The organism is Vibrio sp. D54 (assembly GCF_021728075.1).
Taxonomy (GTDB): Bacteria; Pseudomonadota; Gammaproteobacteria; order Enterobacterales; family Vibrionaceae; genus Vibrio; species Vibrio alginolyticus.
In genome coordinates, this window is record NZ_JAKKCS010000023.1 from 1 (window position 1) to 57,671 (window position 57,671).

The window sequence follows — 57,671 nt, forward strand, 5'->3', positions numbered from 1 at the left end:
AAGGTGGCTTGGTTGCCCCAGTTCACACCCTCAACAGGGTCAAGCTCACGTGGACGCGGGTTAAAAGGTTGTTTTAGTGCTTCCATTAGAACCACCCATTTTCGCCGTTAAGAGTTTCACGCACTGGGTTCAGCACGCTGATGTTGTTGATAGCGGCAATCACGATGAGCGTGATAATCAGTGCCATCAGTAGGTTTTTGTGTTGCTGTTTCATGTTGTCCCTTTCGGTTGTACACGGTTAAAAAGTGATTTCATGAAACAGGGAAACGGACAGGCTTGGAAGTGAGAGCAACCTATAGGTTAAGTCGTTAACCTATAGGTTGAATGAGCGTTGAAATTAACGGTGAATGGTGCCCGTCAGACAGTTAAATGAGGACTTTTCTACATTGCCGATGCCATCACGAACCAATAGATATTCGGCAATCGGCTTACCAATTGCGGCTTTGTTGTGCTTAGCTGACTTCAAGCCCGCCAAGGTATCGACGCACAAGCCTTTTTTATCCGCGAGCCATCGTGCATCGGCCATCGAGTTCACCGCACCAATCCACCACACAGGCGATTGCTCGGTGACGGTCTTGGGCACTTCTTGCCCGCGTTGGAAAATCGAATGCAGCACAAGCCCATATTGACGCCCACCGCGCCACAATTCGCCCGCTTTGCCTTTGAGTTTGCCGGACGTCTCCACGCAGCTTGCAAGCTCTTCGATGATCACATGCAGTTGTTTAGCGTCGCCATTGCCCACCGCCCACACCGCGGCACTGAAGAACTCTAATTCTTCCGAGCAAGCCCCATCTTTAGGGATATACGCCAACTTGAACGACTTGCCGCGCTTACGTGCCATCACCAAAGCTTTGACGAACGCCACGCGAGAACTGGTTTCAAGGCATTGTTGGCCGCGGAATTTCGCCCCCGCATAGTTGCGGTAAGGGTCAAAAAAAACCGCTTGCGCGGCTTTTGGCACTAAACCTAAGTGCTTAACGGCGGAGGTTTTACCCCCGCCCGTGCCCGCCACATAGATGACATGCTCGGCATCGTGTGACGGATTGGAGTTGACCGGATTGGGGAATTTAAGCGGCGTCTTTTTCTTTTTGCTCACGCTGTTTTTCCTCCTCTATCGCTAATAGCTCTTTTTGGTATGCCATGGTTTTCTTGGCACTGTAGACCAGCGACAACACCGCCAAGCCAAGCACCGCTTCTTCCATGTAATTACCGAACATTGACGTGACCGTGTCACCATGCTTTTCAAGCACTGGCAACGCCGCATCAATCACCGCCGCTTTGCCTTTTTCGTCAAACTCAAAATCCACACCGGAAATAATCGTCGTGGCTTGCTCGGCAATGGTGAACAACACCGACAATGCGCCTTGAAACATCTCACCCGCGGGTTTGCTGTCGTCGTTGGCGGCTTCGGTTGGTAAGTCGGTTAACTCGCTGACTTCGGTTTGTTCCAATCCGCTGATAACCGCGGAGAAGTCGCCCCAATCGTCCATCTCTGGTTGGTTTTCAATTTCACCCTGCATTGATAGGCTCTCCCTGTTCGGTTGGCTGTTTGGTTGGCATCAGTTGACGGATTGCCCAAATCAACAAGGCGACAAACGCAATCCCCGCTAAGACTTTTTTCACCGGAAACGGCGGCTTTTTAACGGACATTGCTACGAGTTCGGGTTCGGTTGGTGACTCGGTTTCAACGCTTGGCGCGTTAACCTGTTCAATGACTTCAACGCTAGGCGTATCAATGCTTACAACGGTTTCAACCACTGGCTCAACCGTTGGCAATTCGGCGTCAATTGTGACAGCGTCACTCACTTCCAGTTGTTCAACCGAGTCAACCATGTTGGATTCCACAAAGGCGTTAATGCTCTTGCTCATTGGGCTGTTGCCACAGTTTGGGCACTTGTAATACAGCAGCCCTAAGTTGCGCCCGTTTTTGGTTGGTTCACCCTCGGCAATCAACTTGCCCTCACCGACACGATGCACGGTTGAAGCGGTATGACAAACGGGGCACGAAACGTGCCCACGAATTGGGTTTGGATGCTTACTCATCGGCGGTCGCCTCGACACTTTCCAATTGCTGAATGTTGTCTTGCACACAACCACGATACTTTTCACGCACCTTGTTATTGAGCTTGGTGAGCTGCTCGATTTGGTCGAACAGTGTCGGATTCAAACCAAACGCTTCAAGCGACAAGTTACCCGTCATGAGCATCTTGCTTGCACGCTTGATAATCGCGTTGGTGTCCATGTTTTTGAACTGACTCAGTTCGTTTTCCACGCTGGCGTTGAGTTTGTCGGCGGCATCGAGCGCGGCCATTGCTTGCTGACATTCTTTAAGGGATAGCATTTCCATTGTTTAAGCCTCGGCTAGTTCTTCATCGGTGTTCGGTTTTTTCTGAATCTGTTTGTTGACTTCTTTCATCCAGACCAGCAATAGACGCCAAAACACGCCGCCCTTGCTGCGCTTCACTTCGGCTTCCATTTCTTGGGTGATTTTGTCGATGGTGCTCATTGGGTTGTCCTTTTACCTAGTTGCTGAAATCGTTGTCGCAAGCAATATCCCAAACGGGTTAAATCAGTCGTAATGTGTTGTTTTGTAATTTGATTGAGCAGTATTGGTCGATGGAAACCGTCGCCCCATTCGCCAACGGCTCTAATAGGCATTTCACTCCCTCAAAGCTCCATCCGGTGAGCTTCTTCAACTCCGTAATGAGTGGGGAGTTACAGTTATTTTCAGTGCTCCAAGACGTCGCTCCGCGACTTTTTAAAAGACGCTTTACGTCTTTCGTTTGCACGAGCGAATAGCACTCGCTGGCGGTTTCGATGACTTGACCGCACCACTCAAAACCAATGATTTTTTTGATTGGCTCGCCGTAGTCGTTTTTGTTTTCTTTGTAAGCCAACTTCGCGCCCTTAGCTAACTGACAAAACAGCGCCCATTTGGATGAGTCTGCCGCTTGTCTCAGTTCTTCTAGCTGATCATCTTTCTGGGTTTGTTCGGCTGTCGCTCGGCGTAAACTGCGCCACAAAGACACAGGCTCACCGCCAAATTGCTGAAACTGGCGAATGCGGTGTACCGACGCCCAAGCGCGCACTTTAAATGCGCTTTCCTCGGCTTCGGTGTCTGGCATGTGTTTACCGTTGATGTTCTTCGAAACGTACTTGGCAATGTACGCCGTTGCGCCGCCCTTGCTTGGGTCGGCTTCTTTTACGTCAAAACGTGGCGTGATGTCGTCGCCCAGTTCTTCACGGTCTGGCGCAATCGCCTCACCGCGTAGAATACGAATGATGTTGGCTTTGTCTTTGTGAGAGCAAAACAAGAAATAGTGCGCGTGACTGGTTGCGTCTTTGTGTGGCTCGGCTACACGAAAACCAAAGTATTCAATCTCTAACTTTGCCAACTTAGCGCGAGCAAGTGACCATTGACGCATTAACTCGGCGTGTCCGTCTTTGACGCTTGAGCCATCCCACTTTGGAGAATTGCGGTGATAACGGCTTGGCAGTGTCCACGTAATGAAAAGCGCGGTGTATTCCAGTTCGTCGGCCAGTTCTTCAAAACCTCGTGAGCGAACCATCATTTCAATGCGGCGGTTCTCAGGGTTAGCAATGGTGCGCTTCGCCACTTCCTCTAATGGAAAGTGCTCGCCTGTTTCCTCGTTGTACACACTCATCGACTTCATGTACTTCTCGGATTCACGCTGCTTGCGCTTCCAGTTATTAAAGGAAATCTCTGACACGTATTTGCTTTGATGGCCTTTGTCACCCACACGGCTCATGGTGATTTGGGCGTACTCGATGTAGTCACCACGCAGACGCAGCAAACGACGTTCGACCCACTTTTCAGACTGCATTTTGAGTACCGCGGCTGTTAGCATTTGCTCTAACACTTCAACGTCTTTCGCGTTGAAATTCACGTAAGGCGGCTTAATGTGAATGGTCTTAAGTAACGCTTTTTGCTCAGAATAAACCGCGGCCAACGCCTCAACAAAAGAGGCGTAACCTTCGGCATTTAGGCTTGATAAAATCTCGGCGCATTGGTCGGCGTACTTCTCCGCGAACTTGGTCAGCGCGTCGTCACGCATCAAGATATTGTGCGTCAATGGCTCGCTATGCGCGCCCTTTCGACTGTCAACAAACGAGTAACGATTCTCGATATGGTGTGCGCACTTCAGGCCAAATTTCACCGCGTCTTTGGCGGTTTTAATCACGTTTTCACGTGTGGCGTTTTTGCGCTGTGTGCGCGCCTCTACTTTACGGCGCACATCGTTGCGAACTATCGCGGGTAAGCGTGGGAAGAATCGGCGTGAAAAGGCACTTTGATGAATGGCATCATTGGCGAACGTCTTGCCCGCCATTTTGATTTCTATGGCTTTGGTGTCGAAGTCCATGCATCCCCCTGATTAAAGGGAAGAATCCGCGCCCACTTGGGGCGCTTCATCTTGCTTGCGGATACGGTCAGCAACGCGCTCATTGTTGCGCTTAATTGCCTGATATAATTTATATACCCTTGCACTCGTTGACGCGGTGGTATTGAATTCAAAATTGCATAGACTGTTTGTATTCACTTCACTATAACGGCGCAAATTGAACGAATAAAACTCAAGGCTATCAATATAAAGCGCAAGTTCGGTGGCTTCTGGTGCGCCTAATGTTTCGACCAAACGACCAAAGGCATAGTGAATCGCAGGAGTGCTATTAGAGCGACGTGCGCCCCACATGTAAGAAAAGGCTTCACGAGCGGTTAACTTTTTCATGATTACGCCCCCTCAACTTGAGCCAATGACTCACCGTTATTTTGCGCGCCAAGCGTCGCCATACGTTGAGCCGTGGTAGTGATGTCAGTTAAGGTGTTGTTTTGTGCTTTGATGCAAGCGACAAGCGTCATCCCTTGGTAAAGCCAAAGAGAGGCTTCAACGGTTTCAAGTTCGAAACTGTCGAAGTAGATATGAGTTCCGTTGTCTTGTGATGCAACAAGTTGGCGCTGATTGCGGCGCGATTTCCAGATACTAAGATTCATGCTACAACCCCCTGACGAAACCGTGTAGGAATGTACGTCTGTTTCTTTTTAGGGAATTGCTCGGCGAACTTCTCGCGTAACTCTGCGATTTTACGCAGTGATTTAGCCGTTTTGATTGGGTCTGGATTTGCACACCCTGCCATATCAGGGCAAGGTAAGTGAATTGGGTTTGAGATTATACGTTCCATGTTCATAGCCTCCGCAAGCTGTCTCTTTTTTGAACATGGCAACCGTAAACGAATTATTTTAAACGTACAAACGAGTTAAACTACTGAAATAGCACGTAAGATGCTCTACAATTTAACAATCTTGTTTCTTTTTTAAACAGTTACTAAATGAACTACACAAACATACTTTTAGACAGAGTAAAAGCTAAGTACGAACTGGGCTCAGACTACAAACTAGCTCAGAAACTTGGCGTTGGTCGTAGTCGCGTAGCCCACTGGCGCGCAGGTAGCTGTTCTATGGATTGGGAAATAGCCTTTAAAATCGCTGACTTACTGGAACTAGACGATCAAAATTTGGTGTTCGGTTTGATAGATGATAAGTACAACAATCCCCGCTTAATCAATGCTTTACAAGCAGGCGCCCCCGTCTAACCTATATTAACCCTTTCACATATAATGCGCACCGAGGAGAGTGTAAACTCAAAGCAATAATGTCCGGTTTTAGACACTTTAAAATGTCATCCTAAGATTAACAACATTGTTGGCTTTTGAGGCTTTAACCGAGGTTCCTGTGGACTTGCAATCGCTAGTTTGGTTTGTGGTTATGCTTACGAAGCAAATCAAATCTCTTATTGAAAATTGATGCGCGCGTAGTCCTCGACTTACTGGCGTGCTCTTCCGTAAGTACCTGAATTAATCTATGTATGGTGATGATGGCCAACTCACTGAATTTGCCATTCAATGGCATCACGATTACTAACTTAAGTGCTACCAAACAAAAAAGCCTTTCATACTCGCCTCGTACAACAGCAAAAATCAGCTAAACGTTCTAATCGCTCCGCAACGAAATCTGCCAAAATCACGAGCTCAGTTCACTCGCTCTTAATTAAGGCGTTCTGAAACATTTATAAGCCTGTGGTTATATGGAGGCGAATGTACTTTTCGGGGTATTTGTAACGATAGCGTTTTCCTTTCTTCAAGTTGGACTTAACGTATCTACACACTTTTTGGTCACCACTACTGGTTACTCTTTTTATTACTGCGTTTTTACTTTTGTGCTCCATTTCTATCATGACCTCACAATAACCTTGATAGCCATCAAACTTATTGTCTACTTTCTTTTGAAGCTTAGTCTTAATCTTTTTAGCCAACAGGTTCGTTTCTGAATCGTCAGCAAAAACTGAATTACTTGCAAAGATCAATATCATTAAAGTTACAACGTATCTCATCGTTTTGGTCCGTTTATGTTGTTGATTGTTCGATGATAAGTAATTTTTCTATAGATACGAAAATGGGACGCCACATTGCGTCCCATTTAACATGATGAAGTAACTGATATGTAATTAAGCGCGCTTCTTGCCTTTGTTTGCTTTGAAGCCCTGGTGCGGAAAAACGTTACGAATCCTCTGTTGAACTTTTTTGGGAATGCCTTTGGAAAAGCTTAAGCGCATTCCTGTTCGTTGGCTATACACCTTCATTTCACCAGTAAACGGGTTATGCTCACTAATATCCTGTAAGTTGTGTTTGAAAGAAGGAGGTAGATGCCCTTTTACGTTACTAATATGGCCATTATCGAACTTTACTTTTAACACCGGCCTATCGACTGCGATCAACCAAAAGATCACGATGGCTGCAATTAAGATTACATATAACATTTGGCACTCCCTATCCTAGCTAGATAGCAATTTACTCAAATCCTCTTTAATTGAGGTAACTTTTTGACTCGCTTTTTCACTTCTCGACGCTTCGGAAAGCAAATATTCAATTGCGTCAGATAACGTACAACCAAGTTCATTCGCTCTACTAGAAAGCTTTTCCCAAACTCGGTAATCTAAATCAATGGATTTCTTCTTTGTATGGACTTGCTCTGCATTGAAGTGACGTTTCCGTTTCGCTCGGATAGCCTGCTTGAGTTTATTATCTAACTCTTCTGACATGTGGTTTTCTATCCAAGCCAAGACAAGTGTAGGCTCGTGTTCAAGGCGTTTTAGTTCTGCGACCGCTGCATCTGCTTCGCTTGTATCAATATGTCGGGTAATCGCTTCACCATCTTTCCATTTTTTGATGAGATACTTCCATTTCCACCCACATTCTAGATTCTCAAGCTGCTGATATTTCATTTGTTCCGACCCATAAACATAACCTAGTGACAGCGTAACCCAGATGGTTTACTTGGGCAAATAAAACTCTTAGAAGTATCGATGTTGATCACTCATTTGTCTAAGTATTGTTCATTGAGAGATGAATGCCGAGAGCAAACCAAATTGGTGCTAGGGTGTTATAGTCCGTTTCGTTATAATGTCGGCAAGATTGAATTACGATGAATTTTAATGAACCAACTTAATTGGCAAGACGTAACACCTTCACTTGAGCAGTACGAAGCACTTTTAAAGTCTGCACCTTCGTTACCAAAGAAGTCTTTTACTGAGCTCCAACCGAGAATGTCGGCAACGATATCTCGTTTTTCAAAAATTTCCGGATTGACGCGAGTACTACTCATTAACTGCGTAGATAATTCTGTATATAGAGAGTTCATCAGTAAAGCTCTTCAGAGCCAGTCTAACGCTGCGATAGTTTTGTCGGAATCACTTGATGCCAAACGTTTATTTGACCGTTACAGTGTTGATGTAAGTGGTGATATTGCCTTCCAACCTGGTTTAATTTCACAGGCAGATAACGGTTACTTAATAGTACCGGCTAATCTAATTTTGGCTAACCCAGGGCTTTGGCCAAATATAAAGTCTGCAATTCAACAAAACCTTATCGAGCCACTGAACCTAAGCCCTACTCGTTTACCTACTTCAGTACCGCAAGCTAAAGCTTATGATGTAAAACTGATTGTAACAGGAGAAAGAAGTCAGTTAGCAGAGCTAGAATACATCGATGAAGACTTCTGTTCTGGCTTTGCCATGTATACGGAAGTTGAAGAAGATATTCATCTGTCAGAGCAGAATTTGACAGATTACTTTGGTTTAGTGAACTGGATATGTTCTCAATATCAGCTGCCTCACTTAACTGAATGTGGTTTTAGAAGATTGTTGCTAGCCGGTATGAGATTTACTGAAGATCAACATTATCTGCCTTTAGGAGTAATGTGGCACTCTCAACTTCTAACGCTTGCTAGCCAGTTCAGTGATGGCCACGCATTAGATTACAAGTCGTTAGATAAAGCGATTGACGATAAGTATTACCGAGAATCTTACCTTCCTCAGCGTGCCGTGTACGATATTTTAGATGGCCAAGTCATCATTGAGACAACTGGGGAACAAGTTGGTCAAATCAATGGCCTAACCGTTATTGATATGGCTGGGCACCCTGTCAGCTATGGTGAGCCTGCACGAATATCTTGTGTAATTCATTTTGGTGATGGCGATGTTTCCGATGTTGAGCGCAAAGCTGAGCTTGGAGGCAATCTACATGCAAAAGGCATGATGATTATGCAAGCTTTCTTGAGCTCTGCTCTGAAACTGGATGAACCACTGCCTTACTCAGCCTCCATCGTATTTGAACAGTCTTATAGTGAAGTTGATGGTGACAGCGCATCTCTTGCAGAACTTTGTTGCTTGGTGAGTGCTTTATCTGAATCTCCAATTAATCAACAAGTTGCGGTTACAGGAGCTGTTGATCAGTTTGGTCGAGTGCAAGCCGTCGGTGGCTTGAACGAAAAAATTGAAGGCTTTTATCAGGTTTGTAAACATCAAGGTTTTACAGGAAATCAAGGTGTTGTGATGCCAAAATCAAACCTTAAACACCTTGCATTACATAAAGATGTAATAGAAAGCATTAAAAATGGTGAGTTCCATATTTGGTCCGTTTCTACCGTAGATGAAGCTATTCCGATTGTAATGAATAAACCTTTTAGAGGTGAAGACGATAGCATTATTGGCAAAATAGCGGAACGTATTGAAAACTTTGAAAGACATGAGCATCCAGAAGGAATTGTGCAGCGCATCAAAAACTGGTTTGTCTAGTACTGATCGGAGTTGTTTAGCGTACACGTGTTCACTAAGATGCAGCTATCAAAAATTGGAGTAATTGATAATGCAAAACAAACGTGATTCTTATAACCGTGACGATCTACTTGCTTCTAGCCAAGGCGAACTGTTTGGGCCTGGTTACCCTCAGCTTCCTGCGCCAAACATGCTAATGATGGATCGTGTTACTAAAATGTCTGAGACTGAAGGCGATTTTGGTAAAGGTTTGATCTTGGCGGAATTGGATATTACTCCAGATTTGTGGTTCTTTGACTGCCACTTCCCTGGCGACCCTGTAATGCCGGGTTGTCTTGGCCTTGATGCGATGTGGCAACTTGTTGGTTTCTTCCTTGGCTGGGTTGGTGGCAAAGGAAAAGGTCGTGCTCTGGGTGTTGGCGAAGTGAAGTTTACAGGTCAGATCCTGCCAACAGCGAAAAAAGTGACGTACGAAATCCACATGAAACGCGTTGTAAACCGTAAGCTTGTGATGGGTTTGGCTGACGGTCGTGTATGTGTGGACGGCAAAGAAATCTACGTAGCAAAAGATTTGAAAGTTGGCTTGTTCCAAGACACTTCAAGCTTCTAATCACGATTTTAATCGATTTATTAAGGCTCCTAGTTAGGAGCCTTTTTGTTATCGAGTGTTAACCTACTTCCCTATGTCCCTATAATGTAGAAAAGGCTCCGTAGAGCCCTTTCGAATCCTTCTTTTTGTATGTGGAGAGTTTATTTGTAGAGACCAGATTGTCTTTCATCTCTGGCATCACGCCAACCACCTAACCAATACGACCGAGCATCAACTTGTTGATATGGGCAAGCCTCTTGAGACCTTCCATTCAATCCAGCTTTGTAGCCTTGAGATTGAGCTCGTTCTAGGCGATCACGCTTTTGTCTCTTCATAGTTAATTCCTCATACAGGTCCATTTACTAACGTACAGCTGTTATTGTGAAACTTTGATGGAGTTTTTATGACTCCACTTATAAGAATCGATCAAAGTAGGCAATTTCTCAAGGCATAAAAAAAGCAGAGACTCAAATGTGTGAGCCTCTGCTTGATTTAAAAATTACTGACGATTTTTAACTATTTTCTACGGAACCCAAACAATCCAAGCATGGTCAAAGCTAACCAACCAAGGCCTGCACCTTGACGCTCTGTCGTCGTTGAGTCAATGCTTCGAGATACGATGTCGTCCTTAGTTGCGTCAGCAATAGGTACTAGTTTGACTGCTACAATTTGCTCTTCAGAGCTACATGTCGCATTGTTTGCTGTTGTACTATAACCACCTGCACATTTCATAGCAGTACCAGAGATCACACCTGCATCATTGATATCAGTTGCGTCGATAATACGGAACTGATTGTTTTGTTCAGAGTAATCACCGCCGTTAGTCAAACTGTCTAGGAACCAAGCTTTTCCATTGAATAATGTTGCAGCACGTTCACTAGTCTCGCCACCTACGCTATATGGATAGATAAAACCGCGCTTACGACGTGGCTTGCCATCGTCTTCACGAGTCGTTTCTGCATCAAGTTGCCCGACGATTTCATTGTAAGAGTTGATACCGCCCATCTTACCGCCCGCACCGCTAAAGAAAATGCCAGTAGTTGGGTAAAAAGCGCTAATAGAATCCTTACGAACATCATCTACGATAAAGAGACGATTCGGAGCAGAGCCCGTTGGCATTAAGTATCCGCCCGAACGTTTCGCTTCACCAATAGCAACAAAATTAGAGTTAACGTCGGTTAAGCGTGAGTTTGTATGAACCGTATCATCACCTTCGCGCTGTCTAGCTCCTACAACAACTTTATTTTTCCAAGTTGCGTTTTCAACGCTACCTTCGGCTTCTAGAGTTCCGACAAAAACAGTCGCATTCAGGTAGTTATCATCACTGTAAGTGTTGTAACCTACGCCATAGACCGTTGTTCCATCAGTGACAAGGTCACGCATGCTCCCTTGAGCTAACCTTTCTCCATCTTTAGATGTGCCACTAGGCCAAGCCAATTCACTGACGGTTCCGCTTTTATCCCAAATCGCTGCTTTTGATGTGTGGTGAGATCCATTGGTATTGCTTGCTGTTCGAGAAACACTGCCAACAGTAAAAATGCCGTCTGTGCTCCAAGCATGGCTTTGCACAACACTTGCGTCACTATCGCCAGTAAGAATATTTGGCTCTACTGGTGCAACTACGGTATTTCGTGTTTCTAATGTAGAAGTATTTTCTGTGCTAACTTTACTCTGATTACCGACAGCTGCACCACCCTCGGTAAGCTGGTTGATAACATTGTTATATTCATTTTTATAAGCAGCAGAATCTTCTTCTATGAACGCTAACGCATTAGAAGTAAAGTCTTTACTACGTTCTTTATTCCACGGCGTCCAGTTTACTGAAGCCCATGAGTCACAGGTGGAATAGCGAAGCTGGTTGTAACAGTAACGCTCAAAGTCTTTGAGTTCTTGGATGTAATAAAAGCCAGCGTCTAATCCGAATGGGATTTCTTCACGATAGCTGTTCCCATCCACGGCTTGTGTCGCTGAAATCGGCGTAGTGCGAGTTTCCATTGCAAGTTTAAACTGCTCTGGCGTGCAGTTTGCTGCTGCATCAAAGCAGCCTAAAGCGAAAGGTGAACCTGTTGAAGGATCTGTACCTGCATCGCCCTGTTGAATTGCAACCCCGTAAGCCGTTTGGTAGTCACCGTTTGAACCATGATCCTGAGGTGAAACCTCAACAACTTGATACAATGCCGCCTGTGCGTTCATTGTGGTACCAACCATCATTGCAATGGCGGTCAATTTGAATTTATTACTACAATTCATTGAATTCTTAACTATCCTGTTGCATTGCTTCGAGTTCTTCCCATCTCTCGAATGCGATTTCCAACTCCTGCTCTAGTGCAGCAAGCTGTTCCAATACCGGCTGAGTTTGCTCTACAGGTTTAGCAAAGAACTCTGGATCGTTCACTTGCTCCTGAAGGCTCTCGATATCCGACTCTAATTGTTCAAGTTTAGCTGGTAGAGCCTCTAATTCTCTTTGCAGCTTATACGATAACTTCTTCGAATTGTTCTTAGGTTGCGTAGTTTTGGGAGTTTCCTCAACCACTTTCTCTTTCTTCGTTGGTTTTTCAACCTGACTGCGCGAAGCAAGAACTTGGTCACGCTGCTGTTTAGCATCATGATAACCACCAACGAACTCTTCGATTATACCGTTACCCTCAAAAATCCAGCTGGTTGTTACTGTGTTGTCTACGAACTCACGGTCGTGACTCACTAACAATAATGTACCCTGATAATTGGCAAGCATTTCTTCTAAAAGTTCCAACGTTTCGATATCCAAATCGTTAGTTGGTTCATCAAGAATAAGTAAGTTGTTTGGTTTCAACAAGATACGGGCTAGCAATAATCGGTTTTTCTCACCACCAGAAAGTGCCTTAACCGGGGTTCTGGCGCGCTTAGGTGCAAATAAGAAGTCTTGAAGATAACTCAGCGCATGACGCTGACGTCCCCCAACCATTACTTCTTGTTTCCCATCCGCTAAGTTATCGATCACTGTCTTTTCTGGATCCAAAATCTCTCGGTACTGATCAAAGTACGCGACTTCTAATTTTGTTCCGCAGTGTAAACGACCAGACTGCGCTTCCAATTGCCCTAGTAGCAATTTAAGTACCGTACTCTTACCGCAGCCATTTGGTCCGATAAGTGCAATACGGTCACCACGCATGATGTTAAAGCTAAAGTCGTCGACAATTGTCTTGCCTTCGTAAGCAAAAGATACATTTTCTGCTTCAAATACAATCTTACCTGAACGAGAAGCATCATCGATGTTTAGGTTAACTTTACCTTGAACTTCACGACGGTCACGACGCTCTTCACGAAGCTTTTTAAGGGCTCGAACACGGCCTTCATTACGAGTACGACGTGCTTTAATGCCTTGACGAATCCACACTTCTTCCTGAGCTAGTTTCTTATCGAACTCAGCATTTTGCATTTCTTCGACGCGAAGCATTTCTTCTTTGTCATTTAAATACTGTTCGTAATTACCAGGGAAAGAAGCTAATTGACCGCGATCTAAGTCGACGATGCGTGTCGCCATCGACTTGATGAATGCACGGTCGTGAGAAATAAAGATGATCGAGCCTTTGAAGTCTTTTAAGAAGTTCTCTAACCATTCGATCGTTGTCACATCGAGATGGTTTGTTGGTTCATCAAGAAGCAATACATCAGGATCACAAACCAGCGCACGAGCTAAAGCAGCTTTACGTTGCCAGCCACCGGATAGATCGGTCAGTTTGGTTTCTGGGCTTAGTTTTAAAGCGCCAAGTACGTTCTTAACACGGTCATCAAAGCGCCAAGCGTTAGAATGATCAAGTTGCTCTTGAACTTTCGCCAAACGGTTAATGTTCTTCTCACTTGGGTCTTGAGCAACAAGATCGAGAAGATCGTGATAGATCTTCAATTGTTCGCCGATTTCAGCCAAACCGCCAGATACGTATTCGTAAACCGTACCCTCTTGATTGCGCGGTGGATCTTGTTCAAGCCGAGAAACTACTACGTCTTGAGTTATTTGAATCTTGCCATCATCCAACAAAATGTCGCCGGCAAGCACTTTCATTAACGTGGACTTACCTGCTCCGTTACGACCAACTAAACAAACGCGTTCGTTTTCTTGAAGAGCGAACTCCGCTTTATCTAGCAATGGGTGGTCACCAAATGCAAGTTGTGCGTTATGAATGGTAAGTAATGCCATTATTATCCAACCAATGTGTGAGTTGTTCTAAGTCAAACGGCCAGTTCAACTCAGAATCTTGATATTTTAAGACGGGTATTGTGACGCCGTAACGAGAAAATAGTACATCATCGAACGCAATATCGATGATATCTGTTTGCTCGGCCAAACCGACTTGGTCTACTAGAGCAAATGCCATCTCACAAAGATGGCATCCCTCCGTGCTATACAATATCAGCACGTATTAATCCTTTTGTTTATACTACGCGTGCGTTACTAGCCAACAGTTATGAATCTGTTTATTACGCGCAAAATCTAATGGTAACGTTTGAGAAGAAATATTCTGAGCCTTCAAACCCAATTCAGCGAGTGATTCTTCATCCATCTTGAAGTGACGTTTGTTATTTGAAAATACGATTGTGCCTTCACTTCTCAGTAAACGTTTGAGGTTCTTCATTAGCTTAATGTGGTCACGTTGTACATCGAATGATGTTTCCATACGCTTAGAGTTAGAGAACGTAGGTGGGTCAATAAAGATCAAGTCGTACTCACCTTTTGCGTTTTCTAGCCATTGCAAACAGTCCGCTTGTTCATATTTATGTTGGCGCCCTACACAGCCATTAAGCTGCATATTGTCTTTCGCCCAGTTCAAGTAGGTGTTTGACATATCGACAGTTGTAGTGGAACGCGCACCACCAACTGCAGCGTGCACTGTTGCACTACCAGTGTAAGCAAACAAGTTAAGGAAATCTTTACCCTGTGCCATTTCGCCAAGACGACGACGAGTGATCTTATGATCCAAGAACAGGCCTGTGTCTAGGTAGTCATGAAGGTTCACGATCAGCTTCACACCGTACTCGTTTACTTCGAGCGTCTCTGATACCTGACCTAATTTTTGGTACTGGCTTCGACCTTTCTGCTTCTCACGAACTTTCAGTACAACTTTGTTCGCTTCGACACCGGTCACCTGAATCGTCGCACGGATAATGTCCGTTAGACGACGCTTGGCTTTTTCTTCAGGGATGTTCTTAGGTGCTGCGTACTCTTGAATCACAATTTGATCGCCGTACACGTCGATCGCTACGTTATATTCTGGAAGGTCTGCATCGTAGATACGGTAGCAGTCTAGTTTCTCTTTACGCGCCCACTTGCCAATCTTGCCAATGTTTTTCTTCAAACGGTTTGAGAAGTCTGGTGCGATTTGAACGTTAGTATCTGCACCTTTAACTTCATCAGCGCTGCGCTCGGCAATGCTGTAGTTCTTTTGGTGACACGGTAACGCACCATTGTTCAATTTAAACTGTTTATCAGCGCGCATACGAAGGCAACTCAAGAGCTCGTCTGAGCTAGAGAAGATAGATGCTTTACATCCGCCAAACTCAGATTTTAGCTGTCCACCGAATGCGGTATAGAGCGCAATCAGCCCCGGCTCAGTTCCTAGACGCTCACCGTAAGGTGGGTTTGAAACGATAACACCGTGTTCAAATCCTGCGGGACGAGTAATAGTTGCAGCATCACCTTGCGCAAACTCAATCAACTCTTCAACACCTGCTCTGCGGGCGTTTTCTTGAGCAACTTTTAATACTTTGGGGTCGTTATCGAATCCAAAAAACTTAGCGTCAACTTTCTTGACACCTCGTCTAGCTTGAACATTAGCCTCTGATTTAATCTCAGCCCAGGTCTCCGGTTCAAAGTCTTCCAAAACTTCGAAGCCCCATTGTTTGCGCTTAACGCCAGGTGCCATGTTGGCTGCCATCATTGCCGCTTCAATAAGCAAAGTACCAGAACCACACATTGGATCGAGTAATGGTTGATGCCCATCCCAGCCACAACGCATGATAATCGCAGAAGCAAGCGTTTCACGTAATGGCGCACGACCCGATTCTGGTCGATAACCACGCTGATGAAGACCACTACCTACCATGTCTATCCCAAGCAACGCTTTATCTTTATGCAAACGAACGTGAATACGAATATCTGGGCGTTCTTTGCTGATATTAGGACGTGGCAAGCCTTTATTCTCAAAGCAATCTACGATGCCATCTTTGACCTTCATAGCCCCGTATTGGCTATTTCTAATCTCACGGTTTGTGCCGTTAAAGTCCACAACAAAGCGTTTAGAGCTATGAAATTGGTTAACCCAGTTAATAGTGGAAGTGGATAGATACAAGTCCATGTCGTTGTTACACGTGAACTCAGATAAAACACGTACAAATCGAGACGCTAAACGGCTCCACAAACAACAGCGATAAACCTGTTCGTTTGTCGCTTTAAATTTTACGCCTGCCTGTACTGGTTTCGCATTTTCAATGCCTAGTTTAGTCAGTTCTTCAACAAGCAAATTTTCCATGCCATTTGAAGTTACCGCGAGATATTGATTCATAGTGTTCTTTCGCTGATAAAAAATGGCTTCAATTATACCTGACTTTACGATCAATGCCTCGTTTTTAAAGGTATTTTCCCACCCGTTAGTTCAAATCATCACCACTCAAATGATCTAAAACTTTCAACATCTTTAGTTTGAATGTTTTTCATTCATAAACGTATTTTGTTTCCTTTAGAAGAAGTGAATACTTATTTACATGCATTTTGGTATACACCAGCCTAAGTTGATTGATGTAAATTACTTACAAATACCCTTTATAGGGGAATAAATAGGGTTGTTTTAGGCGATAGGTTGCCTAATTAAAGGAGTAATCAAATTGAAATAAGTAAAATAAAAGTGACCAGCTTCATGTTTGCATGCATAGAAAACAAACAGTTTCATGGTCTTTCGGATTGGAGTGTCAGAGGAGAGGACAAAAAAAATCGACCCAATAAGGTCGATTAAGGCAAACAAAGGAACGAAATAAAGAAAAATTAAACCGCTTTAACCCACCATTGCCATAGGGGTCATTGCAAAGAGGTGGTTTGCACAAGCCATGCGATCATGCATTACTTTAATCGGCTGCCCAAATTGAAGCGCCTTATTGCCATCAAGAACAAAGGCTTCTTGGTTACCATAAGCACATAAGCTCGATGTTTCGCCTGGTTCTAAAACGATGAACATACCATCAGAATATTGATTTGTGAGGAAGACCATGTCCCCTTCTTGAGGTTCATAATCAGAGGACTGTGCATCGAAGAACCAGCTCTTAGGCTGTACAGGTTTATGAAAACGCTTTGCAGCAACACAATACAGTGTTAATTCAGCTTGGCGATATTCACTGATATCGAGACAGCGAATGCGCTCATTAAACGTTTGAAATGCGCTGGCGTCATCAACGGTAAATTCACTGTTTGAGAAGGCACAGTTAACCAACAATTTTCGGGATAGATTGGTTTGGAAAATCATTTCCTCCCCCAGATCCAGCATTAAGCAAGCTTTTTGCTCGTCAAAATACCAATTCCATTTGTCGCTGGGTTTAAGCATTATTCCGTTCTCTCTTGACTAGTTAAATCAGTGGTAAAGAGGTAAGACGCTTAATTACCTACTCGTGATTTTTAAATTCTACAAACGAACGGATAAAAAAAAAGAGGAAACAAAATCCTCTTTTTTATGTAACAGGTACTGATTTTTCAGTAGTTTTTGATGTATATGTTAAAGATTTTTAACAATATCACGTACGAGACCTGGGCCGTGGTAAATAAAGCCAGTGTAGACTTGAACAAGTTTAGCGCCTGCCATGATCTTTTCTTTGGCTGCAACATAGGAATCTACACCACCAACACCGATAATTGGAAGTTTGTCTCCAAGCTCTTCATGAAGCTTACGTACGACCTCCGTAGAGCGTGATTGCACAGGGCGACCACTCAAGCCACCTGCCTCATTGGCGTGTTTCATCCCTTCTACGATCGTGCGATCCAAAGTTGTGTTAGTCGCGATCACACCATCTATATTGTTTTTCAATAAAGAATCGCAGATTTGGCAGATTTCATCGTCGCTTAAATCTGGCGCAATCTTTAATGCTAACGGGACATACTTGTTGTACTTCTCTGATAACTCCGCTTGTTTCGCTTTTAATTCGGAAAGCAGTTCATCAAGCGCTTCACCATATTGAAGTGAACGAAGACCTGGAGTGTTTGGCGATGAGATGTTTACTGCAATATAGCCAGCATACTCATACACTTTTTCCATACAAATCAGGTAGTCCTCTGCCCCTTTCTCAATTGGCGTATCTTTATTTTTACCGATATTAATTCCGAGAACACAATTGAATTTTGCTCGTTTAACATTCTCGATCAAATTATCAACGCCTAGGTTATTAAAGCCCATGCGGTTGATGATCCCTTCTGCTTCCACTAAACGGAATAAGCGTGGTTTATCATTACCTGGTTGTGGTCGTGGCGTTACAGTGCCGACTTCGACAAAGCCAAAGCCCATGGCATCAAATGCTTCAATACATTCGCCGTTTTTATCTAAACCAGCCGCAAGACCAACAGGGTTACGGAATGTTAGCCCCATACACTCTACTGGACGAGTTGGTAACTGTTGGCGGTAAAAGAGATCAAGTGGTGTGCCGTTAAAACGTTGGAAGTTCTTGATTGCAAGATCATGTGCCTTCTCGGCATCGAGTTGGAAAAAGCCAGTTCTGGCTAGACGGTAAAGCATTGTGCCTCCGAAAGAATAAAGCCCCGTATAAACGGGACAATATTATTTACCGTTTTTCATCGTAATTCAATGAAAATGAACGTAATAAGTAAAAACCTATATCTTTATAAGATTTTCAAATATAAAACAAACAATTACAATCAAGTTTCTGCGATAAAAATCGTAACTAACCGCTTAAAAGCAATCGATTTCACTCTGTTTTAATTTCAACTTAATGTGACAATGTAACTATTCTCGTTCCAAATGTGAATAATAGATAATAAAAAGCCCCGTTAAATAACGAGGCTTTTACTTATGACTTGATTATTCCACTACTCTTTCGATGAGCAGTTGAGGTTTAAAAGTACTAGCTCTCGAAGTGCTACAGAGAACTTAGCAAATTCGTGTACTGAGCCAACTTTGAACTCGTTTAAGATACTCTCCCAGCGGTGCAACGATTGCTCGTTAGTTTCAATCCAATCTTCTAACGCAGCCATCACGTCAAGCTCTTCGGTTGAGCAGCCACAATTCAGTACCTGAGCGGTAAGTTGACGTTGTTGCCAGTCCAGATCTTCACGGAATGCCGCTCTTGCAAGTGCTTGCCAGTTATTATCAACGGCTTGGCTATTAATTTGCTTCAAGAACCAATGCAACGATAAACGGTCACCCAAATTAAAGTAGAGTTTCGATGCTTGCTCAACCGTTTTACCTGTTTCACTTGCTACTGATGAAATATCCAGTGCAGATTGTAAGCTTGATAAACGGGCAACTTGGTGAGCGAGTTTCTCTTCAACACCTTTCTCTATCCAACCTTGAGCCAACTCATTGTGCTCTTCAACTTCAGACTCAACTAACATAGTGTCTAGGGTTTCAGTGATAACATTGACATCTTGCTTGTAGATAGCAATCAACTCACCGACCGTGCATTTGCCGCTACGGTTACGAAGCAACCAGCGTGCAATTCGACGCAGTGCTCGGCGCACGTAAAACATAATTTCGTATTGAGCTTGCGCTGTCGCAACGTTATCAAGTTTGCGAGTTTGCTTGAGGATTGCTTCTAAATCAAAGATTTCTCTAGCCGCACTGTAAGCGTTGGCAATATCGACAACACTTGCACCAGTTTCTTCTTGCAAACGAGTAACGAAGTTACAGCCCATTTCATTAACCATCTGGTTAGCCAATGCTGTAGCGATAATTTCAGCTCGCAGTGGGTGATTAACCATTTGATCTTTATAGTTACGTCGTAACGCACTTGGGAAATATTCAACAAGTTGTTTTGCATGGAATTCATCATTTGCGATTTCATCCGTAACAAGTTGCTGTTTAAGTACCATTTTACCGTAGGCAACTAACACTGATAGCTCAGGGCGAGTCAGACCTAGTCCCTGTTTTTCACGCTCGATTAGCGTTTCATCATCAGGAATGTATTCGAGAGCACGGTCCAAGTACCCTGCTTTCTCCATAGTGTGGATGAATCGAATTTGCTCCTTAACAATGCCAACACCTTGCTGTTCAGTAACAGAGATCGACTCCGACTGACGGTAAGCATCATCCAAGACAATTTCACCCACTTCGTCTTCCATAGACTCTAGAATTTGGTTACGTTGCTTAACCGTAAGATCGCCATTTGAAACCAGTCCATTGAGGAAGATCTTGATGTTGACTTCATTATCCGAACAGTCAACGCCACCTACGTTATCAACGAAGTCCGTGTTCACTCGACCGCCAGTTAGTGCGTATTCGATACGACCAAGCTGAGTCATACCCAAGTTACCACCTTCGCCAACCACTTTGGCTCTTAAGTCACGGCCGTCAATGCGCAGCATGTCGTTAGCACGGTCACCAACATCTGTATGAGTTTCTGTCGATGATTTAACGTAAGTGCCGATACCACCATTCCAAAGAAGATCGACTTTCATTTTCAAGATCATCTTTATCAGATCGTTAGGCGCTAAAGATGCTTTCTTCGTACCTAACATTTTCTGAATTTCTGGCGTCAACTGGATCGATTTTGATCGACGAGAGAAGATGCCACCACCTTGAGAGATCAAGTCTTTGTTGTAATCTTCCCAGCTTGATCTTGGCAAATTAAACAAGCGGTTACGCTCTTCCCAGCTGCTGGCTGAATCTGGATTTGGATCAATAAAGATGTGCATGTGGTTAAACGCAGCTTGCAATCGAATATGCTTCGATAACAGCATACCGTTACCGAACACGTCACCTGCCATATCACCTACACCGATTGCAGTAAAATCAGTGGTCTGACAGTTGATGCCCATTTCACGGAAATGACGCTTAACAGATTCCCAACCACCTTTTGCGGTGATACCCATTGCTTTGTGATCGTAACCGTTTGAACCACCTGAAGCGAATGCGTCACCTAGCCAGAAGTTGTATTCTGCAGAAACAGAGTTTGCCAAATCTGAGAAGGTTGCTGTGCCTTTATCGGCAGCCACTACTAGATATGGGTCATCTTCATCGTGACGAACAACGTTTTGTGGTGGTACCACCTCTCCTTCAATGATGTTATCTGACACATCTAGCAGTGCACGGATAAAGCGTTTGTAACAACGCTGACCTTCCGCAAAAATTTCATCACGAGTGGTGAGAGATGGCTGGCGTTTACAAACGAAGCCGCCTTTTGCACCCACTGGTACAATTACAGTGTTCTTAACCTGTTGCGCTTTTACTAAGCCAAGAATCTCCGTACGGAAGTCTTCTTGACGATCTGACCAACGCAAACCACCACGAGCCACTTTTCCACCACGAAGGTGAACACCTTCAATATCTGGTGCGTAAACAAAGATCTCGAATGCAGGTACAGGCTGCGGAATCTCAGGAATATCGCTTGGCTTCATTTTCAAAGATAACCAAGGCTTAGGCTGCTTATTCTCGTCTACTTGGTAGTAGTTGGTACGAAGCGTCGCCATGATCATTTCAATATAACGACGAATAATACGATCATCATCCAAGCTCTCTACACGATCCAACTGCTCTGTTAGCTTTTTAATTAGATCGTTTTGGCCTTTCTCGCTGCCTTTGTGTTTCGGATCAAATCGCTTGGTGAACAGCTTGACTAGACCTGTCGCTAAGTCTGGGTAGTGGCTTAGCGTGTCTTCGATGTACTGCTGACTGAATGGGAAGCCTACTTGGCGCATGTATCGTGCGTAAGCACGAAGAATGGAAATCTCACGGCCAGATAACGACGCACCTAATAACAATCGGTTGAAACCATCACTTTCAAGATTACCCGCCCAAATGGCAGCAAATGCTTGTTGGAAACGATCACGAGCTTCACGAAGGTCAACGGTTTTCTCGCTCTTATGCAGCATAGAGAAGTCAAGGATCCAGAAAGTCTGCCCGTTGTTTTTCTCGATCTCATATGGCGATTCGCCAATCACACGCAAACCAAGGTTTTCCAACATCGGCATTACGTCAGAAAGGTGAATTGGTTCATCGCGATGGTATAACTTTAAGCGGACAGCTTTGGAATCTGCACCCTCTTCTTGAGGTCGGTAGAACAACATGCCAAGTTTATTATCATCACTTAACGCTTCTAAGCGCTCGATATCTGCAACCGCAGAACCTGGCATCATGTCCTCTTTGTATGAGCGAGGGAACGCACTCATATATTCTTTTGAAAGAGGAAGGCCTTTGCTTTCACCAAAGTTAGCAATGATGGATTCTTTTAGTCTGTCATCCCAAGAGGTAGAAACTTCCATTAGATTTTGCTCGATCTTTTTCACGTCTACGTCAATGTTGTTATTGTCTACACGAACAATGTAATGTGTTCTCGCTAGTGGGCTTTCTGAGAAGTACGTTGTAAATTCAACCTCTTGCTCGCAACCAAAGTACTGCTTAAGAATGCGTTGAGTTTGACGACGCAATTCTGTGTTGTAACGATCTTTAGTGACATAAACCATGCAACTGAAGAAACGACCAAATGGGTCTTTACGAACAAACAAACGCAGCAAGTCACGATCTTGCATTTGTACAACACCCATTCCCACCTCAAGCAGCTCTTCTTCATTAGCTTGAAGCAACTCGTCGCGTGGGTAGTTTTCTAAGATATTGTGCAATGCTTTGTATGAGTATGATCCGTGACGGTATCCACTTGCTTCAAGGATACGGTCAACTTTTTCACGGATCAGAGGAATACTTTGTACCGCTTGGTTGTAAACGGCGGAGGTATATAAACCAGTAAAGCGATGCTCACCTATTACTTTACCGTTTTCATCAAACTTCTTAATACCGATGTAATCAGTATAAGCCGGACGGTGGATACGAGATGCTTTGTTACCTTTGGTGATGATCAGAGCGTATGGTTTTTTCGCTTCTAATCGCGCTGAATCTGATAATTCAGAGAGCTTGACGCTACGCACGCGCTTGTCATCAGCAAACAGACCTAGTCCTTTTTCTTTAGCAGGAACAAGTTCGGTATCACCATTGACCTCTTTTAAGTCATAATCTTTATAACCCATAAAGGTAAAGTTATGATCTTCTAGCCAACGAAGAAATGCGATCGTTTCATCCATACGATCAGTTTGGATAGAAACACGATCTTTATTTTTCTCAAGTTCATCAGTAACAAACTTAAGCTTATCAACCATCTGCTTCCAGTCATCAACGACTAAGCGAGTATCAGATAGAATTCTTAACAGCTCTTCTTTAAGCGCTTGCATCTCGTCTTTACTAGTAAGGCGGTCTACCTCTATGTGGAAAAGTGATTGAAGAACACCACCCTCACCGTTTACGTCTGTAACTTGGCCTTTTTTATCACGCTGAATCTGTGTTGGGTTATTCAACATTAGGTGACAAACAAGATCCAAACGTGCTAAAGCCATTTTGACTGAGTCCACTAAGAATGGACTATCTGGAACAACAATTTCTACGATTGTGTGTGTGGATTGCCAGCCTTGACGACTTACGGTCGGGTTAAATACTCGAACCGAAATCTCTTCTGGTTTTTTTTCATTGATATGGTGCCAAAGGCTAACGACAGCACCATAAAGGTCGGATTCGTTTCGCTGAATTAGATCATCATCAGCAATGTTACTGAATAAGTGTTGAGCAAGTTTAGTTACAAGCGTTTGGTGAGAAAGCTCGAGTTTGTCTTGAATCAGTTGGTAAACCTTTTCAAGCAGAACCGGCACTACATTTTCACGCGCGGTCATATTCACACTCCACATTAGAATTGTTGTTTTGTAGGGGGACTTAGTAGCTAGGTTGTTACCTTAGAAACTAAGCATAGGTAATGCATGTGCCCATTGTAAAAGCATAATTACAAATGTTTAACAACTAATCGTAGTGGTAAGAGGTGAAATGTCCGATTCTGTGACTAAGATTCCTATTTAACTCTCTGCAAATACAATACATCACAGAGTTTCTAACTTAAGAAACTTATTATTTTGGTCAGTTGTTAGTCTAAACTGGCCTCTAACGCCCAATTGACTAAGAAATGGTCTAAATCTCGCGGCGGGTAACTGCAAACGCAAACCGTTGTGTGTGACAACTTGAACAACACTTGCCGCACCAGAATAATGAGATAAAAACGTTTGATATGAAATGTTGAGATTGAAGTAGTAATAGTTCATGAAGTGAAAACTAAGTGACATAAACAAATAAGGTGGTCTAAATGACCACCCTATTGTGTTGTTTACTATTCGTCTAGTGCTTTAGTCACTTTTTCGAATAGATCTTTAGCAAGATTATCCATTGCTTTGAGCTTTTCAAGTTCTGCACGAATCATTGCTTGGCGAGCTTCATCGTATTTACGGAACTTAAGCAAAGGATCAATCATTCGAGAAGCTACTTGTGGGTTCGAATCATTTAGTTGGCGAAGAATTTCACCGGCAAACTGGTAACCTACACCGGATTTATCATGGAAACGTACAGGGTTCGCACTTAAGAACGAGCCAATTAAGCTGCGCGTACGGTTCGGATTTTTCAAACTAAATGCTTCGTGGTTCATGGTTGCTTTTACTTTTTCAAGAGCATCCTCTGCAGGATTGCTACCTTGAAGTGCAAACCACTTATCCATAACCAAACCATCGTGCTTCCATTTATCGCTATAATCAGCCATAAGTGCTTCACGACACTCGAGCTGAGCGTTATTTGCGGCACTCATCGCAGCAATCGTATCTGTCATGTTATTTGCAGATGCGTACTGCGCGTTGACTAAATCATTACCTTTTTCCGTATATGCTAGGTACTGAAGGCAACAGTTACGTAAAGCACGCTTGCCAATAGCAGCATGGTCGATCGTATACTCTGTTTGCTTAAGCGTGTGATAAGTTGCACTTAGCTCATCTTCTAATTCCTTAGAAAGTGACACTGTAATGCTGTTTAGCACTTTGTCTACGGCATCGATATCAATTTGCTGGTACCAACCAGTAATCTCATTGATTGAAGGCATAGAGAAAACTTGAGCAATGAAAGCTGGCTCAAGCGTTTCATCCAACAGCACACCGCGGAAAGCATCTATCACACCTTCAGAAAGCGATACTTCTTGTCCCGCTTGAACATTTTTCACATTCTGACGAATGTATTTAGCCAATAGCATTTGGCTAGCGTCCCATCGAGCAAAATCGTTCGTTGCGTGCTTCATCAAGAAGACTAACTCGTCATCGCTGTAATCGTATTCTAATTTGACTGGTGCCGAGAATTCACGCAACAAAGATGGCACTGGCTGTTCTTCGACATTTTCAAATACGAACGTTTGCTTATCTTGTTTAATATCCAGCACGTTATGAACAGATTCACCGTTAATCACCAGTGGGATAACTCGACCTTTCGAATCATACAACTCGATATCGAACGGAATATGCAGCGCTTGTTTTTCTGCTTGGTCTTGCGTCGGCTCCGTAAATTGCTCTACCGTTAGTGCGTAAGTTTTTGCATCAGCGTTGTATTCGCTATTTACGCGCAGCGTTGGTGTACCCGATTGGCTGTACCACAGGCGGAACTGTTTTAAATCAACACCGGTGGCATCTTCCATTGCAGAAACAAAGTCTTCACACGTCGCGGCGGTACCATCGTGACGTTCAAAATAAAGTTTCATTCCTTTTTGGAAGCCCTCTTCGCCAAGGAGTGTATGGTACATGCGAATAACTTCGCTGCCCTTTTCATACACCGTTAGCGTGTAGAAGTTATTCATCTCAATGACTTTGTCAGGACGAATCGGGTGAGACATTGGGCTTGCATCTTCCGCAAATTGAGGACCACGAATAATACGTACGTTATCAATACGGTTATCAGCACGAGAGCCTAAGTCAGAAGAGAATTCTTGGTCACGGAATACGGTTAAGCCTTCTTTTAGACTTAGTTGGAACCAGTCACGACAAGTGACACGGTTGCCAGTCCAGTTGTGGAAGTACTCATGACCGATCACAGCTTCGATGCCTAAATAATCACGATCTGTCGCAGTTTGATCGTTCGCCAGAACATATTTTGAGTTAAAAATGTTCAAGCCTTTGTTTTCCATTGCACCCATGTTGAAGAAATCAACAGCAACGATCATGTAAATATCCAGATCGTATTCCAGGCCAAAGCGTTCCTCATCCCACTTCATCGAGTTGATCAGCGATGTCATCGCATGACCTCCACGATCTAAGTTACCTTTATCAACAAAGATTTCTAAATCAACACTGCGACCTGACATCGTTGTATATTTGTCACGCAATACATCAAAGTCGCCTGCAACAAGGGCGAACAAGTAAGCTGGTTTTGGATGCGGATCCTGCCATTGAACCCAGTGACGACCGTTCTCTGCATCGCCTTCTGCAATTCGGTTACCATTGCTCAGCAAATATGGGTAAGCCGCTTTATCTGCGATCACTTTTGTTGTGTATTTTGCTAGAACATCCGGACGGTCTAGATAGTACGTGATACGGCGGAAGCCCTCAGCCTCACACTGAGTACAAAATGCGCCGCCTGATTTGTACAAACCTTCGAGTGCTGTATTCGCTTCAGGATCAATTTTGGTGACGATTTCAAGTTCAAACTCGGATGGAAGATCGGTCAGTACCAGCGATGACTCCTTCACCTCGTGATGAGCCCAATCCTCACCATTTACTTTTACAGCGCGTAGCTCAAGCCCTTCGCCATCGAGTTCTAGCGTTGTTGTATCGCCTTTTTGAGCAACTTTTGATACCGCCGTAACGATTGTGTCATTGTCATATAGATCAAAAGTAAGATCGATATCAGTAATCGCATGAGATGGCTCTTTATAATCTTTACGATATTTGGCCAGGGGAGCTTGAGACATGAGCATAAATCCTTGTATGTCGAACAACAAAAATACCAGACAGCATGATCAAAAATGCAGTTCTGGTATCACTATATAAGCTATTTGTAGGGGTTGTGGTATCAGAATACAAGTCTTTCCATCAAAAAACGGAGCTTTTAGTGCTCTAGCTCCATTTTTTGATTAACATTTAAACTACATTAATGACTTACCGTACGCACGCGTAATTTGGCGCATGTTAAAGGCATCATGGCGTAACTCTATTGAGTACGGCGTACATATCACCATTGGAATCTTCGATCGTTAGCTCATTCTTGTTGAGCTTATACGTGGTTCCATGCTCGCCATTTTCATACAGCAGAACCAAAAACTCATCTTCTGTGTAAAACACACCTTGTTTGATGGACTCATCCCCTTCTTCGTTCGAAACCCTAAACATGAACACGAAATCAGGTTGAAGTATCAAATCCATCTGATTAATGTTGTTGGCCACAAGACCGTCGCCAGATACGTGAGAGCTAGACCAAATACCTGCAAGTGAATTAGATAATCCTTTAGTGAAGGTTACACCATTAAGATCAAGCGTATTATGGTTGTTGCGATAGGCATAAATTTGAGGCTCGTCGGTGTTTAAACCAAGAACGATTGTGTCTTCATTTGCGTTATACAGCCCTTCCCAATGGTCAACGGAATAGTCTTTCTTTTGAATATCAATAGAAAAGCTGTAGTCAGAACCTAATGAGAGTTTGATCGCACGAAAGTTTTCAGCCGACTCTTCGGGGTTTGGGTTCATCAAATACCAGTCTCCGATGAGAAACGGCGTGTCAAAGTGACTTAATTCATCTTCTCTGGTGTTTTCTCCACCAAGCACACTAAAGCAGCAAAAGCTAAGTAAAATAAAGAACCACTTCATATCGGCATCCTTATCGTTTTCTTTTAGCTTAGCCAGTAGTCCTCACTTTCGCGAAATTTTAGATGTAGATCACGTAAATTATTGGGGGAAAATAAGCGAATATCTTGCTCGATATCGAGACAGCGGAAGACAAAAAGGCATAAAAAAAGAGTGAATCTGAAAGACTCACTCTTTTTATTCTAAATTGCCAGTTATTATGACTGATTTTCCTGCTTAAGTAGATCGACCATAATCTCGACAGACTCATCTAAATAAACATCAGGAGCCTCGTAGTCTTTTGGTATGTCATCCAATGTTTTGAATGCTTTTTTACCCAAAGCAACTTGACGTTCATTTATGCGTTGTAATCGAAGGGCTTCCGCTTTATCCGATTCAGCTTTACGAACTTTTTCGTTCAAAGACAAAGTATTATCGTCTTTTTCTTTACGATATTTCTCGATGTCTTCATTGATAAAGCGGAACTCCATTTCATCAGAAATACGCTTGTTATGAAGAGCAGTAAGTTTTTCAACTAAGGCGTCGTTACTTGGAAATGTTTGATATTGTGCTTTATCAATCTGATCCCAAGGTAAAGCATTGTCTTCAACACTTTCACCTGTTTCAGAAGCCTCAATTGGCGTTGGGTACGAAATATCTGGTGCAACACCACGATTTTGCGTACTTCCACCGTCAATACGATAAAACTTCTGAATCGTGTACTGAACATAACCTAGCTCTTTATCGAAAAGATCGTAAATATGATTCAGTGAACGATGTTGCTGAACTGTACCTTTACCGAAAGAGTTTTCACCTAAGATGATTGCACGATTATAATCTTGCATTGCCGCTGCAAAAATTTCAGATGCTGAAGCACTGTAGCGGTTAATCAACACCGTCAATGGGCCATCATAGCTCACTTTTCCATCGGTATCGGCATTCACCTTGATGCGGCCATAGCTGTCACGAACTTGAACTACAGGACCTTCTTTAATGAATAAACCTGTCAATGCCGTCGCTTCTGTTAGCGCACCACCACCATTGTTACGTAGATCAACGATTACGCCGTCAACGTTTTTGGTTTTCAACTCAGCTAGTAATTTATCGGTGTCTTTCGATAAGCCGACGTAGAAACTTGGTACTTCTAAAATACCAATCTTCTTGCCGTCTTTTTCGATGATTTCTGACTTAACCGCACGATCTTCTAAGCGAACTTTGTCACGAACAATTGTGACAATGTAACTCTTCGCATCGTTACCTTCTGGCAAGATCTGTAGATTAACCTTTGTGCCTTTAGGGCCTTTGATTAACTGAACAACATCATCCAGACGCCAACCGATCACGTCGACAATTTCTTCACCGTCTTGTCCAACACCAGTGATTCGGTCCCCTTCACCAAGTTGCTTACTCTTTGAGGCCGGACCGCCAACAACAAGTGAACGAATTACTGTGTAATCGTCTGTCATTTGCAAAACGGCGCCGATGCCTTCTAGAGAAAGGTTCATTTCCGATTGGAATTGCTCGGCATTACGTGGAGAAAGGTAGCTTGTATGAGGGTCAACCTGTCGCGCGAAGGCATTCATATACAACTGAAATGCATCTTCATTGTTGGTCTGTGTGATGCGCTTCATCGCGTTGTTATAACGCTTCTCTAAAATTTCTTTAATCTCTGGCCACTCTTTGCCAGTCAGTTTCAGATTTAACGCGTCATATTTCACACGCTTGCGCCACAACTCGTTGAGCTCTGCTTCGTCTTTTGGCCATGCGGCCTCAGAGCGGTCTAACTCTATCTCGTCATCGGTATCAAACTTGATCTCTTCATCGAGTAGAGTTAACGCATAAGCAAAACGATCGAAACGCTTCTGCATTGAGAGGTTGTAAACATCAAAAGCAATTTGGTTGTTGCCCGATTTAAGCTGATCATCAAGCTCGACTGACCAATTTTTAAATGAGTTGATGTCTGCTTGAGTGAAAATATTTCTATTGTAATCAAGCAACTCTACATAGCGTTCAAAGATCGCTTTAGAGAAATCATCATTGAGGCTGAAGTGCTTATAATGAGAGCGGGTAAATCGCGAGGTGACTCGTTTGCTAGCTGTTTCATGCTGAACTTCAGGAGAAAGAACCGGCAGGTCATCTTTATGTAGTTTGGCTTCAAGAGCCTGAGCTGATGCTGCTAGCCATAAGCTAGCAGCAATCAGGGTCACTTTTGAACGGCAATTCATGCGTAGGAGTATCTCCTTTATGCGCGCAAGTGCTCCGCTTTCACAACCATTTGTAGGCCGTTAGCAAGTTGAACACGTACATCATCCTTATTGATTTCAACAATGGTCGCTGCCATGTTTCCTTTGCCCATGTTCACGTTAACTGCGTTACCTACTGTGATTTCATCAGCATTTAGAGCGCGCGTTTCTACAGGCTTAGTTGGTTTTTGTACTTTTGGTTTATTAGTACGACGAGGCTGTTGAGGCTTTTTAGCCGCAGGTTTCGCTTTCGCCTTACCCTCTTCACGAGCTTTTTGTGCTTGTTCTTTACGACGAGCCTGAACTTTCGCCTTGCTTTCTGCAAGTGTCGCTTTCGCGTGTTCAACGTGCTCTTCTTCTAGCTCACCACAAGGGTTGCCATCTAGGTCTACACGTACTGCACCTGGTTTTACACCGTGTAGGTAACGCCATGATGAAGTGTACTGTCTTAACGCTGCACGAAGCTGTGTTTTGCTTACTTTTTCGTCTTCATTTAGACGTTCCGCAAGATCTTGAAAAATACCAATTTTCAGAGGTTTTGCTTCACCTTCTAAAGTAAAGCACTTAGGGAAACATTCAGCAATATATGCAATAACTTCTTTGCTGTTTTTTAACTTTTCAGTCATGAGGGGTCCTGATTTGAGCGGATTTCCGCGAGCATTAAGAAAAAATATTCTCGTATTATAGTGACATGCCAAGGAAAAACCACACTCGAAGGCTAATTTATGCGTCGTTCGCGTGTGAATTAAGCAGCTTTTCTACTTCAACCATGAAATGAGTGAGACCTTCTTCGTCTGTTTCATTAAATCGGCCAATACTTGGACTATCAATATCAAGTACACCAACCACCTTTCCATTAATAGAAAATGGAATCACAATTTCTGAATTGCTCGCTGCATCGCACGCAATATGCCCCTCAAATTCGTGAACGTCGTATACTCTTTGTATAGTATTAGTTTGTGCAGCAGTACCGCAGACGCCTCGACCCATTGGGATACGAACACAAGCTGGTTTTCCTTGGAACGGACCAAGAACAAGCTCTTCACCTTTTGTTAGGTAAAAGCCTGCCCAGTTAAGATCGTCAAGTTCCATGAAAAGCAATGAGCTCAAGTTTGCTAGGTTCGCAATAAAATCTGGTTCAGACTCAATTAGAGCAACAGCTTGTTTGGTTAGTCTTTGGTATTGTTCTAAGTTCATATTAACTTCCTACTTACTATAAAAGCTTCCATTCTCAATGTATGGCGCTAAAATGCAGTCCTACTTTATAATAGGACTTATTCTCAATTACAATGCTTCTGAAAAATGACACTATTAGCCGTTCTTGGTTGATAACACAAGTAAAAAAGCACAAGTCCAAGCTGATCATAGCGAACTTGATAGCGGTGCTTGCAACCTTGATTAGTGTTCCAATTCCCCTCCTCATGCCTTTGATGGTTGATGAGGTCTTATTGGACCAACCTGCAAAAGGCTTAGATGCCATGAATGCCATTCTCCCTGAAGCGTGGCACACTCCGACAGGCTATATTTTCTTCACCCTGTTCTTGGTTGTTCTTATGCGAGCTGCGAGCCAAGGATTAAATATCCTTCAAAGCCGACAATTTACGCTTGTTTCAAAAACCATCACGTTTGAGATGCGCAGTAAAATGATCGACAAACTCGGCCGTATCAGCATCCGACAATACGAAACCAAAGGTAGCGGAGGAATCAACGCACACCTTATCACTGACATTGAGACCATTGATAAATTTATTGGTTCTACGTTAGCAAAATTCGTTATCAGTTTTCTGACTGTTATTGGTACTGCTATCGTTCTACTTTGGCTCGATTGGCGACTTGGTCTGTTTATCCTGTTAGTTAACCCTATTGTCATTTACTTCTCACGTAAACTAGGCAGTATGGTTAAACATCTGAAACGGAAGGAAAATCATTCTTTTGAAATTTTCCAAAACCGTTTGGTTGAAACATTAGATGGAATCTACCAACTACGCGCAGCCAATAAAGAGCGAGAATTCCTCCAACAACTCAAAGACAGTGCGAACCAAGTTCGCGTTGATGCAGACAAGTATGCTTGGCAATCTGAAGCGGCTGGTCGCGTTTCTTTCCTTCTCTTTTTGATCGGCTTTGAATTATTCAGAGCTGTCGCAATGTTAATGGTCATGTTCAGTGACCTTACTATTGGCCAAATATTTGCCGTTTTTGGTTACCTATGGTTCATGCTGTCTCCTGTTCAAGAGTTGCTTGGGATTCAGTTTTCTTGGTATAGCGCTAAAGCGGCATTAAAACGCATCAACGACTTATTAGAGTTAGAAGAAGAGCAGAGACCGGTTCCTAAGGTAAATCCTTTCAAAGAAGGTAGAGAAGTTGATGTTAAAGTAGAAAACATTAATTTCTCTTACAATAATGAAAACAAAGTCCTAGATAATCTTTCTTTACATATGCCGGCAGGAAAGAAAGTGGCGTTGGTTGGTGCAAGCGGCGGTGGTAAGTCAACCTTGATACAATTACTTATTGGGGTTTACCGTCAAAACTCCGGTAGCATTCGCTTTAATGATGAATTAACAGAAGATATTGGTTTTGAAGTAATTCGCGACAAAATTGCCGTGGTATTACAGCAACCTATACTATTTAACGATACCTTGAGGCATAATCTAACGCTTGGTGGGAATTTTGACGAAATGTCACTTTGGCGTGCGCTTGAAGTGGCTCAGCTGCATGATGTAATTTCTCAACTTAACCACGGCTTGGATACTCAAGTTGGTCGTAATGGCATTCGTTTGTCAGGAGGTCAACGACAACGGCTTGCCATTGCTAGAATGGTGCTGAGTAATCCTCAATTTGTTATTTTAGACGAAGCCACGTCTGCGCTAGATACCGCTACTGAAGCGGCTTTACACAAAGCACTGACCGAGTTCTTACGTGGTAGAACAACATTAATCGTTGCGCACCGACTATCCGCTGTGAAACAAGCCGATTTGATCTACGTGCTTGAAGATGGGAAAGTGACGCAAACAGGCACTCATGGTGAGTTAGTTGAGCAAGAAGGCTTATATCAAACCTTATATGGGGGCATACAGTCCCACGCTTAAATCGTTCAAGCTAGAGAGGTCGTTATGACCTCTCTGTCTAAGCACGCCATGCAACCCAATAACGTACGTTTGTGCCAAGGTTGTGAATTGCCTGTCGACATCGTCGACTTACCCCATGGCAAAAATGCACACTGCCCTCGTTGTGGTACACAATTATATCGCGGAGGTAGCCCTAGCCTCTCTGGTAATCTAGCCGTCGCGATAACCTGTATCCTACTATTTATTCCATCGCACTTTTTTAACTTTATTAGCATCCGACTCTTTGGTGTGATGATTCCGGCAACCCTGCCCTCAGGGATGATCACATTGATGGAAGAAGGATTTGTTCTTCTTTCATTGCTCATTCTATTTTGTAGCTCTCTAGCGCCACTGACGGTTTGTGTTTCAGTGGTAACGGCGCATATTTCTTTACATCAACGATGGTTCCGTGGGCTTCGTATCTCACTGTGGCTAATTCAACATTTGAAGCATTGGGTTATGTTGGATGTGTTCTTAGTTAGCATCGCCATTTCCTGTTTTAAACTCCAAGATTATTCCGACATTTTCGTCGGCCCAGGGTTAATTGGTCTGGTTCTTTTGCAGATATTTACCGTTTTGTTAGTTTCAAGAATCAGCGTGCGTCGTTATTGGGAAGCTTGGAAACCAGAAAGTTTATATGCTTTTGAGCATAAAGATGTGCATTGCCATGAATGCCACTTGTCCCAGCCTGAAGGTGACCATTGCCAGCGTTGTCATCACGAGTTATATCATCGCAAGCCAAACTCCATTCAGAAAACATGGGCTTACCTCATCGCAGCAACGGTCGCCATCTTCCCCGCTAACCTGATCCCTATTTCCATCTTGCTTACCAATGGTAAGCGTTTGGAGGACACTATTTTTTCAGGCGTGGCTGGTTTGGTAAAAAGCGGCATGTATGGAATCGCTGCGATCATTTTTGTTGCCAGTATCGTTGTCCCGGTGATTAAAATACTTGGGCTCGCCTACATCATGCTTTGCATCCAATTCAAACGTTCGGTGTTTAAGAGACAACGAATGATGGTTTACTTTGTTGTTAAATGGATCGGTAAATGGTCTGTGATGGATTTGTTTGTTATTTCTATCATGATGACGTTAGTCGATCGTGGTCAGATACTGGATTTCACACCAGGATATGGCGCGGTAGCATTTGGTGTTGTCGTTGTATTGACCATGCTTGCAGCAGAAAGTATTGATCCAAGGCTAATCTGGGACCAAACAAGCCCAAAACAATCAGAAAAAGAGTCAATGAATGAGTGATCAGAACAGTTCTCAAACGTCATACGTACCAGATGTAAAGCGGAGTAAAGGCATATCTCCTCTTTGGCTGTTGCCAATTTTGACCATGGTCTTAGCTGGCTGGCTTGTTGTGAAGTCGATACACGATGCAGGACAACGAGTGCAAATCTATTTTTCTGATGCCGCTGGTCTTGTCGCCGGCCGAACCACTATCCGTTACCAAGGATTAGAAGTCGGCATGGTAAGAGACATTAACCTCACCGAAGATCTCGGCAGTATTTATGTCGATGCTGATATCTATCCTGAAGCTGCAAAGTTACTGAACGATAAAACACGCTTTTGGTTAGTAAAACCAACAGCTAGCCTAACGGGAGTTTCCGGACTGGATGCGCTCGTCTCAGGTAACTACATCTCGATTCAACCCGGAGATGGTCAAGAGTTTGAGACAACATTCCATGCGTTAGACTCTGCCCCAACAGATTTACGCGTTTCTCAAGGTTTGAATATTAAGCTCAAAAGCCGTGATTTAGGTGGTGTATCGGTTGGCTCTCAAATTGTTTATAGGAAAATCCCAATCGGTGAAGTGTACAGTTACCAGCTAGATGAAGATGCAAAATCTATCACTATTCAAGCCAACATTCAGGATCAATACCGACATATCATTAACAACCGCAGTCGATTCTGGAACGTCAGTGGAATTGGTGCCAGCATCGGTTTTGAAGGTGTCGATGTAAGACTAGAAAGCATGAGTGCCTTACTAGGTGGCGCCATCGCCGTCGACTCTCCGGATGATGGTGAGCCTGTAGAAGAGAACACCGAGTTCCGTTTGTATAAAGATTTGAAAACTGCTGGTCGAGGCATCGCGGTTAAAATCGTCCTACCTGATGACAGCAAGATCAGCGGAGAAGGCGCTCCAATTATGTATCGCGGAATCGAAATTGGCCAAGTTACGGACTTGAGCCTTTCCGAAGGCCGAGAAGTGATATTGGCGTCAGCGGCAATTCAACCCGCTTTTAGTGACATGCTGACGACAGGTACTCGATTTGTCTTAGAAGAAGCAAAAGTGTCCCTTTCAGGTGTTGAAAACATTGCTAATTTAGTGCGAGGAAACTTCTTAACGATCGTGCCGGGCGCGGGTGAACGCTCTCGCCGCTTTACTGCCATTCGTAAAAACGTGTTTAACCAGCAGCAAGAAAAGTCCATCGCGATTCGTTTGGTATCCGACAATTCGTTTGGCCTAGATAGCGGTGCCAATGTACTTTATAAAGGCATCGTTGTTGGTTCAATCATCAAAGTGGGCCTAGTCAAGGAAGATAAAAAATCACAACACGAAGTATTTATGGATGTATTGATTGACCATGAATACAAGCATCTGATCAAATCAAACAATCGTTTTTATGTAACCGGCAGTGCATCAGCAGAGTTAACTGAATCGGGGCTCAGCGTTACCGTTCCTCCAGCAAAGCAGTTGTTAACCGGGTCAATTAGTTTTGTGAGCGAAGGCAAGCAGGATATTCAAAAAGAGTATCAACTGTTCCAAAATGAATCATTGGCTGAATTGGCGCAGTACAATCAAAGTGGCTCTAGGGCGCTAACACTATTTGCTTCTGAATTGCCGCCGATTTCCAAAGGCAGCCCTCTACTCTATCGTAATCTTCCAGTTGGTAACGTCTCCGATTTCCAACTAGTTGATGGCGGAGTACTAATTAAGGCTACTATCGAAAACCGCTTCGCTTATCTTGTAACGCCAAAAACCGTTTTTTGGAATCGTTCAGGGATCGAGATAGATGCATCATTAGCTGGCGTCAGTGTGAAAGCGCACCCTTTAAAATCGTTAATCGAAGGTGGCATCGCTTTTGACTCCGTACCAGGCGTTGAAAACAAAATCGGAGAAAACTGGAAGCTGTATTCTGATCAAAAAACCGCTCGCAAGTTTGGGCGCGTCATTGCTTTAGAAACCGACGGTTCGCAAGAGATTGCTAAAGGAATGCCGATTGAATATCAAGGTGTTAAAGTTGGTGAAATCACTCTGGTTGTACCGAATTTTCGTCGTAACATGGTTGAAGTCACTGCAAGGATCCTACCTGAATACGTAGAAAACATTGCGGTTGAAGGCTCACATTTTTGGCTAACTGAACCAGAAATTGGTTTAGGTGGCGTTAAAAACCTCGGGGCGTTGGTGTCGAAATCCATCAGTGTTGAACCAGGTAAAGGTAAAGCTAAATTTGATTTTCAATTAGAAAATAGTTCAGAACGCGTGCATGGAATCATGTTTACGTTACAAAGTGAACAAAGAGGCTCAGTACAAGTCGGTACCCCTATTCTTTACCGCCAGATGGAAGTTGGCCAAGTGACCGACGTAAGCCTAGGAGAATTTGCTGATCGCATCGTCACGACTATCAAAATACAGCCTGAATATGCTTACCTCGTTCGTCAAAACAGTGTGTTCTGGAATGTTTCAGGAGTAGATGTTTCCATCGGGCTTACCGGCGCTAACATCAAAGCGGGAACCTTTGATAGTTTAGTTCGCGGAGGAATTGCGTTTTCAACGCCAGAGCAATCGACTATTCCACCAGCGGCAAAGAGTGGGCAATCTTTCTTTTTGTATCCACAAGCTGAAGAAGGTTGGACTCAATGGCGTACAGCAATTCCGAAGCCGTAGAGTAAAGCTCAATTCACGTACAATTGAAGTTTGATCACTTTAAAAGAGCAGCAATCGCTGCTCTTTTTTATTGCTCGGCCCTTGTCACTATTCGTTTCTGCTTCGCTTTCGTATATTATTTGCTACAAATTCTGCAAACGAGATCCCACATTGCATCCTAATGTTTACATCCCAGACGCGTTTCTGGAAAAAATCCAAACTATCCTTCCTGCTCACCTCAACATGGAAGACTTTATCGCGTCGTGCCAAAAGCCACTGCGCAAAAGTATTCGAGTTAATACGTTGAAGATCAGTGTTGAAGCGTTTCTAGAACGAGCAGAAACAAAAGGCTGGAAGCTTTCTCCTGTGCCTTGGTGTGACACAGGTTTTTGGATTGAAGCGGATGAGTCAGTTGTACCATTAGGCAACACAGCAGAACACATGTCTGGCTTATTCTACATTCAAGAAGCCAGTTCGATGATGCCGGTATCTGCTCTGTTTATGAATGATGAATCTTACGATGCCGTGTTAGATACCGCAGCCGCTCCAGGCTCAAAAACCACTCAAATTGCAGCTTTAATGAACAACGAAGGTGTACTTGTGGCCAATGAATACGCCGCAAGTCGTGTAAAAGTACTGCACGCTAATGTGGAACGTTGTGGGGTACGTAACGCCGCACTAAGTAACTTCGATGGACGCGTTTTTGGCGGTTGGCTACCAGAACAATTTGATGCGGTTTTGCTCGACGCGCCTTGCTCTGGAGAAGGCACCGTTCGCAAAGACGAAGATGCGATGAAAAACTGGACGCAAGCTTCCGTACTCGACATCGCTGACACGCAGAAAGATCTTATTGAAAGCGCCTTCCATGCATTAAAGCCCGGTGGTGTGATGGTTTACTCAACATGTACGCTCAGTACAGAAGAAAACCAACAAGTTTGTCATCACTTGAAAGAAACCTTTGGGGATGCTGTAGAGTTTGAAAGCCTTGAGAACTTGTTTGAAAACGCAGAGGCAGCCCTAACTGAAGAAGGCTTTTTGCATATTTTCCCGCAGGTCTACGACTGTGAAGGGTTCTTTGTTGCAAGAATTCGCAAACTGGCTGCTGTTGAGGCGCCAGAAGTCAAAAAGCGCATGGGGAAATTCCCCTTTGCCAAAACATCAAAAAAAGAATCGACAGAAATTGCTCAACAACTCCAAAGCGCGTTAGGTATTAAACTTCCAAATGACAGTTCTGTATGGCTTCGCGATAAAGATGTCTGGTTATTCCCTAATGCTTTAGAAGCGATGATCGGCGAATTACGCTTCTCCCGTATGGGTATAAAGATCGCGGAAGCCCATAAAAATGGCTACCGTTGGCAACACCAAGTCGCGACCGCCCTGGCGACAGGTTCTGAAAGCAACGCCATTGAACTCAGTATTGAAGAAGCGCGCGAATGGTACATGGGGCGTGATGTTCGCCCACAAACCATTCCTGAGGGAATGAAAACAGGTAAAGGCGAAGTGCTTGTCACCTATCAAGGCGCAGTTATTGGCCTTGGCAAGTGGGTAAGCAACCGAATAAAGAATGGCCTCCCTCGCGAATTAGTACGAGATAAGAACTTATTTTAAAAGACGTAACGAACCATAAATAAATGAAAAGCCATCGTATTTGCGATGGCTTTTTAATTCATAAGTATGAAAGCAAGTGGGCTCGCTAGCGATCCGGACACGCTGTACTAAACTAGTTGTATCAAAGTAATGCTTTGATGTGGCATTTCTCTCTATGTTCTCCAACAAAATTATTGTTGGACAAGTTTAGCGCAGGCTCTGCGGAGCCGTTTCCCCTAGGCCCAAAAAAAGGAAAAGTTTGGGCCGTTTTTTTGGCTGTAGATCCGCTATACGTGAGTTTGGACTACGCTAGACGAATACCGTCTTTCTCAATGACAATTTTACCCTGCTTGTATAAGCCACCGATGGTCTTTTTATAAGTCCCTTTACTTGTGCGGAAAGCATCAAAAATCGCTTCAGGAGACGACTTGTCATTCAAAGGCAAAAATCCGCCTTTCTTCTCTAGCAGGTCAAGGATCTTACTAGAAAGATCGTCCATTTTCGCCACACCGACTTTTTGTAGAGCAAGGTCGATTTTGCCATCTTCACGAATGTGCTTAATAAAGCCTTTCAGCTTTTTACCGATGTAAAGCTTACCAAAAACATCCGATGGGAAAATCATGCCCCAATGCTTACCGTTAACGATAGCTTTATAACCAAGTTGACTACGCTCTGCGATGATTAAATCAACTTGTTCGTTAACTTCATAATTCGCTGGAGTTTTATCTAACCATTTATTGAACTTAGTCGTACCAACAATGCGACCTGACGCTTTGTCGGTATAAACATACACTAAAATGGTTTGTCCGGCAGAGAAGCGAGTGCGTTGCTCACTAAAAGGAATCAGTAAGTCCTTTTCTTTGATGCCCCAATTTACAAAAGCACCTGTCGCATTCACACCCTCAATCTTCATTAAACCCCATTCACCCACTTGGGCAATTGGTCTTTCAATGGTCGCAGCAAGTTGGCTTTCTGAATCGAAGTACAGAAATACGTCTACATGCTCACCAATTTCAGTACCCTCTGGTACATACTTACTAGGTAGTAGAACAGAACCGTAATCATCGCCATCCAGAAATACGCCAAAATCAGCCTTTTTAATGACTTCTAAGCTGTTAATTTGACCAATTTTAATCATTGATTTTGTCTCTTTTTAAATTTACGTGGAATTATACCTAAACTAACAAGAAAATCAGAGAGAAAAGCATAGTGCTCTGTTATGCTGTTGTCGTTCAGCTATATGCCCCAGTCACTCTTTTAGCACTCTTATACTTACCTGCTCAACGGAACGCATAAGTTAAGAATGCTTTAGCAAAGTCAGGAGCTTTCTTTGGTCACCGTCGATAAACAAGACTCAATAACATTAAAAATCAGTCATGCACTCGCAAAGAGCAAAAGTGTCGACCTAGATATTTACTTTTTTATACCTGGTGAGCTTGGTTTAAACGCCGATATCATCAGTGAATCCGAATTTTATTACACCTCAATCACACAGCAACGATCTTATTACAGTACTGAAATCCTTCTTCCGCTAGTACACAGTCGACTTGCCAAACGTGGACGCCTGTCGAATCAGCAATACCGAGTAAGTTTGAGTTTGTTCGCTTACCAATACGTTATCGCGCTAGACAAAGCGGTAGCAAGTTTAAACAAGCATGAGAACAACTCCGTAACGGAAGATGAAGTGGACGAAGTTATCGAGCTCACGCTTGAGATCTTAAAGCGCTTGCGGCGTTCTATTCCTTATGAAGAGAACTTAAAACGCTACTACGTTAACATCGATAACTATCTGTCTTGGTATACCGAGCAAAAGTTCCTGTCACTGGTGGCTCATCTCCCACGTGAAGGCGACTATGGCACGATCAAGAAGCGCCTGATCACGCTATGTGAGAAAGAGCAAGCCCATCGTAAACTCAACAAATACAACTCATCAAGAGTCGTTGAAGACGTTACTCGCCTATCTAACAAAATGCGCTTGCTAAGGCGATTGATTGAACACCCTATCGTGCTTCGTGAAGAAACCATATCGATGGGTAACAACATTAAGCGCGCTATCAAAGGTATTGCAACCGGTTTGGTGATGGTTGTCGTGACCTCGACCGTGATTCTCGCTCGCGATTATCTGGGGGAAATTTCTGCCTCATTCATTATCGCGATGTCTTTTATTTACGCTTTACGAGAAATCTTTAAAGATGATTTACGCGATGCCATGTGGCGATGGATCCGTAAAGGCAAGCCAAAATGGCGTAAGAAGTATGTTGATCCAACGACGAAAAAAGTGGTTGGCAAAAAATTGGAGTGGCTCGATTATCGCACCTTAAGTAGCTTGCCGGATAAGATTCAAAGAATACGGAAAAAGCGCGTCGTGCAACGTGAAGAGCAGATTCTTCATTATCACGAGAAAACCGAAATGGCGACCTCTCTTTTCTTGAGTGGTTACGAACAAACGAGAGAAACATTGAACATCAGTTTGCGCCCTATCATCCGCTTGATGGATAAAAGCTCAAACCGAGTTTACCGTTTAAATGAAGGCCAAGTAACCAAAGAGTCAGTAGAGAAACGTCATTTGCTCAATGTGATTGTCAAAGAGGACAACCACACCGATGAGCCTGTTTATTACCGCTGGAAAGTGGTCTTAAATCGCTCCAAAATCGTCTCTATCGAGAAGATTGAACTCAATTAAGCCAACGCCTTTAAACAAACGAGCCACAAACCACTAGGCAGCCTCTTTTCTTTGTTGGGCTGCTTTTTTTATCGAAAGAGTAAGCGAGAATTCAGCCATTGGCTCGTCACCATGTAAGTTAGGACACAGCGCGACAATTTTTACGTCACGATTTACTCGTTCACCCGTTGCCAAGGTGTGCTCGAGCATCTCATCAATGACATGACCATCGTTACAAACAAAGTGCACATCGGCTTCCGGGCGCTTTAAAAACTCGGCTTTCACACCTTTAAATGCTAGCGAGATCGCTTCTCCCTTTTCTTGCGCTTTACTCATAGCAAGAAAACCACCAGCAACATCAGCGCCAACGGCTAAAGCGCCGAAATACATGCTATTCAGGTGGTTCTTCGTTCTTCTGCGCAATGGGATACGAACCTCAACATGCTTGCTATCTATCGCAATGATTTTAGGGTGGCAAAGCCAAATCAGCGGCACTTTCGAAAAGCCAAACAGATTTAGATACAAATTCGCACGACGTAGAGCTGATAACATTTTGGTCTCCTTACCAATCTAGTCAGACCAGTTAATCAACGAAAGAAATAGATGTCAAAGAAATGTTAACAAAAGCTCGATCTCACGAGTTATTTAACCCTCACAAAGTGACGGTGTCACCCATAAGGTATGAAGTTTATCGCAGTTACTTAGATTACCTTACAGCGAGATAGATAAAATGGTTATAAATTCAAATGTATATATATATTGATTTAATGATCAAGTTTTGTCATTTATACATAAGTCATTTAAATGAATACCTACACCTTTGTATACAATTCGGTATTTCCTGGCGAAGATTCCCGTGAAACGGTTTATTCCTGCCTGTAATTCCGTTATCTTTACCCCTTCGCAATAGAGAATAAAGCTATAACATGCCTATAAAAACAGATGAATTGAGAACCCAACCTTTGGGTCCAATGCCTACCCCAGCAGAGCTAGGTAGTGTACATCCTATTACGGATGACGTTGCAGACCGTATCGCTCAATCTCGTCGTCAGATTGAAAACATTTTATCGGGTGAAGACGATCGCCTTCTTGCGATTGTAGGTCCGTGTTCTGTTCACGACACTGAAGCTGCCATTGATTACGCCACTCGCCTGAGTGAAATCCAAGACAAGTACAAAGACGAGCTATTTATCGTGATGCGTACTTACTTTGAAAAGCCTCGTACAGTAGTTGGTTGGAAAGGTTTGATTACGGACCCTAACCTAGATGGTTCTTACGCACTTGAAGCTGGTCTTCATAAAGCTCGTAAACTACTACTGGATATCAACAAGCTTGGTCTTGCGACTGCTACTGAGTTTCTTGATATGATCACTGGCCAATACATCGCGGATTTGATCACTTGGGGCGCGATTGGTGCTCGCACAACGGAATCACAAATTCACCGTGAAATGGCGTCGGCACTATCTTGCCCAGTTGGTTTCAAAAATGGCACAAATGGCAACGTAAAAATTGCAATTGATGCAATTCGCGCATCGAAAGCATCGCATTACTTCTACTCGCCAGATAAGAACGGTCGAATGACGGTTTACCGCACAAGTGGCAACCCTTACGGTCATATTATTCTGCGCGGTGGAGAAAAAGGCCCTAACTTTGATGAAGCATCAGTCAAACAAGCATGTGATGCTTTAGCTGAGTTTGGATTGCCACAACGTTTGGTTGTGGATTTCAGCCATGCAAACTGTCAGAAGCAACACAGAAAACAAATCGACGTAGCTCAGGACATTTGTAACCAAATTAAGTCAGGCAGCACTCGTATTGCGGGTATCATGGCTGAAAGCTTTATTCTTGAAGGCAATCAGCCAATGACTGACATCAATAACCTAACGTATGGTCAGTCTATTACAGATCCATGCCTAGGTTGGGAAGACACTGCTACAATGCTAGATATGCTGGCAAGCGCTGTTAAGTCCCGAAAGTCCCTATAACAAAATAATCAAGGAATCTTCATGCCATCGTTTGATATTGTTTCTGAAATCGATACGGTTGAACTACGTAACGCCGTTGATAACGCTAACCGTGAATTGTCTACTCGTTTCGATTTCCGCAACGTAAATGCGAGCTTTGAGCTAGTAGAAGAAAACGTAAAAATGTCTGCGGAAGGTGACTTCCAACTTAAGCAAATGCGCGACATTTTACGCGGCCACTTAGCGAAGCGTAACATTGACGCGAACGCAATGGATGCACAAGACCCAGACGTTACTGGTAAAAACTGGCACCAAACTCTGCTTTTCCGCCAAGGTATTGATACTCCAACGGCGAAAAAAGTAGTGAAACTTATCAAAGACGCAAAGTTAAAAGTACAAGCTTCTATTCAAGGCGACAAAGTACGTGTTACTGGTAAGAAACGCGACGACCTGCAAGCGACAATGGCAGCGATTCGTGAAGCAGAGATGGGTATCCCATTCCAGTTTAACAACTTCCGTGATTAATCAATCTGAGAAGTAAATAAAAACGCCAGCGCATAATCCGCTGGCGTTTTTTATTGGCTTTAGTGTAACGAACTACGTATCCACTTTAGCATTTGGCATTGCTAGATAACTAAGTCCTGTCCTTGCAGCAATACGAATTCGCTCGTTCCTTGTGGTATGAACACGCAAATTCGAAGCTTTTCAGCTTTAGCCTTGGCCAGCATATCCGAAAGCTCAGCAGCGCTCGAGAAAGCTCCTCTTTCTGCATCTCTTCGTATTAGTTCTAACACATTCGCTTCACATCGAGTTGAGTACAGAGCCAGCTCCGCTTGTTGCATATAGCGTACGGCTTTTATTGGCAACATCTCAACATCTTTCCCAACATGAACCCAAGTACAACTTCCCTTTTCATCTAAGGGTGTTGCCATGGTCGCTTGGTAAATTGCTTCTAACTCACGATTATCTCGCGCGTTTTCCACCTCGGGATTCGAGAAGAATTGCTCCCAAAACTTGCGGCGTAAATCGACACTAGGCAGCGCCTCTTTAATTGAGTTTCGCTTTGAGTTAGCAAAATCCGCCATCAACCCCATGTTTTGTGGCAGTATCGATTCAAGTTTTTCACGGATGTTTCGAATTAAAACTGGCGAAGCTCCACCACTAGAGATAGCGATTTGGATGCGGCCACGATTAATCATAGACGGCGTGATGAAATCACAATAAGGCTTATCATCCACAACGTTAACCAAGATGCCTAGCTCTTTGGCATCTTTGTACACTTGGTGATTTAGCTCAGGATTGTCTGTCGTCGCCCACACTTGAACAAAGTTTTTAGTGACAATGTCACTCGAATAGAAACGTTGTACCCAGCGCACTTGATGCTCAGAAGCAAGCTTAGACAGAAAATCAACCAACGTCGGAGAAACGATAGTCACATCCGCCCCAGCCTTTAGCAACGCTTCCACCTTTCGGCTTGCCACCTCACCGCCACCCACGACGAGAACGGGTTTATTAATTAAATCTAAGAACAGAGGAAAATATCGCATTTCAATCCATGATTACTCTAATTAGCTGTTGTAGACCATGCTACCAAAAATGGGGCAAGCTCATCACCCTGTTTCGGTATCACAAATAATTTTTGTTTGAATTTTTACTGAACTTCACCTTGCTCAGCTAATGACAGTTTTAATAACAACTTTTTATTCTTTTGTATTGTTCACTCTTCTATTGATTGTTCTGATGCACCAAATTGTCCATGAATTGCACTATTTACAAACAATTAACATTTAGTCATTCTAAATCTCAAGGCACTTTGTAAGTTCTCTCAAAACTTCATTTAAATTATATATTTGAGAATTAACAGATCCTTTCCTACGCTTATAACTGGTTGATCTATCGAATGCCGTTTCTTCGAAAATCAATCACGTAGGACGATAACTCTAACGAATTGGACACGTTATTTCAGGTCACTCCTGATTAAACATGGATCATACAGGAAGGATACAAATGGCAAATAAACTCACAGTTCTTGCTTCCGTCGTAGCGGCTTCTACTGCGATGATGGCAACATCAGCTCAAGCAGCAGACACTACTCTGGACAAAGTCACAAAACAAGGCTTTCTTACTTGTGGCGTAAGTACCGGTCTACCTGGTTTCTCTAACCCTAACTCAAAAGGCGAATGGGAAGGTATCGACGTAGAATATTGCCAAGCACTGGCTGCAGCCGTTCTTGGGGATAAAACGAAAGTTAAATATGTACCCCTAACCGCAAAAGAACGTTTCACTGCGCTTCAATCTGGTGAGATTGATGTGCTTTCCCGTAACACGACCTGGACTCTCCACCGTGACACTGCACTGGGCCTAAACTTCGTAGGTGTGAACTACTACGACGGTCAAGGCTTTATGGTGAAGAAGGAACTTGGTATATCAAGTGCTAAAGAGCTTGATGGTGCGTCGGTATGTGTTCAATCAGGTACAACAACCGAGCTAAACCTTGCAGATTATTTCCGCAACCAAGGCATGGCGTACAAACCAGTGGTATTCGACACAGCTGCGCAAACTTCGAAAGGTTTTGATGCGGGACGCTGTGACGTATTAACAACTGACCAATCTGGCCTTTATGCACTGCGTTTGAATTTGAAAGATCCGTCCTCTGCGGCCGTTCTTCCAGAAATCATCTCTAAAGAGCCACTAGGTCCAGTCGTTCGTCAAGGCGATGATCAATGGTTTAACATCGCTAAGTGGACATTGTCTGCGATGATTAACGCTGAAGAATACGGTATTAGTTCGAAGAATGCGGATGAAATGCTGAAGTCAACAGATCCAAACATCAAACGTATCCTCGGTGTTGATGGCCCTAAAGGCAAAGGTTTGGGTATTCGTGACGATTGGGGCTACCAAGTTATCAAACAAGTTGGTAATTATGGTGAAAGCTTCGAACGTACAGTCGGTACTGGTTCGCCGTTAGAAATCTCTCGTGGCGTTAATGCGCTATGGAATGCAGGCGGCTTTATGTACGCGCCACCAATCCGATAGAAAGAGTTAATCAGGGCGGTTCATGCCGCCCTTTTTCTTGATTATATCTCACTGTATGAGTAAGGATCGCTCATTGGATGGCGAAAGCGCTCGCTTGGTGGAACGGCTTTAAAGGTTCGTACGTCACCAGACATGGAGCGTTATTCTTTAGCCAGCAAGGACGAAACTTCTTTATACAGGCCGATATCTATAACTAAGGTTTGAGGTTATCGCTGTATGAAACCGACACAAGATGCATCGCCAAGTACGATGTCCAAACCAAGCGGAAGCAAGAGCCTGATTTATAATCCTGCCTTTCGTTCTGCTATTTTCCAGATCATTGCCATTGCTGCACTGGTATTTTTCTTTTACACGATTGTAAACAACGCTCTCAATAACTTAGATGCTCGTGGTATTGCAACGGGCTTCGGTTTTCTGAATCAAGAAGCCGGGTTTGGTATTGGGTTAACATTAATTGAATACGATGAAACGTACTCTTACGGTAGAACATTTATCATCGGCCTTCTTAATACGGCGTTAGTCTCCGTATTAGGTATTATTCTGGCTACTGTGATTGGCTTTACCATGGGGGTTGCCCGCCTTTCTTCTAACTGGTTAGTTAGTCGTTTAGCGGCAGTTTATATCGAAACTTTCCGAAATATCCCCCTTCTTCTGCAAATATTCTTCTGGTATTTCGCTGTTCTTCAAGCATTACCCTCACCACGCCAAAGCTTAAGTCTTGGTGAAGCTATTTTCCTGAACGTTCGTGGCTTATATTTCCCTGCACCGACTATGGAACCTGGCAGTAGCTACGTTATTGCCGCGTTAATCTTCGGGGTAATCGCAAGCTTATTAATTAATGTATGGGCGAATAATAAGCAACGTCTCACTGGGCAACAAACCCCAATGGGAAGAATAGTTTTGGGTTTAGTTGTTGGCCTTCCATTGGTTGTGTACTTCCTTGCTGGTATGCCAATTTCACTGAATTATCCTGAACTAAAAGGGTTTAACTTCCGAGGTGGTATTAGCATTATTCCTGAATTGGCTGCGCTACTTTTGGCATTGAGTGTTTATACAGCTTCTTTCATTGCTGAGATTGTGCGCTCTGGTATTAATGCGGTTAGCCATGGTCAAACCGAAGCAGCGATGTCGTTAGGCTTACCACGCTCGAAAACTTTAAAGCTTGTTGTCATTCCTCAAGCGTTACGAATTATTATTCCACCTTTAACCAGTCAATATCTCAACCTCACCAAAAACTCATCGTTAGCGATGGCGATTGGTTATCCAGATCTTGTCTCTGTGTTTGCTGGTACTACCCTGAACCAAACGGGACAAGCGATTGAGATCATTGCGATGACGATGGGCGTGTACTTGACATTAAGTCTGATTACGTCTGCATTAATGAACTTGTATAACCGTAAAGTCGCGCTGGTGGAGAGATAATATGAGTACTCATCAATTTCAACCGGATCTCCCACCACCCGCCAATACTGTAGGCTTCGTTGGTTGGATGCGGAAAAATCTATTTAATGGCCCTGTCAATTCCATTGTTACTGTCATTCTTGCGTATATTGTCGTAACTGCAATATGGTATATCGTGGATTGGGCGTTTATTAACGCAGACTGGATTGGCTCAACGCGTGACGACTGTAGCAGAGATGGTGCTTGCTGGGTATTTATCAGCGTGCGCTGGGATCAGTTCATGTATGGTTTTTATCCAGAGTCCGAACTATGGCGCCCTCGCCTGTTCTATATCACATTAGCCATATTTACTGTTTTACTCGCGTATGAGAAGACACCGAAACGGATGTGGATTTGGCTTTTCTTCGTAAACATCTACCCATTCATCATCGCTGGACTTTTATACGGTGGTGTCTTTGGACTAGAAGTGGTCGATACACACAAGTGGGGTGGACTACTCGTTACGCTCATTATTGCGTTAGTTGGTATCGTAGTTTCACTACCAATTGGTGTGGTACTTGCGCTTGGTAGACGTTCAGAGATGCCGATCATTCGCAGCATTTGTACCGTCTACATTGAAGTTTGGCGTGGCGTTCCTCTGATTACAGTTTTGTTCATGGCTTCGGTTATGCTTCCATTGTTTATGTCTGAAGGCTCAGAGACAGATAAACTGATTCGCGCCCTTATAGGTGTGGTTATGTTTGCCTCCGCTTACATGGCAGAAGTGGTACGCGGTGGTCTACAAGCCATTCCGAAAGGTCAATATGAAGCCGCTGATGCGCTTGGGTTAAGTTACTGGAAAAAGACTGGGCTGATTATCTTGCCACAGGCGCTAAAGATTACTATTCCTTCTATCGTGAACACCTTCATCGGTTTGTTTAAAGACACCAGTTTAGTACTCATCATTGGTATGTTTGACGTACTCGGTATAGGGCAAGCAGCAAACACCGACCCTGAATGGTTAGGCTTTGCTACAGAAAGTTATGTATTTGTCGCGTTAGTGTTTTGGGTATTTTGTTTTGGCATGTCACGCTATTCGATATGGCTTGAAAACAAACTTCATACCGGTCACAAACGATAACTCATCAAGATCAAGGACGTATTATGACGCAACAACAAGATTACATGATCCAATTGAAGGACATGAATAAATGGTATGGTGAGTTTCACGTACTAAAAAATATTAACCTCGACGTTAAGCGCGGCGAGAAAATCGTTATCTGTGGCCCATCTGGGTCGGGAAAATCAACGATGATTCGCTGTATTAACCGCCTTGAAGAGCACCAAGCAGGCAGCATTTACGTCTCTGGTACGGAATTAACTGAAGACTTAAAGAACATTGAAGCAGTACGCCGAGAAGTGGGCATGTGCTTTCAACACTTTAATCTCTTCCCTCATTTAACCGTACTGGAAAACTGTACGCTCGCGCCTATCTGGGTGAAGAAGATGCCAAAAGATGAGGCAGAAGCAGTTGCGATGAAATATCTGGAACGTGTTAAAATTCCAGACCAAGCGGAGAAGTATCCCGGTCAGTTGTCTGGTGGTCAGCAACAACGCGTGGCGATTGCTCGCTCTTTGTGTATGAACCCTAAAGTCATGCTTTTTGATGAGCCAACATCTGCACTCGACCCGGAAATGGTTCGCGAAGTACTGGATGTAATGGTCGAACTCGCCGAGGAAGGCATGACTATGCTATGTGTGACACATGAAATGGGCTTTGCTAAAGAGGTTGCCGATCGCGTGATATTCATGGACGCAGGAGAGATCATCGAAGAAAACAACCCTGTTGATTTCTTCGAAAATCCTCAATCGGATAGGACCCAAAATTTCCTAGCGCAAATCTTACACCACTAAGATTTAGCCGAATCGACATAAAAAAGCACTGGTTTCTATGAAGCCAGTGCTTTTTGTTACTAAATTCAAAAATCTGTGTAAGAATCAACATAGCTATGCTAGGCAGTAATATTGTGTTACAAGTTGCCAAATACATAACATCTTATTTCTATTATTATTTTATCTAAGTTACGTATGGTTAGGGCTTGATTTTTTGAACTTTCAATCCCATAAATGTACTTAAAAGAAAGTCTCTTATCGAGGAAGATTATGAACAGTCCAATGTTTACCCGCACTTCAACTCAAGAAAGTGCTCTACAAACGAACAAAGTATTGCGTAATACTTACGCTCTACTTTCAATGACACTTTTATGGTCGGCAGTCGTTGCTGGCGTTGCAATGGCATTTAACCTTCCACATCCAGGTATCATCCTAATGCTGGTTGGTTTCTACGGCCTATTATTCTTAACAGAGAAAAACCGTAACAACAGTCTTGGCCTTGTGTTTACGTTCCTATTTACTGGCTTCTTAGGTTACACCGTTGGCCCTATTCTAAACATGTACATTGGTGCAGGCATGGGCGATATCGTATTAACCGCACTCGGTGGTACGGCACTATCTTTCATGGCAGCATCGGCATACGCACTAACAACGAAACGTGACCTATCGATGATGGGTGGCTTAATGCTATCACTATTTGTTGTGCTGGTTGTGGGCATGATTGCAAGCTTCTTTATTCAATCAACCCTCTTACACTTGGCGTTGAGCAGCTTGTTTATCATTTTCTCTACTATGGCGATCCTGATGACAACACAAAGCATTATTCGTGGCGGTGAAACAAACTACATCTCTGCGACAGTAACTTTGTATGTATCAATCTACAACATCTTCATCAGCCTACTAAGCATTCTAGGTATTATGAACGACGATTAATCGTTTCTCGTTAAGTAGAATAAAAAAGCCCGAAGGTAATTCCTTCGGGCTTTTTCTTTGTGTGCAATTCAGTGTATTACGCCTGCTCTACTGACAACTCGATAACTTCGTCAGCTTCTGGATTTTCTCTAAAGCGTCTCACTTTGATCGTTTCCTCTCCTAACATGATTTGCTTGGCGATTCGGTGCATACCGTCAAAAACACGATAGTCACTGGTTAAGATTACCGGATACGACAAATCAGCATTGTTGATTCGTCGGCAATGTTTTGCAATTTCACGGCAGGTTGGCTGTGGCCCTTCATGACTAAACCAAGTCACTTCATTTGGGCCTTTTATATCATCAATCGCAATTTCTTCTACAGGTAAGGATTCTGCAAGTTGCCAAATTCGCTCGATGGACCAAGTGGATTTTACATTGTCATTAATCTCAATGTAACGTTGTTTCGACATGACTAACTCCTTGTCATCATTGTTGTTTCTAACCTGAATACAGGCTTTTCATCAATCAAAGAGAATATCGGTCTATGAAAACAAACACAACGTTGTCAGCTATTCATTCACCCATAAAATCCCATAATCAGACAAGTAGCCAAGAAAAAACCAAAACAAAAATGAATAAGCCTGGATATCCATGCAATTTCGTTGGTACTCACACCGTAAAATTTCTAACAAACTGAATAGTTTCTTATTTATTTGAATAAAAGAGCATTTATATCAAAGTGCCTAGCTCAGTCAAAAACACTCACCATTTTGTACGCTTTTGCTTCGCTCGATACGACTTCGAGATTCTTTTGTTGAGAACATTCTCGGCTGTCGCTAATCTATAAACATCCATGTTTACTTAACGGATAAAACGTTATGTTCGTTTACAACGGCAAAGAAATTGAAACGGATGCTCAAGGCTACTTATTGGATCATACTCAATGGGAAGAAGGTATGATTGAGCTTTTAGCAAAAGAAGAAGACATCGAGCTTACGGATACTCATTTGGAAGTTGTGCATTTTGTGCGAGACTTTTATGAAGAGTTTAATACCTCCCCTGCAGTGCGTATGCTTGTGAAAGCGATGGAAAAAGCGCACGGCCCAGAAAAAGGTAACAGTAAGTATCTATTCAAGCTGTTTAAAAAGGGGCCAGCCAAACAAGCAACCAAATTAGCCGGCCTACCAAAGCCAGCTAAATGCTTGTAGATTCATAAAATTTTAAAACCGCGTAACGGCTTATACGACGCAGGTTCCTGCATCACATGCTCTACTGTTGCCGTTCGCGGTCCTTCTTGTAACCATTCCGAAAACGCAACTATTTGCGCGTCTGTTCCACACGCCATCACTTCAACATCGCCATTGTTTAGGTTCTTCGCATAACCTGTTAACCCTAGCTTCAATCCTTGATGGGAAGTATGGTAACGAAAGCCGACGCCTTGAACGTGACCTTTTACTATAAATCTCTCACACTTTACGTTCATCTTTGTACCGCTTCTTTTTACTGAGTGATATATTCTTTTCGTCTATTCACCCCACTAAGGATAGTGGGTTTTTGCACGGTTATTATAATTATGAAAGAAATTCCATTCCGCTGGATTGATAAGTATCTCATTCACTTAAAGATTCAAGAAAAGTTCTATTTGCTCTTCGTTCTCCCTCTTCTTGCTTTAGTCATTCTCACTCTCGTCCTTAATAGCGCGGCTAATACACTGATCTCAAGTATGTACCAAGAAGAGCTCATGCTTATGAAAGGTCTGATAGAGGCAGGCAACCTTTCTCAATCTCAAGTAGCAAGCCTCATCGCTGGTTCAGAAACCGTTTCTATTGGCTCTGGTTCGCAATCCGTGTCTGTTTTAAATGGTACGTACAGTTTGGTTGCGAACCATGAACTTTCTTTATGGGCTGCCCTATCAACGACTCAAGTAAGCATTATCTGTGTGAGCTTGTTTATTCTCGCTCTTGGCGTTTACTACATCATGACGTTTATTGGCGGCGCGATGTTCACGATGAACAAAGCATTAAACACTCTTGCGGGTGGCGACTTAACTGCGAGAATGAACTTCTTCCCTGTTCGCGACGAGTTTAGTGAAATTGCTATTACGATAGACAAAGTTGCAGAACGAGAGCAACAAATGGTGCTGTCGATTCAAGAGTCTGTGGCGTTAATGCAACAAATTAGCTCAGACCTGAATCAATCGATTCATCACAGTTCAGATATTTCAGCGACTCAGCAGGAACACCTCAACTCTCTTGCGAGTGCAACTGAACAGATGGCATCAACGATTCGAGAAGTCGCGACACTAGCTCACGATTCAAGCACGCAAACCGATGATGCGCGAAACGTGGCTCAGTCTGGACAAGTGAAAGTTGAGAATACGCTTCACTCGATTTCGAACCTTTCTAATGAGATTCAATCTGCGTCTCAAGCCGTTGCCGAGTTAGATGCCAATGCAGCACAAATTGATGAAGTCGTGACAACCATCAATGGGATCTCCGAGCAAACCAACCTACTTGCTCTGAACGCGGCTATTGAAGCTGCACGTGCTGGAGAACAAGGTCGTGGATTTGCGGTCGTTGCGGATGAGGTTCGCGCTCTTGCGGGACGCACTCAGCAAGCGACAGTTGAAATCCAAACGATGATTGAATCGTTACAGCGTAACAGCCAGTCGCTTACTAAGCTGATGGAAGTGACAGTTAATAATGCAAATGAGGGACAAAACCTCATGACGGAAGTGAATCACGAAATCGGCTCTTTGGCAGATAAAAATCAAACTATCTCCGACAGTAGCATTCAAATTGCAACAGCAGCTGAAGAGCAAGGTGTAGTCGCGGACAATATCGCCTCAAGCGTTGAAGAGATTCGAGTTCAAGCAGATAACGTGTGCAATATGATAAGCACGACTTCACAAAACGTTGATCAACTGCGTAAGCAAAGCGACACCATGGAAGCACTACTTACTGGACTTAAAGCATAGCAACGGAATCTGTTACAGCAAATTCAAATAAAAGGGTCACTTTAGTGACCTTTTTTGTATTTAAAAGTCACTACAATGTACTGGATTGCCGAGGGATATTGCTTTTACCATTCACATCCCGGACAATACGCCCCTTTCAAAATTCAACAAGAGCTAATGAAATGACAGCTGCTATCTATTTGGTTAAAGGTCGTGAGAAATCGGTCAAGCGCAAGCACCCTTGGATCTTCTCTCGAGGCATCAACAAAGTTGAGGGCGAACCTGCTCTTGGCGAAACGGTTGATGTATTCACTCACGACGGTAAATGGCTAGCTAAGGCGGCATATTCGCCAGCTTCACAAATTCGTGCTCGTATTTGGAGTTTTGATAAAGAAGAAATCGACACCGCGTTTTTCGTTAAACGACTTAAAGACGCACAACTTCTTCGTGAAGACATTATCGAACGTGATGGCCTTACGGGTTATCGCCTTATCGCAGCAGAGTCTGACGGCTTACCAGGCGTTACGATCGACCGTTACCAAAATTTCTTTGTGTGCCAACTTCTCAGTGCTGGCGCAGAACACAATAAGCAGGCTATTGTTGACGCTCTGGTTGAGTGCTTCCCTGATTGTAATGTGTACGAGCGCTCTGACGTGGCCGTTCGTAAAAAAGAAGGTTTAAAAGAGATCACGGGCGTCTTGCACGGCGAAGAGCCACCTCAATCGGTCGTCATCGAAGAAAATGGCGTAAAGATTAGTGTAGATATCGTTGGCGGACACAAAACAGGTTTCTACCTAGATCAACGTGATAGTCGCCAGCAAGCGATGAAATATATGAAAGGCAAAGAAGTTCTTAACTGCTTCTCTTACACAGGTGGCTTCGGACTTTACGCTCTAAAAGGTGATGCAAAGCGTGTGATTAACGCTGACGTGTCGCAACCTGCTTTAGATACCGCAAAATTCAACGCAGAGCTAAACGATTTTGATATTTCGAAGAAGCGTGCCGTGTTCCTAAATGCAGACGTGTTTAAGCTGCTTCGTGAGTATCGTGATCAAGGAACTCAGTTCGATGTTGTGATCATGGACCCACCGAAGTTCGCAGAGAGCAAAGCACAACTAAACGGCGCATGTCGTGGTTACAAAGACATCAACATGCTAGCAATGCAAATTCTAAAACCGGGCGGCACGCTACTGACCTACTCTTGCTCTGGCTTGATGGATCAAGTTCTGTTCCAGAAAATCATCGCTGATGCAGCCGTAGACGCTAACCGCCAAGTAAAGTTTGTGGAGCGTTTTGAGCAAGCCGCTGACCACCCAACCGATACAGCATATCCAGAAGGTTTCTACTTAAAAGGTTTTGCATGTAAAGTGCTTTAATTATTGCCTGAACTTACTGTATTACTAAATGAAAAACGGAGCTTTCGCTCCGTTTTTCATTTTGAATCATTTACTCTCGTAATTGTTCAAGATTAGAAATCAAACTATTGGCAATATCAGAAGCAGAAGCTCCGTCAAAATTAACCTCCAACTGTTGTCCATCTTTATTTATGGTCAGAGTTGAGTTACCTCCACTTTCAGTCACCGCCACCGTGATATCATCCACGCTTCCGTGATAATCGCCAGAGCCGAGATCATCAAGTAATGTGGAAATATCAGTACCACTCATATCATCAAATACATCGGTAAAATCGAGCTGATCCCCGTCACTGAAATCCGTCACGGTGTCAGTTGCGGATTGCATATCTGTCCACTTGAAGATGTCATCACCTCCGCCACCAGTCAAAATATCATTACCTAGACCACCAATTAGAATATCATTACCATCGGTGCCTACAAGAACATCATCTTGGTCTGTTCCCATGATGATATTAGGCTCTTGCTGTAACGAAGCAGTCTGTGTACCGAAAGCGGTCACTGTTTCAAAAGAGACATTGTTAAAATCAATATCAACGGTTGCAGTGGTATCGCTTTCTAAACCATCTGAGTCAATCGCTTTGTAATCAAACGAGTCGTTTACATTATTAAAACTTGTAATCTGAGTACCAACTAGAGTAAAGCTGGCTTTATCACTTGAACTGTCTGTTTCAGGGAACAAGCGAATCTCATCAAAACTGCCATTACTTAGCGATACGTCAGCGTAACCTTCTTGATTACCAGTAAATACGATGTCACTGGTGTGTATGGTTTGTATATCAACAAGAGTATCGCCCATATAAAAGTATGCTTGAATCCAAGCGCCGCCACTGTTAAACCTATCATTCAAGCTTGCTAGGTTTAACCTTGCTTCTTTAGCTTCAAGCCCTTCATCTAATTCAATGGCAATGAACTCACTCGTACTAATTTCATCCCCTTGGCCAGTTTCGCCCGGTGACACTACAACTAAACCTACCTGCTGAGCGGCAAAGTCAACCTTGATTTGAGCATTATTGATAAAGTCACCATTACCATCAATGGTTCCTCCAAAGAAACTTAAACCGTTAACATCGACTGAATCGGCAATGAAGTCTTTAGAAAATTCATCGAGTAAATCTTGGGAATCAAAGCTTTGCTCATCAAAGAAATCTTCCGTTAGTGCATATCTGACTTCCGTAGTTTCTGGAATCACATCACCAATGTCCAATATGACTTCATTGTTCTGATCATCCAAGTAATAGAGATAGCCATAGTCTGGAAGCGTCGTGACACAGATGCTCGTTTCTTTATCATCTTGAAGATCAAAGTCATCTTCAAAGTCTTGCGCATGTGGTGCAAAGTCAATTAAAGCGTCTCCTCCCACACTAAGGTCAACCGAAATGCCAAAGTCTTCTACTGTCGGAGGTGTATTGTCATCATCAATAATAGTACCAAGGCCTGACGCTGCAGGTGATTGCCCTTGAATCGAACCAGTTAAAACAAAGTTTTCTGAAGATTCATAAATCTGGTCTTCAACAGTGTTTACCGTAACACTAAAGTTAGTATCACTCGCAGGTACCGAGACATCAAACGTTCCATCAGGGTTTACCGCAATAACTTCCGTCGTGTTATCAGCATAAGTAATGGTCACACTCGTAGCGTTAAAATCATCTCCAGCGACAGCGGTACCGTCTAAGAGAGACATACTAACCATAATCGCAACCGCACTTGCATTACTCAGTGTAACGTTAAATTTCGCATCGTTACCTTCCACCACTTGAATATCCGTAATTTCAGTGACAGTTGGTATGTCTGCATCATCGTTAATCGTTACGGTACCGACAGCAGCAGTTGTTTGCACAGCTGTGGCACCGGATAATGTAAAGTTCTCATCACCCTCATAAATATCATCGTTTAACGTCACCATAGTAACGCTAAATGTTGTGTCTAACGCTGGTACAATGACATCAAACGTACCATCTGGGTTCACTGAAATAACGTCGGTACTACTATCAGCGTAGGTAACGGTTACTGTCGCATTTGTATAATCCGAACCTCCTTCAGCAGTCCCATTTGCTAATGTCATATTAACAATGGTGTTTGTGGTACTTCCATTGCTTAAAGTCACTTCAAGCGTTGCCAGCTCACCTTCACTAACTATGGCATCCGTAATCGCTGCTACGGTCGGGCGGTCATCATCAGGATCTGGTCCTGGGCCACTACCATCATCAACAATAGTACCGGTACCAATCACAGAACCAACTTGGTTATCGGTGTTACCTGATAACGTAAAGGTTTCAGGTCCTTCGAATAAGTCATCATCTGTTGTACTTACAGAAACACTATAAGTCGTATCATTTGCGGGCACATCGACAATAAAGCTGCCATCTGGATTTACAGTAACGACTTCTATGCCGCCACTCTCATAAGTAATTGTTACTGAAGTATCGGTGTAATCCACACCGCCTTCTGCTGATCCGTCAGTCAGCATCATATTGACAGTGGTGTTGGTGGTGCTTTCATTACTCAACGTTACATCTAGTGTTGCAATATCACCTTCGTTTACCGTTGTAGAGGTAATCGCTGCCACTGTTGGGCGATCGTCATCTGGATCAGGTCCTGGCCCCGAACCATCATCAAGAAGAGTCCCTGTACCCATTGCGAATGTAATTTGAGTGGCAGTTTTACCCGAGAGTGTTAAAGTCTCTGCGCCTTCGAATAGGTCATCATCAATAGTATTGACTGTGACGCTGAATGAGACGTCGTTCGCGGGAACTGAAACATCAAATGTTCCGTTTGCGTTGACAGTAATGACATCTGTTGAGTTATCCGCATAGGTAACTGTAACCGATGTATTGATGTAGTCTATGCCCGCCTCTGCGCTACCATCAGCGAGCACCATATTGACCAAACTTTCACTATCACTAGGGTTACTTAAAGTAACATCAAAAATGATAGGTTCACCTTCATTAACCACTTCACTAGAAATAGAGGCAACGCTGACTGTATCGTTATCAAGAATCGTTACCGTGCCTATAACCGGAGTTGTTTGTATCTCGGTCTGTCCAATTAATGTGAAATTTTCAT

The 57,671-nt window shown here is 43.4% G+C and carries 51 protein-coding genes (1 of these 51 running past the window's edge); 18 read left to right on the top strand and 33 right to left on the bottom strand.

Features of this window, described 5'->3' with window-relative positions:
- Positions 1-85: 85 nt before the first annotated feature.
- The 10 genes from L3V37_RS24210 to L3V37_RS21775 all read right to left on the bottom strand — a co-directional run bounded on the left by L3V37_RS24210 (position 86) and on the right by L3V37_RS21775 (position 5,199).
- Positions 86-214 (bottom strand): hypothetical protein, encoded by a 129-nt coding sequence (locus L3V37_RS24210; protein WP_005457441.1) that lies wholly within the window; start codon positions 212-214, stop codon positions 86-88.
- 123 nt (positions 215-337) lie between these two features.
- Complete coding sequence (locus L3V37_RS21735) at positions 338-1,096, bottom strand: hypothetical protein (RefSeq protein WP_029865688.1); 759 nt, start codon at positions 1,094-1,096, stop codon at positions 338-340.
- Complete coding sequence (locus tag L3V37_RS21740) at positions 1,068-1,520, bottom strand: hypothetical protein (RefSeq protein WP_237307090.1); 453 nt, start codon at positions 1,518-1,520, stop codon at positions 1,068-1,070. Before L3V37_RS21740 ends, L3V37_RS21735 begins: the two co-directional genes overlap by 29 nt.
- Positions 1,510-2,043, bottom strand: coding sequence for a hypothetical protein (locus L3V37_RS21745; RefSeq protein WP_237307092.1), 534 nt, complete (start codon positions 2,041-2,043; stop codon positions 1,510-1,512). Before L3V37_RS21745 ends, L3V37_RS21740 begins: the two co-directional genes overlap by 11 nt.
- On the bottom strand, positions 2,036-2,347 hold the full coding sequence (locus L3V37_RS21750) for a hypothetical protein (protein WP_237307094.1): 312 nt from the start codon (positions 2,345-2,347) through the stop codon (positions 2,036-2,038). The genes L3V37_RS21745 and L3V37_RS21750 overlap by 8 nt, the downstream gene beginning before the upstream one ends.
- Positions 2,348-2,350: 3 nt before the next feature.
- The gene (locus tag L3V37_RS21755) at positions 2,351-2,506 is read right to left on the bottom strand and encodes a hypothetical protein (protein ID WP_171822206.1); all 156 of its coding nucleotides are present in this window, start codon (positions 2,504-2,506) and stop codon (positions 2,351-2,353) included.
- 58 nt (positions 2,507-2,564) lie between these two features.
- Positions 2,565-4,382, bottom strand: coding sequence for a replication endonuclease (locus L3V37_RS21760; protein ID WP_237307096.1), 1,818 nt, complete (start codon positions 4,380-4,382; stop codon positions 2,565-2,567).
- A 12-nt stretch (positions 4,383-4,394) separates the two neighbouring features.
- Positions 4,395-4,748, bottom strand: a complete 354-nt coding sequence (locus L3V37_RS21765) for a hypothetical protein (protein ID WP_025627687.1) — start codon at positions 4,746-4,748, stop codon at positions 4,395-4,397.
- A 2-nt stretch (positions 4,749-4,750) separates the two neighbouring features.
- Positions 4,751-5,011, bottom strand: a complete 261-nt coding sequence (locus L3V37_RS21770) for a hypothetical protein (RefSeq protein ID WP_025627686.1) — start codon at positions 5,009-5,011, stop codon at positions 4,751-4,753.
- Positions 5,008-5,199 carry a hypothetical protein gene (locus L3V37_RS21775; protein WP_005455288.1) on the bottom strand — a complete coding sequence of 64 codons (192 nt, stop codon included), beginning with the start codon at positions 5,197-5,199 and terminating at the stop codon, positions 5,008-5,010. The genes L3V37_RS21770 and L3V37_RS21775 overlap by 4 nt, the downstream gene beginning before the upstream one ends.
- Positions 5,200-5,346: 147 nt before the next feature.
- Here L3V37_RS21775 and L3V37_RS21780 point away from each other — a divergent pair, with 147 nt between their 5' ends.
- On the top strand, positions 5,347-5,610 hold the full coding sequence (locus L3V37_RS21780) for a helix-turn-helix transcriptional regulator (RefSeq protein ID WP_005390085.1): 264 nt from the start codon (positions 5,347-5,349) through the stop codon (positions 5,608-5,610).
- A 473-nt stretch (positions 5,611-6,083) separates the two neighbouring features.
- Here the strand turns inward: L3V37_RS21780 and L3V37_RS21785 are convergent, their stop codons facing one another.
- From L3V37_RS21785 to matP, 3 genes are all read right to left on the bottom strand, one after another.
- Positions 6,084-6,407, bottom strand: coding sequence for a hypothetical protein (locus tag L3V37_RS21785; protein WP_237307099.1), 324 nt, complete (start codon positions 6,405-6,407; stop codon positions 6,084-6,086).
- A 114-nt stretch (positions 6,408-6,521) separates the two neighbouring features.
- Complete coding sequence (locus L3V37_RS21790) at positions 6,522-6,833, bottom strand: DUF3634 family protein (RefSeq protein ID WP_005377468.1); 312 nt, start codon at positions 6,831-6,833, stop codon at positions 6,522-6,524.
- Positions 6,834-6,848: 15 nt separating this feature from the next.
- Positions 6,849-7,298 carry a macrodomain Ter protein MatP gene (matP, locus tag L3V37_RS21795; protein ID WP_005396497.1) on the bottom strand — a complete coding sequence of 150 codons (450 nt, stop codon included), beginning with the start codon at positions 7,296-7,298 and terminating at the stop codon, positions 6,849-6,851.
- A 210-nt stretch (positions 7,299-7,508) separates the two neighbouring features.
- On the opposite strand from matP, the gene L3V37_RS21800 reads away from it, so the two are divergent.
- Both L3V37_RS21800 and fabA read left to right on the top strand, forming a co-directional pair.
- Positions 7,509-9,149, top strand: coding sequence for a Lon protease family protein (locus tag L3V37_RS21800; RefSeq protein ID WP_213971244.1), 1,641 nt, complete (start codon positions 7,509-7,511; stop codon positions 9,147-9,149).
- 70 nt (positions 9,150-9,219) lie between these two features.
- Entirely contained in the window at positions 9,220-9,738 is a 519-nt protein-coding gene (gene fabA, locus L3V37_RS21805; protein WP_005390081.1) for a bifunctional 3-hydroxydecanoyl-ACP dehydratase/trans-2-decenoyl-ACP isomerase, read from the top strand.
- A gap of 140 nt (positions 9,739-9,878) precedes the next feature.
- On the opposite strand, the gene rmf is transcribed toward fabA, so the two are convergent.
- The 14 genes from rmf to L3V37_RS21875 form a co-directional block, all read right to left on the bottom strand.
- A complete protein-coding gene (gene rmf / locus L3V37_RS21810) occupies positions 9,879-10,052 on the bottom strand; it encodes a ribosome modulation factor (protein ID WP_005377453.1) in 174 nt (57 codons plus the stop codon).
- Positions 10,053-10,233: 181 nt separating this feature from the next.
- Positions 10,234-11,967: a DUF3466 family protein gene (locus L3V37_RS21815; RefSeq protein WP_237307100.1), complete on the bottom strand. Its 1,734-nt coding sequence runs from the start codon at positions 11,965-11,967 to the stop codon at positions 10,234-10,236.
- 7 nt (positions 11,968-11,974) lie between these two features.
- Entirely contained in the window at positions 11,975-13,894 is a 1,920-nt protein-coding gene (locus tag L3V37_RS21820) for an ABC transporter ATP-binding protein (RefSeq protein ID WP_005377449.1), read from the bottom strand.
- On the bottom strand, positions 13,872-14,114 hold the full coding sequence (locus tag L3V37_RS21825; RefSeq protein WP_017821808.1) for a glutaredoxin family protein: 243 nt from the start codon (positions 14,112-14,114) through the stop codon (positions 13,872-13,874). Before L3V37_RS21825 ends, L3V37_RS21820 begins: the two co-directional genes overlap by 23 nt.
- A 21-nt stretch (positions 14,115-14,135) precedes the next feature.
- A complete protein-coding gene (rlmKL, locus tag L3V37_RS21830) occupies positions 14,136-16,256 on the bottom strand; it encodes a bifunctional 23S rRNA (guanine(2069)-N(7))-methyltransferase RlmK/23S rRNA (guanine(2445)-N(2))-methyltransferase RlmL (RefSeq protein WP_151514802.1) in 2,121 nt (706 codons plus the stop codon).
- A 486-nt stretch (positions 16,257-16,742) separates the two neighbouring features.
- The gene (locus tag L3V37_RS21835; RefSeq protein ID WP_237307103.1) at positions 16,743-17,285 is read right to left on the bottom strand and encodes a cell division protein ZapC; all 543 of its coding nucleotides are present in this window, start codon (positions 17,283-17,285) and stop codon (positions 16,743-16,745) included.
- Between the two features lie 168 nt (positions 17,286-17,453).
- Complete coding sequence (gene pyrD, locus L3V37_RS21840) at positions 17,454-18,464, bottom strand: quinone-dependent dihydroorotate dehydrogenase (protein ID WP_017634281.1); 1,011 nt, start codon at positions 18,462-18,464, stop codon at positions 17,454-17,456.
- A gap of 311 nt (positions 18,465-18,775) precedes the next feature.
- Positions 18,776-23,617 carry an NAD-glutamate dehydrogenase gene (locus tag L3V37_RS21845; protein WP_237307104.1) on the bottom strand — a complete coding sequence of 1,614 codons (4,842 nt, stop codon included), beginning with the start codon at positions 23,615-23,617 and terminating at the stop codon, positions 18,776-18,778.
- A 201-nt stretch (positions 23,618-23,818) separates the two neighbouring features.
- Positions 23,819-24,037 carry a DUF2835 domain-containing protein gene (locus L3V37_RS21850; RefSeq protein ID WP_005377440.1) on the bottom strand — a complete coding sequence of 73 codons (219 nt, stop codon included), beginning with the start codon at positions 24,035-24,037 and terminating at the stop codon, positions 23,819-23,821.
- A 65-nt stretch (positions 24,038-24,102) separates the two neighbouring features.
- Entirely contained in the window at positions 24,103-26,709 is a 2,607-nt protein-coding gene (gene pepN / locus L3V37_RS21855; protein ID WP_237307106.1) for an aminopeptidase N, read from the bottom strand.
- A gap of 226 nt (positions 26,710-26,935) precedes the next feature.
- Positions 26,936-27,601, bottom strand: coding sequence for a hypothetical protein (locus L3V37_RS21860; RefSeq protein ID WP_182016347.1), 666 nt, complete (start codon positions 27,599-27,601; stop codon positions 26,936-26,938).
- Positions 27,602-27,795: 194 nt separating this feature from the next.
- Positions 27,796-29,802, bottom strand: a complete 2,007-nt coding sequence (gene prc / locus L3V37_RS21865) for a carboxy terminal-processing peptidase (protein ID WP_237307108.1) — start codon at positions 29,800-29,802, stop codon at positions 27,796-27,798.
- A gap of 17 nt (positions 29,803-29,819) precedes the next feature.
- Positions 29,820-30,446 (bottom strand): RNA chaperone ProQ, encoded by a 627-nt coding sequence (proQ, locus tag L3V37_RS21870; RefSeq protein ID WP_005377435.1) that lies wholly within the window; start codon positions 30,444-30,446, stop codon positions 29,820-29,822.
- 97 nt (positions 30,447-30,543) lie between these two features.
- Positions 30,544-31,017: a GAF domain-containing protein gene (locus tag L3V37_RS21875; RefSeq protein WP_005377433.1), complete on the bottom strand. Its 474-nt coding sequence runs from the start codon at positions 31,015-31,017 to the stop codon at positions 30,544-30,546.
- 92 nt (positions 31,018-31,109) lie between these two features.
- On the opposite strand from L3V37_RS21875, the gene L3V37_RS21880 reads away from it, so the two are divergent.
- The 4 genes from L3V37_RS21880 (at position 31,110) to rsmF (ending at position 38,409) form a co-directional block, all read left to right on the top strand.
- Entirely contained in the window at positions 31,110-32,906 is a 1,797-nt protein-coding gene (locus L3V37_RS21880) for an ABC transporter ATP-binding protein (protein WP_005377431.1), read from the top strand.
- A 24-nt stretch (positions 32,907-32,930) separates the two neighbouring features.
- Positions 32,931-34,181, top strand: coding sequence for a paraquat-inducible protein A (locus L3V37_RS21885; protein ID WP_005377429.1), 1,251 nt, complete (start codon positions 32,931-32,933; stop codon positions 34,179-34,181).
- Entirely contained in the window at positions 34,174-36,822 is a 2,649-nt protein-coding gene (locus tag L3V37_RS21890; RefSeq protein WP_005377427.1) for an MlaD family protein, read from the top strand. The genes L3V37_RS21885 and L3V37_RS21890 overlap by 8 nt, the downstream gene beginning before the upstream one ends.
- Before the next feature lie 150 nt (positions 36,823-36,972).
- Positions 36,973-38,409: a 16S rRNA (cytosine(1407)-C(5))-methyltransferase RsmF gene (gene rsmF, locus L3V37_RS21895; protein ID WP_031781146.1), complete on the top strand. Its 1,437-nt coding sequence runs from the start codon at positions 36,973-36,975 to the stop codon at positions 38,407-38,409.
- A gap of 283 nt (positions 38,410-38,692) precedes the next feature.
- Here rsmF and L3V37_RS21900 read toward each other — a convergent pair whose 3' ends face one another.
- A complete protein-coding gene (locus tag L3V37_RS21900) occupies positions 38,693-39,526 on the bottom strand; it encodes a S1 RNA-binding domain-containing protein (RefSeq protein ID WP_017633794.1) in 834 nt (277 codons plus the stop codon).
- A gap of 192 nt (positions 39,527-39,718) precedes the next feature.
- On the opposite strand from L3V37_RS21900, the gene L3V37_RS21905 reads away from it, so the two are divergent.
- Entirely contained in the window at positions 39,719-41,071 is a 1,353-nt protein-coding gene (locus L3V37_RS21905; RefSeq protein WP_005377421.1) for a hypothetical protein, read from the top strand.
- A gap of 33 nt (positions 41,072-41,104) precedes the next feature.
- Here L3V37_RS21905 and L3V37_RS21910 read toward each other — a convergent pair whose 3' ends face one another.
- The gene (locus L3V37_RS21910) at positions 41,105-41,602 is read right to left on the bottom strand and encodes a DUF4442 domain-containing protein (protein WP_005377418.1); all 498 of its coding nucleotides are present in this window, start codon (positions 41,600-41,602) and stop codon (positions 41,105-41,107) included.
- A gap of 374 nt (positions 41,603-41,976) precedes the next feature.
- On the opposite strand from L3V37_RS21910, the gene L3V37_RS21915 reads away from it, so the two are divergent.
- Positions 41,977-43,035 (top strand): 3-deoxy-7-phosphoheptulonate synthase, encoded by a 1,059-nt coding sequence (locus L3V37_RS21915; RefSeq protein WP_005390197.1) that lies wholly within the window; start codon positions 41,977-41,979, stop codon positions 43,033-43,035.
- A 21-nt stretch (positions 43,036-43,056) separates the two neighbouring features.
- Complete coding sequence (locus L3V37_RS21920) at positions 43,057-43,539, top strand: YajQ family cyclic di-GMP-binding protein (RefSeq protein WP_005377415.1); 483 nt, start codon at positions 43,057-43,059, stop codon at positions 43,537-43,539.
- 101 nt (positions 43,540-43,640) lie between these two features.
- Here the strand turns inward: L3V37_RS21920 and L3V37_RS21925 are convergent, their stop codons facing one another.
- Positions 43,641-44,561, bottom strand: a complete 921-nt coding sequence (locus L3V37_RS21925) for a bifunctional precorrin-2 dehydrogenase/sirohydrochlorin ferrochelatase (protein WP_237307110.1) — start codon at positions 44,559-44,561, stop codon at positions 43,641-43,643.
- Positions 44,562-45,021: 460 nt separating this feature from the next.
- On the opposite strand from L3V37_RS21925, the gene L3V37_RS21930 reads away from it, so the two are divergent.
- From L3V37_RS21930 to L3V37_RS21950, 5 genes are all read left to right on the top strand, one after another.
- Positions 45,022-46,050 (top strand): amino acid ABC transporter substrate-binding protein, encoded by a 1,029-nt coding sequence (locus L3V37_RS21930; protein WP_005377403.1) that lies wholly within the window; start codon positions 45,022-45,024, stop codon positions 46,048-46,050.
- Between the two features lie 216 nt (positions 46,051-46,266).
- Positions 46,267-47,472 (top strand): amino acid ABC transporter permease, encoded by a 1,206-nt coding sequence (locus L3V37_RS21935; protein ID WP_005377402.1) that lies wholly within the window; start codon positions 46,267-46,269, stop codon positions 47,470-47,472.
- A gap of 1 nt (position 47,473) precedes the next feature.
- Positions 47,474-48,571, top strand: coding sequence for an amino acid ABC transporter permease (locus L3V37_RS21940; RefSeq protein WP_237307112.1), 1,098 nt, complete (start codon positions 47,474-47,476; stop codon positions 48,569-48,571).
- 23 nt (positions 48,572-48,594) lie between these two features.
- Positions 48,595-49,344, top strand: coding sequence for an amino acid ABC transporter ATP-binding protein (locus L3V37_RS21945; RefSeq protein ID WP_005377400.1), 750 nt, complete (start codon positions 48,595-48,597; stop codon positions 49,342-49,344).
- Positions 49,345-49,593: 249 nt separating this feature from the next.
- Positions 49,594-50,256, top strand: a complete 663-nt coding sequence (locus L3V37_RS21950; RefSeq protein ID WP_025766607.1) for a Bax inhibitor-1/YccA family protein — start codon at positions 49,594-49,596, stop codon at positions 50,254-50,256.
- A gap of 76 nt (positions 50,257-50,332) precedes the next feature.
- On the opposite strand, the gene L3V37_RS21955 is transcribed toward L3V37_RS21950, so the two are convergent.
- Entirely contained in the window at positions 50,333-50,707 is a 375-nt protein-coding gene (locus L3V37_RS21955; protein ID WP_025766606.1) for a chromosome partitioning protein ParB, read from the bottom strand.
- Positions 50,708-51,115: 408 nt separating this feature from the next.
- Here L3V37_RS21955 and L3V37_RS21960 point away from each other — a divergent pair, with 408 nt between their 5' ends.
- A complete protein-coding gene (locus tag L3V37_RS21960; RefSeq protein ID WP_237307114.1) occupies positions 51,116-51,445 on the top strand; it encodes a TusE/DsrC/DsvC family sulfur relay protein in 330 nt (109 codons plus the stop codon).
- 2 nt (positions 51,446-51,447) lie between these two features.
- On the opposite strand, the gene yccX is transcribed toward L3V37_RS21960, so the two are convergent.
- Positions 51,448-51,720 (bottom strand): acylphosphatase, encoded by a 273-nt coding sequence (gene yccX, locus L3V37_RS21965; protein WP_017634611.1) that lies wholly within the window; start codon positions 51,718-51,720, stop codon positions 51,448-51,450.
- A gap of 90 nt (positions 51,721-51,810) precedes the next feature.
- On the opposite strand from yccX, the gene L3V37_RS21970 reads away from it, so the two are divergent.
- Together L3V37_RS21970 and L3V37_RS21975 are read left to right on the top strand one after the other, a co-directional pair.
- On the top strand, positions 51,811-53,214 hold the full coding sequence (locus L3V37_RS21970) for a methyl-accepting chemotaxis protein (RefSeq protein WP_025766604.1): 1,404 nt from the start codon (positions 51,811-51,813) through the stop codon (positions 53,212-53,214).
- A 161-nt stretch (positions 53,215-53,375) separates the two neighbouring features.
- Positions 53,376-54,569 carry a class I SAM-dependent methyltransferase gene (locus L3V37_RS21975; RefSeq protein ID WP_237307116.1) on the top strand — a complete coding sequence of 398 codons (1,194 nt, stop codon included), beginning with the start codon at positions 53,376-53,378 and terminating at the stop codon, positions 54,567-54,569.
- A 70-nt stretch (positions 54,570-54,639) separates the two neighbouring features.
- Here L3V37_RS21975 and L3V37_RS21980 read toward each other — a convergent pair whose 3' ends face one another.
- A protein-coding gene (locus L3V37_RS21980; RefSeq protein ID WP_237307117.1) for a Calx-beta domain-containing protein crosses the window boundary here: on the bottom strand, positions 54,640-57,671 show its 3' end. It continues 4,276 nt past the right edge of the window; the window shows 3,032 of its 7,308 coding nt (coding positions 4,277-7,308); its start codon lies beyond the right edge, outside the window; the stop codon is at positions 54,640-54,642.

What these genes read in the sequence shown, in the direction of transcription:
- L3V37_RS24210 (WP_005457441.1), bottom strand. Translation starts at nt 214, where the DNA reads ATGAAACAGCAACACAAAAACCTACTGATGGCACTGATTATCACGCTC.
- L3V37_RS21740 (WP_237307090.1), bottom strand. Translation starts at nt 1,520, where the DNA reads ATGCAGGGTGAAATTGAAAACCAACCAGAGATGGACGATTGGGGCGAC.
- L3V37_RS21745 (WP_237307092.1), bottom strand. Translation starts at nt 2,043, where the DNA reads ATGAGTAAGCATCCAAACCCAATTCGTGGGCACGTTTCGTGCCCCGTT.
- L3V37_RS21750 (WP_237307094.1), bottom strand. Translation starts at nt 2,347, where the DNA reads ATGGAAATGCTATCCCTTAAAGAATGTCAGCAAGCAATGGCCGCGCTC.
- L3V37_RS21755 (WP_171822206.1), bottom strand. Translation starts at nt 2,506, where the DNA reads ATGAGCACCATCGACAAAATCACCCAAGAAATGGAAGCCGAAGTGAAG.
- L3V37_RS21760 (WP_237307096.1), bottom strand. Translation starts at nt 4,382, where the DNA reads ATGGACTTCGACACCAAAGCCATAGAAATCAAAATGGCGGGCAAGACG.
- L3V37_RS21765 (WP_025627687.1), bottom strand. Translation starts at nt 4,748, where the DNA reads ATGAAAAAGTTAACCGCTCGTGAAGCCTTTTCTTACATGTGGGGCGCA.
- L3V37_RS21770 (WP_025627686.1), bottom strand. Translation starts at nt 5,011, where the DNA reads ATGAATCTTAGTATCTGGAAATCGCGCCGCAATCAGCGCCAACTTGTT.
- L3V37_RS21775 (WP_005455288.1), bottom strand. Translation starts at nt 5,199, where the DNA reads ATGGAACGTATAATCTCAAACCCAATTCACTTACCTTGCCCTGATATG.
- L3V37_RS21780 (WP_005390085.1), top strand. Translation starts at nt 5,347, where the DNA reads ATGAACTACACAAACATACTTTTAGACAGAGTAAAAGCTAAGTACGAA.
- L3V37_RS21785 (WP_237307099.1), bottom strand. Translation starts at nt 6,407, where the DNA reads ATGAGATACGTTGTAACTTTAATGATATTGATCTTTGCAAGTAATTCA.
- L3V37_RS21790 (WP_005377468.1), bottom strand. Translation starts at nt 6,833, where the DNA reads ATGTTATATGTAATCTTAATTGCAGCCATCGTGATCTTTTGGTTGATC.
- matP (WP_005396497.1), bottom strand. Translation starts at nt 7,298, where the DNA reads ATGAAATATCAGCAGCTTGAGAATCTAGAATGTGGGTGGAAATGGAAG.
- L3V37_RS21800 (WP_213971244.1), top strand. Translation starts at nt 7,509, where the DNA reads ATGAACCAACTTAATTGGCAAGACGTAACACCTTCACTTGAGCAGTAC.
- fabA (WP_005390081.1), top strand. Translation starts at nt 9,220, where the DNA reads ATGCAAAACAAACGTGATTCTTATAACCGTGACGATCTACTTGCTTCT.
- rmf (WP_005377453.1), bottom strand. Translation starts at nt 10,052, where the DNA reads ATGAAGAGACAAAAGCGTGATCGCCTAGAACGAGCTCAATCTCAAGGC.
- L3V37_RS21815 (WP_237307100.1), bottom strand. Translation starts at nt 11,967, where the DNA reads ATGAATTGTAGTAATAAATTCAAATTGACCGCCATTGCAATGATGGTT.
- L3V37_RS21820 (WP_005377449.1), bottom strand. Translation starts at nt 13,894, where the DNA reads ATGGCATTACTTACCATTCATAACGCACAACTTGCATTTGGTGACCAC.
- rlmKL (WP_151514802.1), bottom strand. Translation starts at nt 16,256, where the DNA reads ATGAATCAATATCTCGCGGTAACTTCAAATGGCATGGAAAATTTGCTT.
- L3V37_RS21835 (WP_237307103.1), bottom strand. Translation starts at nt 17,285, where the DNA reads ATGCTTAAACCCAGCGACAAATGGAATTGGTATTTTGACGAGCAAAAA.
- pyrD (WP_017634281.1), bottom strand. Translation starts at nt 18,464, where the DNA reads ATGCTTTACCGTCTAGCCAGAACTGGCTTTTTCCAACTCGATGCCGAG.
- L3V37_RS21845 (WP_237307104.1), bottom strand. Translation starts at nt 23,617, where the DNA reads ATGACCGCGCGTGAAAATGTAGTGCCGGTTCTGCTTGAAAAGGTTTAC.
- L3V37_RS21850 (WP_005377440.1), bottom strand. Translation starts at nt 24,037, where the DNA reads ATGAACTATTACTACTTCAATCTCAACATTTCATATCAAACGTTTTTA.
- pepN (WP_237307106.1), bottom strand. Translation starts at nt 26,709, where the DNA reads ATGTCTCAAGCTCCCCTGGCCAAATATCGTAAAGATTATAAAGAGCCA.
- L3V37_RS21860 (WP_182016347.1), bottom strand. Translation starts at nt 27,601, where the DNA reads ATGAAGTGGTTCTTTATTTTACTTAGCTTTTGCTGCTTTAGTGTGCTT.
- prc (WP_237307108.1), bottom strand. Translation starts at nt 29,802, where the DNA reads ATGAATTGCCGTTCAAAAGTGACCCTGATTGCTGCTAGCTTATGGCTA.
- proQ (WP_005377435.1), bottom strand. Translation starts at nt 30,446, where the DNA reads ATGACTGAAAAGTTAAAAAACAGCAAAGAAGTTATTGCATATATTGCT.
- L3V37_RS21875 (WP_005377433.1), bottom strand. Translation starts at nt 31,017, where the DNA reads ATGAACTTAGAACAATACCAAAGACTAACCAAACAAGCTGTTGCTCTA.
- L3V37_RS21880 (WP_005377431.1), top strand. Translation starts at nt 31,110, where the DNA reads ATGCTTCTGAAAAATGACACTATTAGCCGTTCTTGGTTGATAACACAA.
- L3V37_RS21885 (WP_005377429.1), top strand. Translation starts at nt 32,931, where the DNA reads ATGACCTCTCTGTCTAAGCACGCCATGCAACCCAATAACGTACGTTTG.
- L3V37_RS21890 (WP_005377427.1), top strand. Translation starts at nt 34,174, where the DNA reads ATGAGTGATCAGAACAGTTCTCAAACGTCATACGTACCAGATGTAAAG.
- L3V37_RS21900 (WP_017633794.1), bottom strand. Translation starts at nt 39,526, where the DNA reads ATGATTAAAATTGGTCAAATTAACAGCTTAGAAGTCATTAAAAAGGCT.
- L3V37_RS21910 (WP_005377418.1), bottom strand. Translation starts at nt 41,602, where the DNA reads ATGTTATCAGCTCTACGTCGTGCGAATTTGTATCTAAATCTGTTTGGC.
- L3V37_RS21915 (WP_005390197.1), top strand. Translation starts at nt 41,977, where the DNA reads ATGCCTATAAAAACAGATGAATTGAGAACCCAACCTTTGGGTCCAATG.
- L3V37_RS21920 (WP_005377415.1), top strand. Translation starts at nt 43,057, where the DNA reads ATGCCATCGTTTGATATTGTTTCTGAAATCGATACGGTTGAACTACGT.
- L3V37_RS21925 (WP_237307110.1), bottom strand. Translation starts at nt 44,561, where the DNA reads ATGCGATATTTTCCTCTGTTCTTAGATTTAATTAATAAACCCGTTCTC.
- L3V37_RS21930 (WP_005377403.1), top strand. Translation starts at nt 45,022, where the DNA reads ATGGCAAATAAACTCACAGTTCTTGCTTCCGTCGTAGCGGCTTCTACT.
- L3V37_RS21935 (WP_005377402.1), top strand. Translation starts at nt 46,267, where the DNA reads ATGAAACCGACACAAGATGCATCGCCAAGTACGATGTCCAAACCAAGC.
- L3V37_RS21940 (WP_237307112.1), top strand. Translation starts at nt 47,474, where the DNA reads ATGAGTACTCATCAATTTCAACCGGATCTCCCACCACCCGCCAATACT.
- L3V37_RS21945 (WP_005377400.1), top strand. Translation starts at nt 48,595, where the DNA reads ATGACGCAACAACAAGATTACATGATCCAATTGAAGGACATGAATAAA.
- L3V37_RS21950 (WP_025766607.1), top strand. Translation starts at nt 49,594, where the DNA reads ATGAACAGTCCAATGTTTACCCGCACTTCAACTCAAGAAAGTGCTCTA.
- L3V37_RS21955 (WP_025766606.1), bottom strand. Translation starts at nt 50,707, where the DNA reads ATGTCGAAACAACGTTACATTGAGATTAATGACAATGTAAAATCCACT.
- L3V37_RS21960 (WP_237307114.1), top strand. Translation starts at nt 51,116, where the DNA reads ATGTTCGTTTACAACGGCAAAGAAATTGAAACGGATGCTCAAGGCTAC.
- yccX (WP_017634611.1), bottom strand. Translation starts at nt 51,720, where the DNA reads ATGAACGTAAAGTGTGAGAGATTTATAGTAAAAGGTCACGTTCAAGGC.
- L3V37_RS21970 (WP_025766604.1), top strand. Translation starts at nt 51,811, where the DNA reads ATGAAAGAAATTCCATTCCGCTGGATTGATAAGTATCTCATTCACTTA.
- L3V37_RS21975 (WP_237307116.1), top strand. Translation starts at nt 53,376, where the DNA reads ATGACAGCTGCTATCTATTTGGTTAAAGGTCGTGAGAAATCGGTCAAG.